Below are 53742 nucleotides of genomic sequence, written 5' to 3' on the forward strand. Positions count from 1 at the left end.
GGTGTCGGCCAGGCACTGGGTCTCCACGTGCCGGGGCCGGTCCAGGTAGCGTTCCACGAAGCACTCGCCGCGGCCGAAGGCGGCCACCGCCTCGCGGACGGCGGAGTCGTACAGCTCGGGGACCTCCTGAAGGGTGCGGGCGACCTTCAGGCCGCGGCCGCCGCCGCCGAAGGCGGCCTTGATGGCGATGGGCAGGCCGTGTTCGGTGGCGAAGGCGACGACCTCGTCCGCGCCGGCCACCGGGTCGGGGGTGCCGGCCACCAGCGGGGCGCCGGCGCGCTGGGCGATGTGGCGGGCGGCGACCTTGTCGCCCAGGTCGCGGATGGCCTGCGGCGGGGGGCCGATCCAGGTCAGTCCGGCGTCGAGGACGGCCTGGGCGAAGTCGGCGTTCTCCGACAGGAAGCCGTAGCCGGGGTGGACCGCGTCGGCGCCGGAGTCGGCGGCGGCCTTGAGGACCTTGGCCATGTCCAGGTAGCTGGTGGCGGGGGTGTCACCGCCGAGCGCGAAGGCCTCGTCCGCCGCCCGCACGTGGAGCGCGTCCCGGTCCGGGTCGGCGTAGACGGCCACGCTCGCGATCCCGGCGTCCCGGCAGGCCCGGGCGACCCGGACAGCGATTTCACCGCGATTGGCGATGAGCACCTTGCGCACGATGGCTTCCTCCTTGGCGCTGGGCCGCAACATATGAGCGATGTGAGTTTAGGTATCGGCGACACCGCAGGCCGAGTCGCCCAGGGGGGTGAGCTTGCCCACACGGAATGTGATCCCGGAAGTCCCCGGGAGCTCAAATCCCTTGTGGGTACACGGTACGCCGCGATCTCGCGTCCGGCTGGAGATCTTCGGTGTGGTCAAGGTTACTGTCCGGCTGAGAAACGAGCGTCCCTGACTCTTTGTGGGATTCCTACGAAGGGAGGGGTGATTCTTTGCCGGGGCGCGAGGTCTTTCCCGAGCCGTTACCCGTTAGTAGCATGCGCGCTGTCGAAAGGGCCGCGCACCGCGCGCCCACGGGACGAGGGGTGGGGACGGGATGGCGCTCAGAAGGCCGGTGGCCCTGACGGCGGCCGCCGTGCTCGCGGCCGAAGCGGCCGGCGCCGGGTGGCTGCACTGGGTGCTGGGCCTCATGGTCGACCGTCAGGAGATGTCCCTGGCCGGGCTCGACCCGCATCTGATGGCCCTCTCGACATGGACCGGCGGTGTGCTCGTCGGCGCCTACCTGCTGCTGTGCGCCGCGCTGCTGCTGCGTACGGGGCTGGCCGACCGGCCGCCCGGCCGCCTCGCCCGAGCCCTGCTGGTCGCCGCGGCCGTGGTGCACGGGGTGCTCGGCGCCCTCGGTGTCGGGCTGGTGGGCTGGGCCGCGTTCGCGGCCATGATGCTCGTGCTGGGACTGCTGGTGCTGACCCTGGTGGCGTACGGCCCCCGCGGCCGTACGAAGGAGGTGCGGGAGCCGGGCGCGCCCGAGGGCCCGGACACGCCGGAGGGCCCGGAGGGATTCGGGGAGGCTCCGGCGGGACCGGCCGGGCCGTCCCTCACGCCCACAGCTCCGTGACGGAGACGCACAGTTCGGCCAGGAGGCGGCGCAGCAGCGGCAGCGACAGCCCGATGACGTTGCCGTGGTCGCCCTCGATGCCGTCGACGAAGGGGGCCGAGCGGCCGTCGAGGGTGAAGGCGCCCGCGACGTGCAGCGGTTCGCCGCTGGCGACGTAGGCGGCGATCTCCTCGTCGCTCGGCTCGCCGAAGCGGACGGTGGTGGCGGCGGTCGCCGAGACGCGGCGGCCGGTGGCCGTGTCCACCACGCAGTGCCCGGTCACCAGGACGCCCGCCCGCCCGCGCATGTCCTTCCAGCGAGCCGCGGCCTCCTCGGCGTCCGTCGGCTTGCCCAGCGGCCGCCCGTCCAGCTCCAGCACCGAGTCGCAGCCCACGACGAGCGCGCCCGCGGCCTCGGGGCGCCCGGCCACGGCGCCGGCCTTCGCCTCGGCCAGCAGCAGGGCCAGCTCGCCCGGGGTAGGGGCGTCCAGGGCGTCCTCGTCCACACCGCTGACGATCACCTCGGGCGCCATCCCCGCCTGCCTGAGCAGTCCGAGCCGGGCGGGGGACTGGGAGGCGAGGACGAGACGGCGGCGGGGCGCGTTGGTGTGGGCCATACGGCCCATCCTAGGAAGCCTCCCGGCGGCCCGGGGCCGGGGCCGCTCGCTCACAGCAGCAGGAAGACCGCCACCATGGCGACGGCGAGCAGCCAGCCGGTGCGGCGGAGCATCGCCTGGGTGGTGCGCAGCTCCTCGGGGGGTTCGTCGGCCGGGTCGGACCAGAGCATGCCCCGATCCTGCGCCACGGCCGGGCCGGGCGCCTGAGTACGCGTACTCAGGCGCCCGGCCGTGTGCGGTGTCTCTCGCCGACGGGCAGGTCAGGCGGGCCAGTACGCCGTCCGCCAGGCCCGCGGGCCCGGGTGCGGCAGGCGGTGGCCGGGGACGGTGCGGGCCGGGTCCGACCACTCCGAGCCGCGCTCGGCGGACCCGCCGGCCCCTTCCGCGGCCGCCAGGGCCGCGGCCCGGGTGCGCACCACCGCCAGGGCGGCGGCCAGTTCCTCGGGGGTCGGGTTACCGCGTACGACCTTGATCACGTCACGGTCTCCTCGCTGTCGCGGGCGGTCACAGAACGGTCATAGGGCGGTCAGAGCGGGATGTTGCCGTGCTTCTTCGGCGGCAGCGACTCGCGCTTGTTGCGCAGCGAGCGCAGGCCCCGCACGATGTGGCGGCGCGTCTCGGAGGGCACCACCACCGCGTCCACGTACCCGCGTTCGGCGGCCACGTACGGGTTGAGCAGGGTGTCCTCGTACTCGGCGGTCAGCTTCGCCCGCAGCTCCTCGCGCTCCTCGTCCGTCCTCGCCGCCGCCAGCGTCCTGCGGTGCAGGATGTTGACCGCGCCCTGCGCGCCCATCACCGCGATCTGGGCGGTGGGCCAGGCGAGGTTGAGGTCGGCGCCCAGGTGCTTGGAGCCCATCACGTCGTACGCGCCGCCGAACGCCTTGCGGGTGATGACGGTGATCAGCGGCACCGTCGCCTCGGCGTAGGCGTAGATCAGCTTGGCGCCGCGCCGGATGATGCCGCCGTACTCCTGGTCGGTGCCGGGCAGGAAGCCGGGCACGTCCACGAAGGTCAGCACGGGGACGTTGAAGGCGTCGCAGGTGCGCACGAAGCGCGCGGCCTTCTCGGAGGCGTCGATGTCCAGGCAGCCGGCGAACTGCATCGGCTGGTTGGCGACGATCCCGACCGGGTGGCCCTCCACCCGGCCGAAGCCGGTGAGGATGTTCGGCGCGAACAGCGGCTGGGTCTCCAGGAACTCGCCGTCGTCCAGCACGTGCTCGATCACGCCGTGCATGTCGTACGGCTGGTTGGCCGAGTCCGGGATCAGCGTGTCCAGCTCGAGGTCGGTCTCCGAGGTCTGAAGGTCCGCCTCCTCGGGGAAGGCGGGCGGTTCGGAGAGGTTGTTGGACGGCAGGTACGACAGCAGCGCCTTGACGTACTCGACCGCGTCCTCCTCGCCGGAGGCCATGTAGTGCGCCACGCCGGAGGTGGAGTTGTGGGTGCGGGCGCCGCCCAGCTCCTCGAACCCGACGTCCTCGCCGGTGACCGTCTTGATGACGTCGGGGCCGGTGATGAACATGTGCGAGGTCTGGTCGACCATCACCGTGAAGTCGGTGATCGCCGGGGAGTAGACCGCGCCGCCCGCGCACGGACCCACCACCAGCGAGATCTGCGGGATCACACCGGAGGCGTGGGTGTTGCGGCGGAAGATCTCGCCGTAGGCGCCGAGCGAGGCCACACCCTCCTGGATGCGGGCGCCGCCGGAGTCGTTGATGCCGATGACCGGGCAGCCGGTCTTCAGCGCGAAGTCCATCACCTTGACGATCTTCTGGCCGTAGACCTCGCCCAGAGCGCCGCCGAAGACGGTGAAGTCCTGGGAGAAGACGGCCACCGGGCGGCCGTCGACCGTGCCGTAGCCGGTGACGACGCCGTCGCCGTAGGGGCGGTTGGCCTCCAGGCCGAAGTTGGTCGAGCGGTGGCGGGCGAACTCGTCCAGCTCGGTGAACGACCCCTCGTCCAGGAGGAGTTCGATCCGCTCGCGGGCGGTCAGCTTGCCCTTGGCGTGCTGCTTGTCCACCGCGCGCGCCGAACCCGCGTGCGTGGCCTCCTCGATGCGCCGCCGCAGATCCGCGATCCTGCCCGCGGTCGTGTGACGATCCTGGTCCTCGGGGGCTGGGCTCTGCTGCTCGGACACGGGCTGCGGCTCCTCGTCGTGGCGTGCGGTCGTCGTGCGTCGTGCGTCGTGGCGTCTGGCTACCGACTCGTAGCGTATCGGCGCGGGAGTGGTCCGGCGGTGCGGCGTTTGCCACACCTAATCTGTCTTGCATGACACCGAACGACCCGTCGGACAGTCCCTGGTCGGACCTGGAGCGCCCCCCGCTGAACGCCGCCTCGCTGCGCCGTGCGCTGGTGCGGCCCGAATCGCTGTGGACCTCGCTGGAGGTGGTGGACTCCACCGGCTCCACCAACACCGACCTCGCCGCGCGGGCCGCCCGCGGCGAGGCACGGGAGGGGGAGGTGCTGGTCGCCGAGCGGCAGACCGCGGGGCGCGGGCGGCTGGAGCGCACCTGGACGGCGCCCGCCCGCTCGGGACTGTTCCTCTCCGTACTGCTGGCCCCCGAGGTGCCCGCCGACCGGTGGAGCTGGCTGCCGCTGCTCGCCGGGGTCGCCACCGCCTCCGCCCTGTCCCGCGTCGCCGGGGCGGACGTGGTGCTGAAGTGGCCCAACGACGTCCTGGTGCGCTCCGGGGACGAGGAGCGCAAGATCGGCGGCATCCTCTCCGAGCGGGTCGAGCGCCCCGGCGGCCGGGCCGCCGTGGTGCTGGGCGTCGGCCTCAACGTCACACTGCGTGAGGAGGAGCTGCCGGTGCCCGGGGCCGGTTCCCTGGCCCTGGCGGGCGCGCGCGTCACCGACCGCGACACCCTGTTGCGCGCGGTGCTGCGCTCCGTGGAGGAGTGGTACGGCCGCTGGCGGGATGCCGGCGGCGACCCGGAGACGAGCGGAGCGCGCGAGGCGTACACCGCCGGCTGCGCCACCCTGGGCAGGCGGGTGCGCGCGGTGCTTCCCGGGGAGCGCGAGCTGCTGGGTGAGGCGGTCGCGGTGGACGGCGCGGGGCGCCTGGTCCTGGCCGGCGCCGAGGGCGTGCAGCAGCCGGTGGGCGCGGGTGACATCGTGCACCTCAGGCCCGGTTCACAGGAGGCGTAGGGGCAGTCGCCGGGAGAGTGAGCCAGGGCACACCTGCCGTATCGTTGAGTCGACCCAGCGCGGCGGGCGTGGCGGCAGTGAGTGGATCGGAAGGGCAGTGGACGACTCGGGCACCCCAGCCGAAGAGCCGGCGACGGACGGCGAAGCGGACGGTGAGGCGGCCGGTGAGGTGACCGATGAGGCGGCCGGTGAGGCGGATCGTGAACAGGCCCCTTTGGAGGAGGACCCCCTCGCGCTCCGCATCGAGCAGCTGATCCTCGGCGCCGGCCGGCAGTACACGCCCTTCCAGGCGGCCCGCGCCGCCGACGTCCCCATGGAGCTGGCCGCCCGCTTCTGGCGCGCGATGGGGTTCGCCGACATCGGCCAGGCCAAGGCGCTCACCGAGACGGACGTGATCGCGCTGCGGCGGCTGGCCGGCCTGGTGGAGGCGGGACTGCTGAGCGAGGCGATGGCGGTGCAGGTGGCGCGGTCCACCGGGCAGACCACCGCACGGCTGGCCGAGTGGCAGATCGACTCCTTCCTGGAGGGCCTGACCGAGCCGCCCGAGCCGGGCATGACCCGCACCGAGGTGGCCTACCCGCTGGTCGAGCTGCTGCTGCCGGAGCTCCAGGAGTTCCTGGTGTACGTCTGGCGGCGGCAGCTGGCCGCCGCCACCGGCCGGGTGGTGCAGGCGGCCGACGACGAGGAGATGGTGGACCGGCGCCTGGCGGTCGCCTTCGCCGATCTGGTCGGCTTCACCCGGCTGACGCGCCGGCTGGAGGAGGAGGAGCTGGGCGAGCTGGTCGAGGCGTTCGAGACCACCGCCGCCGATCTGGTCGCCGCGCACGGCGGCCGGCTGATCAAGACGCTCGGCGACGAGGTGCTCTACGTCGCCGACGACGCGGGCACCGCGGCCGAGATCGGGCTGCGGCTGATCGAGACCCTGGCCAACGACGCGACGATGCCGGAGCTGCGGGTGGGCATGGCCCTGGGCACGGTCACCACCCGGATGGGCGATGTCTTCGGCAACACGGTCAACCTGGCCAGCCGGCTGACCTCGATAGCGCCCAAGGACGCGGTGCTGGTGGACGGCGCGCTGCGCGCCGAACTGGTGGCCGCCGGGGAGGCGCCGGAGTCGGAGAAGGAGACGGACGCCGACGCGCCGTACCGCTTCGCGCTGCGGCCCCTCTACCAGCGCCCGGTGCGCGGTCTGGGCGTCATCGAGCCCTGGCTGCTGACCCGCCGCACCCCCGGTTCCTGACCGCCGTTCGGCGGTTTCGCACCACCCCGGCTCGCGGCGCTGTCGTCCGCGTACCGCCGCTCGCCCCTGACCCGGCCCCTGACCCGCCGGGCGGGGCGGATGGCATGATGCGCCCGTACACCAGTGAGCGATCGTTAACCGGAAGGGCTGCGTGGACGACGTGAGCGAGGGCGAGGGCGTGAGCGAGGGCGTGGGCGAGGAGCGGTTCGGCGAGTGGGTCGCGGTGCGGCGGGAGCCGGAGGGGCACGTCGCCGAGCTGGTGCTGGACCGGCCGAAGGCGATGAACGCCGTCTCCACCGAGATGGCCCGGAACATCGGGGACGCCTGCGCCGCGCTCGCGGCGGACCGGCGGGTGCGCGCCGTGGTGCTCTCCTCCACCCACGAGCGGGCGTTCTGCGTGGGCGCGGACCTGAAGGAGCGCAACTCCTTCAGCGACGCCGACCTGTCCCGGCAGCGGCCGTACGCCCGCGCCGCCTACACCGGGGTGCTGGAGCTGCCGATGCCGACGATCGCCGCTGTGCACGGGTTCGCGCTCGGCGGCGGCTTCGAGCTGGCCCTGTCCTGCGACCTGATCGTCGCCGACCCCACCGCGGTGGTCGGCCTGCCGGAGGTGTCGGTCGGGGTGATCCCCGGTGGCGGCGGCACCCAGCTCCTGCCGCGCCGGGTGGGCGCCGCCCGTGCCGCGGAGCTGGTCTTCACCGCGCGCCGGGTGGAGGCCGGCGAGGCCCGCGAGATGGGCCTGGTCGACCATCTGGCGGCCCGCGGCGAGGACCGCGCCGAGGCGCTGGAGCTGGCCCGGCGCATCGCCGCCAACTCCCCGGTCGGCCTGCGGGCGGCCAAGCGGGCGCTGCGCACCGGATGGGGGATGAACCTGCGCGCCGGTCTGGAGGTCGAGGACGCGGCCTGGCGCTCGGTGGCGTTCTCCGGCGACCGGGCCGAGGGGGTCGCCGCCTTCAACGAGAAGCGGGCCCCGCGCTGGCCGGGGGAGTGACCCGGCGACGAGCGGGCACGAGCCCGGTGAGCCGGACGGGCCGGTGTGAGCCGGTCGGCGACCCGGAGTGAAGGCCCATAACCTGGGTCGTGTGGATCGGGTACGGCATGGGTGACGACGCGCGGCTGAGGACCGTGGTGGGGCTGGCGCAGGAGATGGCCGCCGCCCACACCCTGCGCGAGGTCGCCCGCACCGCGGCCGAGGGCGCGCGGGCCGCGCTGGGCGGCTCCTTCGCGGCCCTGTCCGTCTGGGAGCGCGAGCGCGGCCTGCTGCGGGTGCTGGTCAACACCGGCGAGCGGCGCGGGGACGAGGAGGAGTTCCCCGAGGACGAGACGTACCCGGTCCACGACTTCCCCGAGATCACCGGCCTGCGCCACGGGAACGGCCCGGGGGCCGGGACGCACGCCTGGGTGGAGACGGCCGCCGACGGGGAGCGGGCCTCTCGGTACGGCCCCGGGGCGCCCCGGGGAGGCCGGCCCCCGGCGCTGCGCCGGCGGGGGCGCGGCTGCTGTGTGGTCGCCCCGGTCGTGGTGGGCGGGCGGGCGTGGGGCGAGCTGTACGTGGCGCGCGAGAGTGGCCGGCCGGTCTTCGACCGTGCCGACGCGGACTTCGCCGAGGCGCTGGCCTCGGTGATCGCGGCCGGGATCGCCCAGACCGAGCGGCTGGAGGAGGCGCGCCGGCTGGCCTTCACCGACCCCCTCACCGGCCTGGCGAACCGCCGGGCGGTGGATGTGCGGCTGGACGAGGCGCTGGAGCGGCACCGCGCGGACGGGACGGTGGTCAGCCTGCTGGTCTGCGACGTCAACGGGCTGAAGGGGGTCAACGACGTGTTGGGCCACGATGCGGGCGACCGGCTGCTGGAACGTTTCGCCTCGGTGCTGTCCCTGTGCGGCGCGATGCTCCCGGACACCCTGGCCGCCCGGCTGGGCGGGGACGAGTTCTGTCTGCTGGCGGTGGGGCCGCCGGCGGACGAGGTGGTCCGGGTGGCGGACGAGGTGTGCCGCCGGGCGGCGGAGCTGGAGACGGGGCAGGGGGTGGCCTGCGGGGTCGCCTCGACGGGCGATCCGATAGGCCCGGTCCGCTCGGCCCGCCGGCTGTTCCGCCTCGCCGACGCCGCCCAGTACCGGGCCAAGGCCGCCCGTACCGACAAGCCGGTGGTGGCCGGGCGCGAGGGCGGCGGGGAGGCCGGTGCGGCCGGACGGGCGGAGGGCCCCGAGTACACCGGGGACGCCGTGGTCCGCCTGGCCGACCAGGCCGAGGAGGGGCGGATCGGGGCCCGGGGCGACCGCCGCCGGCTGCGCGGCCTGGACGTGTGAGCGCTCCAGGCGCGGGCCCGGGGGAGTACGCGGGTCCGGCGCGGGTCCGGTGCGGGCGGGCCGGGCGCGGTCCCGGCGAGGTCGTGACAGAACTCGATTCACTCTTTAGTGTTCCTGAATATGGATATGCAGAACCGTGTGGTGATCGGCTCCTCCGGCACCACCGCCGAGGACGTCGTAGCCGTCGCCCGCGGCCTGGCCCGCGTCGAACTGTCCGACGAGGCGCTGGCCGCCCTGACCGCCGCCCGCCGGATCGTCGATGACCTGGCCGCGGCCCCCGACCCCGTCTACGGCGTCTCCACCGGCTTCGGCGCCCTGGCCGTCCGCCACATCCCCGCCGGGCTGCGCGTACAGCTCCAGCGCAACATCGTCCGCTCGCACGCCGCCGGCATGGGCCCGCGCGTGGAGCGCGAGGTGGTGCGGGCGCTGATGTTCCTGCGGCTGAAGACCCTGGCCTCGGGCCGCACCGGGGTGCGGCCCGAGGTGGCCCGCGCCATGGCGGACCTGCTCAACGCGCGCATCACACCCGTCGTCCACGAGTACGGCTCGCTCGGCTGCTCCGGCGATCTGGCGCCGCTGTCGCACTGCGCGCTGGCCCTGATGGGCGAGGGCGAGGCCGAGGGACCCGACGGGCGGGTGCGGCCGGTGGCCGAGCTGCTGGCCGAGCACGGACTGGCCCCCGTCGAGCTGCGGGAGAAGGAGGGGCTGGCCCTCCTCAACGGCACCGACGGCATGCTCGGCATGCTGGTGATGGCCTGCGACGACCTCGCCCGGCTGCTGACCTGCGCCGACATCACCGCCGCCCTCACCCTGGAGGCGCTGCTGGGCACCGAGCGGGTGCTCGCGCCCGAGCTGCACGCCGTCCGCCCGCATCCCGGACAGGCCGCCTCCGCCGCCAACATGCTCAAGATCCTGGCCGGCTCCGAACTCACCGGCCACCATCAGGACGACGCCCCGCGCGTACAGGACGCCTACTCGGTGCGCTGCGCCCCCCAGGTCGCGGGCGCCGGACGCGACACCCTGGCGCACGCCCGTACCGTCGCCGAGCGGGAACTGGCCGCGGCCGTGGACAATCCGGTGGTGCTCCCCGAGGCGGGGCGGGTGGAGTCCAACGGCAACTTCCACGGCGCTCCGGTCGCCTACGTACTGGACTTCCTGGCCATCGCCGCGGCCGATCTGGCCTCCATCGCCGAGCGCCGCACCGACCGGCTGCTGGACCGCAACCGCAGCCACGGGCTGCCGCCCTTCCTGGCGGGCGACGCGGGCGTGGACTCGGGGCTGATGATCGCCCAGTACACCCAGGCCGCTTTGGTGAGCGAGATGAAGCGGCTGGCGGTCCCGGCCTCGGTGGACTCGATCCCGTCCTCGGCGATGCAGGAGGACCACGTCTCGATGGGCTGGTCGGCCGCCCGCAAGCTGCGCACCGCCGTCGACGGGCTGACCCGCGTGGTGGCCGTGGAGCTGTGCGCGGCCGCCCGCGCGGTCGAGCTGCGCGCGGCGGAGGGGCTGACCCCCTCGCCCGCCGCCTCGGCGGTGGTGGCCGCGGCGCGCGGGGCCGGTGTGCGGGGCCCGGGGGAAGATCGTTATCTGGCGCCGGAGTTGGCGGCGGCGGAGGCGTTCGTCCGCACGGGAGGGCTGGTGGCGGCGGCCGAGGCCGTCACCGGGCCACTGGCGTGAGCCCCTCGCGGCCGGTCCGGACGCGGGCGTTGACCAGCAGGGCGGCGCCCGCGCCGAGGAACCCGAGGCCGCCGACGAGATAGGGCGTGGTGTCGAAGCTGCCGGTGTCGGCCAGCAGCACCTCACCACCGGAGCCGGCCCGGGGCCGGTCCTGCGCGCCGGCCTGCGCGTCGGTCTGTGTGCCGGTCTGTGTGCCGGTCTGTGTCTGCGAGGCGGCGGTTCCGGCCGGTTCGCCGTCACCGGTGGCGTTCGCGGACGGTACGAACCACAGCCCGCACAGGAGGCCGCCCGCGACGGCGGCGGTCACCAGCGGTCGACGGTGTGCTCGCACGGAAGAGCCCCCTCGGGACAGCGGATCGGTGGTGCCGTGACCGATGCTAACGACGGGAGGGGGGCCGCGTGAAGGGCGGCCGGTACCCGCGGTCTCCCACCCCCGGCCGTCTCATGCGAAATCGGTCACATTGCCATATAAGCGCCGTGACAGGAGGAAAGTGCTGTGATGTGATCGGGTGTCATGGGCGGACGGGCCGCCGGTAACGATCCGGACCCGAGGGGGGAATTCCCGCCCGCCAGTGCAACCCCTGGTGACCGGAGGGTGTCTTACCCCACAGTCTTACCCTGGGTGGAACGGGTCACAGTTCCCTCGCGTTCTCGTACGTACGGCCGTGGGGTGGATGTCCCGCTTCGCCTTCACCGGACGGCGTGGGACGCGGAACGGGGAGCCAGAGGTTCGTCAGCGGATGGAGAAGCGTGTGATGAGGGACGGCAAGCGCCGCAGGAGCGTCGTGGCGGCGGCCGCGCTGCTCAGTGGAGTGCTCACACTGTCGGCGTGCGGGGGTGAGAGCGGCAGCGGCGGCGAGCCCGGCGCAAGCTCCGCGAAGAAGCCGGAGAAGGAACAGGCCAAGGTGGACAAGGCGGCGGCGGAGAAGTCCTCCGACGCCCGAATAGTCATCACGCCCAAGGACGGCGCGGACAACGCCAGCATCCACGCGGCCAAGGTCGGGGTGAAGAGCGGCAAGCTCACCTCGGTGACCATGAAGGCCGCCGCGACCGGCCAGGAGGTCGAGGGCACCCTCGCGGCCGACGGCAGCGGCTGGAAGCCCAACGGTCAGCTGCAGCGCGCCACCCGGTACACGATCTCCGCCGAGGCCGAGGACTCCGAGGGCCGCAAGGTGCTGGAGAACTCGACCTTCACCACGGTCTCGCCCAACAACAGCTTCATCGGCTACTTCACGCCCGAGGACGGCTCGACCGTCGGCGTCGGCATGCCCGTCTCCCTCAACTTCGACAAGGGGATCACCGACAAGAAGGCCGTCCAGGCCGCGATCGAGGTCAACACCACCAGCGGCCAGGAGGTCGTGGGCCACTGGTTCAGCGACACCCGCCTGGACTTCCGGCCCAAGGACTACTGGAAGGCCGGCTCCAAGGTCACCGTCGACCTCAACCTCGACGGCGTCGAGGGCGCGAACGGCGTCACCGGCGTCCAGGACAAGAGCTTCAGCTTCACCGTCGGCCGCTCCCAGGTCAGCACGGTCGACGTGAAGACCAAGACCATGGAGGTCGTCCGGGACGGCAAGACCGTCAAGACCTTCAAGATCTCCGCGGGCGCGCCGGAGACCCCCACCTACAACGGCCAGATGGTGATCTCCGAGAAGTACAAGGAGACCCGGATGAACGGCGCGACCGTCGGCTTCACCGACGACGACGGCAAGGGCGAGTACGACATCCCCGACGTGCCGCACGCCATGCGCCTGTCGACCTCCGGCACCTTCATCCACGGCAACTACTGGGGCGCCGACTCGGTCTTCGGCAACGTCAACACCAGCCACGGCTGCGTCGGCCTGAACGACGTCCAGGGCGCGGACGACCCCGGCCAGGACGGCGCCTGGTTCTTCAAGAACTCGCTCCTGGGCGACGTGGTCGTGGTCAAGAACTCGCCCGACAAGCAGATCGCCCCGGACAACGGGCTCAACGGCTGGAACATGTCCTGGGAGGACTGGAAGGCCGGATCCGCCCTCTGAGCCGCCCTCCGACCCCCCAGGCCTTCCGCACGGGCCTTCCGCAAGAGCCCGTGACGGCTCGCTGACGGCATACACCGCTCCTTCGGAACACCTCCCGGAAGGCGGCGGGAACGGCGCACCGCGCCGTTCCCGCCGCCTTCCGCCGTTTCCCCGTTCCCGCCCGGCGGCCTCGCGGCCGGGCGCCGGAGAACCATGAAAGAGCAAAATCGCAGGGGATGTCGCGGAAGACCGGACCGAAAGTGAACCCGGAGGAGCCCCGGGAGCGTCCTCACCGTCGCGAGAGCCGGAAGCGGCCCGCTCCTGCCCCGGACCGAGGGGAACCGGCGCGGCGTCACACCCAGAACACCTGTCCCATACGAGGCCGTATGGTGCGGGCGTCACGGCCTCCCGCAGACTGATCGCGCCGGGGGGCCGCAGGGGTCCCCCACGCATGGTGATCACCTCACCAGGGGGAAAGTTGACACAACGGAAGAGAGCGGGCGCCGCCGCGATAGCCACCGCCGTGGCCGTCGCACTGACGATGGGGCTGACCACCGCATCGTCCGCCGCCCCGGGGACCGGCCCGGACGCCGCGCCGGACGCCGCATCGCAGACCGCATCGCAGACCGCACCGCAGACGGGGCCGGGAACGGGGGCGTTCCAGGCGGGCCCGCCGCGGGGAACCGACCGGACCGAGCGCGGCCGGCGCTCCGTCACCCTCGTCACCGGCGACCGGGTCGTGCTGGACCGGCACGGCAGGGTCACCTCGATGATCCGCGCCGAAGGACGCGAGGACGTACCCGTCCGGGTCGTCCGCACCAGGGACCGCACCTATGTGATCCCGCAGGACGTCACCCGGCTCATCGCCGAACGCAGGCTCGACCGGCGGCTGTTCGACGTCACCGAACTCGGCCGCGAGCAGTACCGCGACAGGACCGGCACCGACGTACCGGTCATCGTCACCTACCGCGGCGCGAAGCCCGCGGCCAGGGCCGAACTCCACGCCGAGGCCGATCCGACCGTGCGCGCCGCCTTCCGGTCGGTCAACGGCGAGGCACTGGCCGTCGCCGGGGACCGGGCCGCCAAGGCGTGGAAGGCCCTGACCCGCCCGGCCTCGGCCGGACAGCTCGCGGCGGCTCCCGGAGTCGCCACCGTCTCCCTCGACGGCGTCCGCAAGGCGGCGCTCGACAGGAGCACCGCGCGGATCGGCGCCCCGGCGGCATGGAAGGCCGGCTACGACGGCAAGGGCGTCACCATCGCCGTCCTCGACACCGGCATCGACGCCGCCCACCCCGACTTCGCCGGGCGGATAGCCGCGGAGAAGAACTTCACCGCGTCCGACGACACCGAGGACCGCTACGGGCACGGCACCCACGTCGCCTCCATCGCGGCCGGTTCCGGAGCGAAGTCCGGCGGCCGGTACAAGGGCGTGGCCCCCGGCGCGAAGCTGCTCAACGCCAAGGTCCTCGACGACGCCGGCTACGGCAGCGACTCCGAGATCATCGCCGGGATGGAGTGGGCCGTCGCACAGGGCGCCGAGGTGGTCAACCTCAGCCTCGGCGGCGGCGACACCCCCGAGATCGACCCGATGGAGGACGCCGTCAACCGGCTGTCGCGGGACAGCGGCGCCCTCTTCGTCATCGCGGCCGGCAACGAGGGCCCCTACGCCTCCAGCATCTCCAGCCCCGGCAGCGCGGACGCCGCGCTGACGGTCGGCGCCGTGGACAAGCAGGACGCCCTCGCCGACTTCTCCTCCATCGGCCCGCGCATCGGCGACGGCGCGGTCAAACCCGACCTGACCGCCCCCGGCGTGGACATCGGCGCCGCGGCGGCCGAGGGCAGCCTGGTCGAGCAGGAGGGCGACCCGGTCGCCGACGGCTACGTCTCCATCTCCGGCACCTCCATGGCCACCCCGCACGTCGCCGGCGCGGCCGCGCTGCTGGCCCAGCGGCACCCCGACTGGACCGGCGAGCGGATCAAGGGCGCGCTGACGGCCTCCACCGAGCCCGGCAAGGGCTACACCGCCTTCCAGCAGGGCTCCGGCCGGGCCGATGTGAACAAGGCGCTGAAGCAGACGATCGTCGCCGAACCGGTGTCGATCGGCTTCGGCACCGCCCAGTGGCCGCACGGCGACGACAAGCCGGTCACCAAGGACATCACCTACCGCAACCTGGGCACCGAGGACGTCACCCTCTCCCTGACCGCCACCGGCACCGACCCCCGGGGCAAGGCGGCGCCCAAGGGCATGTTCACCCTGGCCGCCGACGAGATCACCGTCCCCGCGGGCGGCACGGCGTCCGTCGCCGTCACCGCCGACACCCGGCTCGGCGGCAGCGTGAACGGCGGCTACAGCGTGGCGGTCACCGCGACCGGCGGCGGCCGGAGCGTCCGTACCGCGGGCGCAGTCGACCGCGAGGTGGAGTCCTACGACCTGACCGTGCGCGCCCTCGGCCGCGACGGCGGGCCCGCCCCCCTGTGGAGCAGCATGCTCGTCGGTTACCGGACCGATGTGTTCAAGAGCCTGACGGGAGAGGACGGCACCACCACCGTCCGCGTGCCCAAGGGCACCTACGCCCTGTCCACCGACATCGCCCTGCCCGGCAGCACCGAGGAGGAGTACAAGGGCGGCGACTGGCTCGTGGCCCCGGCGGTCCGGCTCACCGAGGACACCACCGTCACCTTCGACGCCCGCAGGGCCGAGGAGATGAGGATGACGGTGCCGGACCGCAAGGCGAAGCGGATCGACCTGTCCGTCGAGTACACCGGCACCCTCGGCGACGAAGGCTACGTCGGCTTCTACGGCGGCACGGAGGGCGGCGGGCGGACCCTGCGCACCGCCCAGGTCGGCGGCACGGGCGACGTCGAGGCCACCTCGACCGCCGCCGCCGTGTGGACCCGCAAGGGCACCGACTACAACACCTTCCACATCCGTAAGGGCGGCTTCTACACCGGCCTGAGGACACACACGAAGAAGTCGCAGATGGCCAGGCTGAACGTCCGGCAGGGCGCCTCGGCCCCCGGCCGGACCGGAGTCCTGGCCACCGTGCCCTCCGGCGTGGGCTCCTTCATCGGGACCGAGCGCAGGCTCCCGAGCACCAACACGGTCTACGTCAAGGCCGAGGGCGCCCGCTGGTCGCAGTACTTCACACAGCTCGGCCCCGAGGGCGACTTCGAGGCCGACTACTACGCCGACGAACGGAAGTTCACCGCCGGCAGGACCTACCACCGCACCTTCAACAACGCCGTCTTCGGTCCCCATCTGGGCGAGTACGGCGGCATCTTCCGCGACGGCGACGACCTCTACGGCATGCTCAACCCGCTCACGGACGGCGCCGGCCACCACGGCGACGTCGCCTACGACTCGGCGCGGACGACCCTGTACCGCAACGGCAAGAAGTACGCCGCGGAGAAGGAGATCCTCGACTACACCGGCTTCACCCTCCCCAAGGGCAGGGCGGAGTACAAACTGGTCACCACCCTCAGCCGGGCCAAGACCTCCCGGCTGAGCACCAGGGTGAGCGCCTCCTACACCTTCACCTCGGCCCGCACCTCCGGCGAGACCCGCCTGGCGGCGACGACCGTGCGCTTCGCGCCGAAGCTGGCCCTGGACGGCACGGCCAGGGCGAAGGCCACCATGCCGGTACCGGTCACCGTCCAGGGATCGGCCGCCGGCAAGCACCTGAAGTCGCTGGCCGTCCACGTCTCCTTCGACGGCGGCAGGAGCTGGAAGAAGACCACCGTCAGGAAGGGGAAGATCACCTTCAAGAACCCCGGCAGGAAGGGCACGGTCTCCTTCAGGGCGAAGGTGAAGGACGTCAAGGGCAACACCCTGTCCCAGACGATCGTCGACGCCTACCGCACCAGATGACACCCGCGGTCACACGGGCGACACAGTGCCCATGAGCCACATATGGCCACTGGTGACAGTGCGGCCCGCCGGAGCGACCACTCCGGCGGGCCGTTCCGCGTCGCCGGGGAGGCGGACGGGGCCGGCGGGACGGGAGATGCGGGCGGTGCCGCGACACGCGACCGTTCCGCCCGGAAAGACACGGAAAGCGGCATAGGACCGCTCCCGGTGGAAACCCGTATCCGAGTACGGGGGAGTACGCAGCATGTACCGAGGACCCGAGCTGCCGAAAGGACGTGGCAGAAGTGAAGGTCGCCTTTCTCGTCGCCCCCGAGGGTGTGGAGCAGGTAGAGCTGACCGAACCGTGGCAGGCCGTGATCGACGCCGGGGGCACCCCGAACCTGCTGTCCACCACCGGCGGGCGGATCCAGGCGTTCAACCACCTCGACAAGGCCGACACCTTCGAGGTGGACAAGCAGGTCGGCCGGGCCGCGGTCGAGGACTACGACGGGCTGGTGCTGCCCGGCGGCGTCGCCAACCCCGACTTCCTGCGGACGGACGAGGGCGCCGTCTCCTTCGTCCGGGAGTTCTTCCAGACCGGCAAGCCGGTGGCGGTCATCTGCCACGGCCCGTGGACGCTGATCGAGGCGGACGTGGTGCGCGGCAGGAAGATCACCTCCTGGCCGAGCCTGGAGACGGACCTGCGCAACGCCGGCGCCAACTGGGTCGACGAACAGGTCTCCGTCTGCACCGAAGGACCGAACACCCTGGTCAGCAGCCGCAAGCCGGACGACCTCAAGGCGTTCAACCAGGCGTTCCTGCGGGAGTTCCAGACCGTCTCGGCCTGACCCCGCCACGCGGCTTCCGGCCCCGCCCGACCCGCTGTGGGCCGCCCGCCACGCGCGGGCGGCCCACACGTGCGTCCGCCTGCCCCCGGCGGTCAGGCGCCGGTGGTGTAGGCGTCCCTGGCCAGCTCACCCAGGTACTCGCCCAGCGGCTGGTGGGTCGGGGGGAAGTGCGGCCCGCTGCCGTCCTTGGGCACGACCACCACGCGGACGAAGGGCGCCAGCGCCATGTTCCCGGTGTCGATGTGCTCCTGCGAGTCGAACCGCACCGCCCAAGCCACCGGATGCTCCTGCGTCAGCCCGTCCTGCACGACGATCGTGAACTCCCCTTCGGGGAACGCCTCGTCGAGGAACCGGCGGGCGGAGTCGATGGCCTCGTCCCGTGAGAGCACTGGAAGTCTCCTTGGTGTCGCTCAGAACCTTCGGGGAACCGGCGGCCCCCGGCGCTCGGACGGCGTGAACCCGCTTCCGGACGACCGCACCGCCATGACTGGGCGCAGCATAGGACGATACGACCAGCCCGCGCGCCCCAACCCGGTCCGTAGTACGTCAGCTTCCCGCCAGGCGCGGGCGAAGACCGCCCACGGGCCGGGGCCGCAGCGGACCGTGATCCCTCCCTAGGTCCCTTCCTAGATCCCTTCCTAGACTCCAAGTGGTGCGATACGAACGGCAACTTGGGGAATCCGTATGGCGATTGAAAGGGTGTCGATCATCGGCGCGGCACAGCCCGTCACAGCGAAGGAGGCCCGGTTGGCGGACCTGGGACTGAAGGAACGGGCCGATCTGCAGAAGTGGATCATCGCCGACCCCTCCCTCGTCGAGCCGGGCCTGCTCATCCTGACCGAGGAGTACGACAGGTGGGCCACGTCGGGCGGGGACAGGGTCCGCGACCGGCTGGACCTGCTGGCCCTCGACTCCGAGGGGCACCTCGTCGTCATGGAGCTCAAACGCGACGACGCCCCGGACGACGTACACCTGCAGGCCATCACCTACGCGGCCATGGTGTCCCGCTTCACCGAGGAGGACCTCGCCCGCATCCACGCGGACTTCCTGCGGCGCTCCGGCGAGGAGCACGACATCCCGAAAGCCCTGCAGGCCATCCGGGCGCACTGCGGCGACGAACTGGACGCCGCACTGCTCAAGCAGCCCCGGATCGTGCTGGTCGCCCGCTCCTTCCCGAAGCAGGTGACCTCGTCGGCCGTATGGCTGAACGAGATGGGGATCGACGTCAAGCTGGTCCAGTTCCGGCTCTGGGCGAACGAGGGGACACACGTGATGACGACCTCGGTGCTCTACCCGGTGCCGGGGCTGGAGGAGTTCACCGTGGTCCCCGCCCGAGCCGAGAAGGCCGAGACGGCCCAGCGCGCCGCGAACAGCACCCGTAACCGCAAGGCGGTGCTGCGCATCATCGACAACGGCTCGGTCCAGCCCGGCCAGACGCTCCGTTTCCGCGCCTTTCCGGAGTCCATGGCCTGGGACAACAACGAGATCGAGAGGTGGGTCGCGGAGGACCCCAGGCGCGGCCGCGCCACCTGGACCGGCGACCGCGGCCGCCCCCTGCGGTGGGAGTACGACGGGCAGTGCTACGCGCCGACGTCGCTGGTGAAGGAGATGGTCGAGCAGCTGACGGGGAACCGGCCCGGATACGCCTCCGGCCCCAGGTACTGGCTGGACTCCGAGGGGCGGGACCTGGCCGAACTGGCCGACCTCCCCGGCGAGCCCGCCCCCGACACCCCCTGAGCGCCGACACCCCATGAGCACAGGAACGCCACGTCTGCTCCGGCGTCCGCGCCCTACACGCTGGCCGGACCCTCCGCCATGGCGTGCGTCATCCGCCCGCGCGCCACCGTTTCTCCATCTGTTCGGCCCGGTCCCACACGCCAGTCGCGGCGCGCAGTTCGGTCTCGGTGAACGAGCCGTGCTCACCCTCGTACTGAACCGCCCCGGGTCGGATGGAGGCTCGATTTCATGAAAGGATCGAGTCATGGCACGACCCTCCCGTTACCCCCTTGAGTTCCGCCGCCGCGCGGTGCGCATGGTCGCCGAGGTCCGCGGTGAGATAGGCCACGTCCCACCCGTCGAGTACGAGACCCACTACTACACGGAACTCACAAAACCCCAGGTCACAATCATAATCCGAGATCTCTACCGAACCCGGGGCGGTTCACTGCTCTGGACGGGGTGGGCGCTCGCTAGGCTGCCGTCATGAGTGACGCCGGTGGTGCAGGTCCCCTGTCGGACGATGAGTGGAATCAGCTCCGCGGACTGTTGCACCGGTTCTGTACCCACGAGCTGGATCAGTGGGCACTTCTGCAGACGGCGACCCCATACGGCCCTGTCTACATCTCTGTGGATCGGAAGCCGCTGCCGGACACTGATCAGTTCACCTACCACTCGCTGTACCGCGAGGACGAGCGCCCACCCGACTGACATCACCAGCTGACACCAACACGGCTGGACGTCGACGGGCGAGCAGGGGCGGTGACGGTCTCGGCAGCGGGTGAGAAGGCACGTTCCGGCTGTTGGCGATGAGGGACAGCCGAACTTGTAAAGCGGCGGTCAGCACACGGTCTGGGGTACTACAGGCCGTCGATGCGTTCGGTTGCTCGCAGCAGGCGGGCTACCTCCTGGGCCACGAGGGCCGGTAGGCGCAAGTGGAGGACGCCCGAGCCGTCGGTGGCGGTGTCGGCACGGGTTGCCAGCTCGGTGGTGTCGATGCCGGCCGATGACAGGGCGTCGGTCAGGTCGCTGCCGCGTTCGTCGCGTCTCGCCAGCCCGCCACGTAGTCCGCGCCGCGGACCCAGAGCCAGCCGTCCGGGTCCAGTTCGCCGCTCTCGGAGGCAGGGCCTGTCGGGTCGTGCTGCACTGAACTTCCCTTCCTGGGAATGAGGTTGGGCACCGTGCCATTCGCGCCGACGATCAGGCATGACGGCGGCCCCGGTGCCATCGGGCACCGGGGTCCGCGAGGGCTCCCAGGGCCGGACCACCCGGATGCTGTCCAGACGAGGAGTGGTCCGGCTTCTTCACTTGTCTTGCCGGTCAGCGTGGGTAGGGGTCGCCGGCTATCGCCAGCGGGATGACCACCGCGGCCCAGAAGACGACCATCAGCACGCAGAACAGGCGCTGCCTCACAGGCACTCCCCCTCGGCAGGGGTCATGTGCCAGTTGCGGGTGACGACCTCCCGGTACGTACGGTGGGACGGGTGGCTTCCCGTGTGGGAGAAGGCCCGGGCGCGCGCCTCGTCGAAGTCCGCTTCCGTGCCGGAGGAGGCCAGACACGAGGAGCACTCCAGCTCGTGCAGCATCTCGGGGGTGTCCGCATTGATGTGCGGTGCCATCGTCCATGTGATGTAGCGGAAGACCGTGCGCATCACAGCGCGTCCTTGCCGTACGGATTTCTGCTGTAGGCGTTGACCTCGGCCAGCCGCGCGGTCAGCCGCTCCTTCGGGGTGACGGGCCGCACTTGGCCCGGGTCCGCGTCCCACTCCAGGCCGCCGCCGGGCGGTCTGAGCTGTACGTGCGAGCCGAGGTGGTCCATCACCCGGCCCACGCGGCCCGTTCGTTCGTCCAGCGCCAGCGTGCCCACGTCGAGGGCTCCCTTGTCGCTCATGCAGTGAGGATCACGCCGGTACCACGGACGTTGGTACCTCCCCCAAAACCCATTTGGGGACGTCCCGGAGTTGGTGGAACGCCCCTGGCTACGTCCCCTCGACCAGGGAGAGACTCGGTGCAGAACGAGCGACTACGAGCCGCCATGGCAGCCGGTGGGTGGACCTACGCCACCCTCGCGGCGAAGGCGGAGGTGGACCCCAAGTCCGTTGAGCGGTGGGTCAACCTCGGCCGCACCCCGCGTCGCACGACGGCGATGCTGGCTGCCGAAGCCTTAGGAGAAGACGTGCACGCACTCTGGCCGGCCCTGCGCCAGGCCCGCAGCGCACGAGCCATAAGCCCCGAATTGATGGCCCTGTACGACCAGCGCGCGGACGTTCCCGTATCGGCCTTCACGGACATGCTTACCCAGGCACGCGAGCACATCGACGTACTGGTCTACGCGGCCGTCTTCCTGCACGAGGCGTACCCCCGCCTCAACGACCTGCTGCGGGAGCGGGCGGCCGAGGGATGCACTGTGCGCATCGCCATCGGCGACGCCGACAGCGAGAACGTCCAGCAGCGCGGCCGGGAAGAGAAGTTCGGCCACGGCATCGAGTCCCGCTGCCGACTCGCGCTCATGCACTACCGGCCACTGGTCGGCGTGCCGGGCATCGAGATCCGCACACACGGAACCACGCTCTACAACTCCCTCTACCGGGCAGACGACCAGATGCTGGTCAACGCCCACGTGTGGGGTGTCAACGCCTACGGGGCGCCCGTGTGGCACCTGCGCCGCCATGACAACGGCAAGGTCTTCGGGACCTACGCGCAGAGCTTCGACGCCGTCTGGGCGACGGCGACACCGGTACAGGAAGAGTGAGGCATGGCACGGACCGAGTACTACGACGACCCCGACGCCCCCGAGCCCAACAGTCTGGTCGTCGCAGCCTCCGCCGTCGTCACCGACGAGGAGGGCCGCATCCTGCTCCAGCGCCGCCGCGACAACGACCTGTGGGCCCTGCCCGGCGGCGGCATGGAGATGACCGACTCCCTGCCGGGCACGGCCGTGCGCGAGGTGAAGGAGGAGACCGGGCTGGATGTGGAGATCACCGGCCTGGTCGGCACCTACACCGACCCCCGCCACGTCATCGCCTACAGCGACGGCGAGGTCAGGCGGCAGTTCAACGTCTGCTTCACCGCCCGCGTCACCGGGGGTGAACCGGCGATCTCGGACGAGTCCACCGAGCTGCGGTTCGTGCCGCCCGGAGAGATCGACTCCCTGCCGATGCACCACACCCAGCGGCTCAGGCTCCGGCACTTCCTGGAGCACCGCGACCGGCCCTACCTCGGCTGACCAGGCGGGAAGACAGCGACGCCCCCGCGCTGCGGGAGCAGGCGGGGGCGTCGCGACGAGGCGGCCGGGCAGAGGTCGGACGGGGCTCAGCCCTCGGCCCGGGCCACGCCGACCGGGCAGCTCACGCCCGTGCCGCCGATGCCGCAGTAGCCGCCGGGGTTCTTGTCCAGGTACTGCTGGTGGTAGCCCTCGGCCGGGTAGAAGGGCCCGGCGGGGAGGATCTCCGTGGTGATCTCGCCGTAGCCCGAGGAGGTCAGGACGGCCTGGTAGGAGTCGCGCGACGCCTTCGCCGCGGCCTCCTGTTCGGCGGAGTGGGTGTAGACCGCCGAGCGGTACTGGGTGCCCACGTCGTTGCCCTGGCGGAAGCCCTGGGTGGGGTCGTGGGACTCCCAGAAGACCCGCAGCAGTTCCTCGTAGGTGACCTTGGACGGGTCGAAGACGACGCGGACGGCCTCGGTGTGCCCGGTCAGGCCCGAGCAGACCTCCTCGTACGTCGGGTTCTCGGTGTGGCCGCCCTGGTAGCCCGCCAGGGTGGTCCACACCCCTTCGGTCTGCCAGAACTTCCGCTCCGCGCCCCAGAAGCAGCCCAGGCCGAAGTCGGCGGTCTCCAGCCCCTCCGGGTAGGGGCCCAGCAGCGGGTTGCCCAGGACGGTGTGGGTTCCGGGGACGGTGTAGGGACGCTCCGGGCGGCCCTTGAGGGCCTCCTCCGCCGTGGGGAGGGACTTCCTGAAGTGGCCGAACAGCATGCTCAACTCTCCTCGTGGCCTCGGCGGGCCCGGTGGGCCCGGTGCCGCCTGGGGCGGCGTACGCCGTGTGCGATACGCCGCTCCTACGTCTCAGTGCGCCGGCGGGGTGTGCGCCGCGTCGCCGCCCAGGCTCTCGTAGCCGGCGACCGCCAGGGCGCGGTACGCCGAGTACTCCGCCACCGGGTCGCCGCCGTCGACCCAGGGCAGCGCACCGACATAACCATCCACGGCCCGCACCTGTTCCAGGGCCTGCGCGTACCGCTCGGCGCGCACCAGGAAGCACAGCAGCAGATGGCGCACGTGCGGGGCGACGGGGTGGTCGGCCCGGGCGTGGTGCAGGGCGTACCGCGCGCCCTCGATGGCCTGTTCCACCACCGCGCTGCGGTAGAGGCCGCTGACCATGTTGGCCTCCGGCAGGTGGTCGTAGACCGCGAAGAGCGGCAGGGCCGGCAGCAGGCTGCCCTCGGGTGCCTCGCCCGCGGCGCGCTGCGCGAAGGCGTAGGCGTCCTCCTTGGAACCGTGGCCCCTGGCGGACCAGTACGGCAGCGCCACCAGGTGCGCGCCCATGTGGTGCGGCGCGCGCCTGCGCACCTCCTCCCACCGCTCCTCGAACTCGGGGCGGCGCACGCCCAGGGCGCGGGCGGCGAACAGGTCGGTGATGTACGCGGTGGGGTCGGCCGGGGCGAGCCGGATCGCCTCGCGGGCGATCTCGCGGGCCTCCTCCAGGATGATCCGCCGGTCGGCCGAGCCGGTGTCGCCCAGCGCCTGCCAGACCAGGAACTGCGCGTACACCTGCGCGCAGCCGGCGTCGCGCGGGGAGGTGGTGCGCCAGTTCCGCAGCCAGCGCGCGTCCGGGGCGGGTGCGGGGGCCGGCGGCCGCTCCTTGTCGAGGGAGAGGGCCTGGTCGGCCGAGGGGGCCGGCTCCGCCGGGGGCTCGGAGGCCTCGGGGGGCGCGGGGGCGGTGCGCGAGCGCGCCAGTTCCACGGCCGCGGCGCCCGCCAGCGACTGCACGCGCTGCCAGCGCAGTTCCCAGTCGTCGCCGGTCAGGGCGAGCAGCCGGGCGACGGGCCGCCAGTCCTGGGTCCGCTGGGTCTCCTCCAGCGCCTCGACCAGCTCCGGGTCGGGGCCCGGCAGCCGTACGTCGAGCCGCTCGGGCGGTACGAGACCGTAGCGGTCCGGATCGCCGGCGATCCGGATGCCGGGAGATCCCCCGGAACCGGTCAGCGCCCGGCGGCGGCGGACCGCGGGCACGATCAGCAGGCCGACGACGGCGGCGGTGGCGATGAGGAACAGCAGGGCTTCCATGCCTCCACGGTACGGCCCGCGGGGCTAGGCTCGTGGCCATGAATGACCAGCACGCAGCACGGGACGAGGCGCGGGACGCGGAGCAGAACGCGGCGCGTACCCCGGCGCAGCACTTCGAGACCCTCGCCATTCACGCCGGGCAGGAGCCCGACGCCGCCACCGGGGCGGTGGTGCCGCCGATCCACCAGGTCTCCACGTTCAAGCAGGACGGGGTGGGGGGCCTGCGCGGCGGCTACGAGTACAGCCGCAGCGCCAATCCGACCCGCACCGCGCTGGAGGAGAACCTCGCGGCGCTGGAGGGCGGGCGGCGCGGGCTGGCGTTCGCCTCCGGACTGGCCGCCGAGGACTGCCTGCTGAGGACCCTGCTCACCCCCGGCGACCACGTCGTCATCCCGAACGACGCCTACGGCGGCACCTTCCGGCTGTTCGCGAAGGTCGCCGAGCGGTGGGGCGTGGAGTGGGACGTGGCGGACTCTTCCGACCCGGCGGCCGTGCGCGCCGCGCTGCGCCCGCGCACGAAGGCGGTGTGGGTGGAGACCCCCTCCAACCCGCTGCTGGGCATCGCCGACATCGCGGCGCTGGCCGATGTGGCCCGTACGGCGGGCGCCCGCCTGGTGGTGGACAACACCTTCGCCAGCCCTTACCTCCAGCAGCCGCTGGCGCTCGGCGCGGACGTGGTGGTGCACTCCACGACCAAGTACATGGGCGGCCACTCCGACGTGGTCGGCGGCGCGCTGATCACCGCCGACGCCGCGCTGGGCGAGGAGCTGGCCTTCCACCAGAACGCGATGGGCGCCATCGCCGGGCCGTTCGACTCCTGGCTGGTGATGCGCGGCGCCAAGACGCTGGCGGTGCGCATGGACCGGCACTGCGCCAACGCCGCGCGGGTCGCCGAACTGCTCGTCTCCCACCCGAAGGTCGTCCAGGTGTACTACCCGGGGCTGGAGACGCACCCCGGGCACGAGGTGGCGGCCAAGCAGATGCGCGACTTCGGCGGCATGGTCTCCTTCCGGGTCGCCGGGGGCGAGGAGGCGGCGGTCGAGGTGTGCAACCGGGCGGAGCTGTTCACGCTCGGGGAGTCGCTGGGCGGGGTGGAGTCCCTGATCGAGCACCCGGGCCGGATGACGCACGCCTCGGCGGCGGGCTCGGCGCTGGAGGTGCCCTCGGACCTGGTGCGGCTGTCGGTGGGCATCGAGGCCGCCGACGACCTGGTGGCGGATCTGGCGCAGGCGCTGGGCTGAGCCAGGGGCGGGCTCGGGCCTGACCGGGCCCGTACGGGGTGTCGGCGGGGATCGCGGCGGGGTCGCGGTCCCCGCCGTCCTGTGCGGGGGCGGTGCGTGAGCGGCGGGGGAGCGGCGCCGCCCGGTGTCACCGCCGCGTCTCTTCGGCGCGCCGGCAGTGGGCGCAGTAGCGGACCTGCGGGACGATCTCCAGCATGCGCGCCGGGATGGGGCGGGAGCACAGCAGGCAGCGGCCGTAGCCGCCCTGTTCCATCCGCTCCAGGGCGGCCTCCACGTCGGCCAGGACCATCCGGGCGGACTTTGCGAGCCGGGCGTCGATCTCGGCGAGTTCGGCGGTCGCGGTGATCCCGGCCCGCACCGCCCCGGACTGCGCCGACTCGGGCCGCACCGACTCGGGCCGTGCCGTCCCGGACTGCGCCGTCCCGGGGCGGGGGTGGCCGAACTCCCGCAGCTGGTCGAGGCGGAAGCGGCGCTGCTCCTCCAGGTCCTCGCGCAGCGCGGCCAGTTCCCGGCGGGTGAGGGGGGCGTCGTGGACGCCGGTGGCCTGGTCGTTCATCGGGTCACGTCCTCGTGCGGGCGCGGGTGGTGCGTGAGTGGTGCGCGGGGGACGGGCATCACGGCGAGGGCGCGGGCGTGTGGTGTCCGCGCCCCCGCCGTGACGCCCGCCCCGTGCCGTCAGGTGGATATGCCGTCAGGCGGAGCGCTGCTGGCAGCCGACGCAGCGGCTCGCGTACGGCAGGATCTCCAGCCGCTCGGCCGGGATGGCGCTGCCGCAGCCCTCGCAGATCCCGTAGGTGCCGTTCTCCAGCCGGGCCAGCGCCAGGTCGATCTCCGCCAGCACCCGGCGGGCGGAGTCCGTCTGGACGGCCAGCAGGTCCGCGGACGCCTGGTCCGCGGCCTCCTCGACGGCGTCGAGCTGGGACAGGCGGGAGTCGCGTTCGTGCTCCAGGCGCAGGCGTACGTCGTGCGCCGGGGTGCGTTCGGGAGGGTCCGCGGAGCGGGCCGCGTCGATCGTCATCGCGGTCGTGTTCCTTCCGGGCTGAGGGAGGCCGATGGCATACGGGAGGGCGCGCGGCCCGTCCCGGGAGAGGGGCCACGCGCCCCTGCGCTCCCACCATGGACGGCGTGCCGGTTCCGGTCCATCGGTGGCGCCACCCATTCCGGGGTGGGGGCGGTGTGTACGCACCGGGCGGGGCAGGGGCACCGGGGCCGGGCGGGATGGCCCGCGTCACCGATCGACCGGGGCGGCCCCGCCGCGGCAGGCTGGCGGGGAAGGGCCGGTCGATGCCGGCCGGACCGCGCCGGTGGCGGATAGTGGTGGGGACGCAGGTGATGGAGGAGGACGTGCACGCCGTGTCCCTGTTCTGGCGGATCTTCGCCCTCAACGCCCTGGTACTCGGTGCGGCCACGGCGCTGCTGCTGTGGGCGCCGGTGACCGTCTCGGTGCCGGTGCTGCTCACCGAGGCCGTCGTCCTGGTCACCGGCCTGGCCGTGATGCTGGTGGCCAACGCCGCCCTGCTGCGCGTCGGACTGGCGCCGCTGGAGCGGCTGACCCGGCTGATGACCCGGGTCGACCTGCTCAGGCCCGGACACCGGCTGCCGGTGTCCGGACACGGCGGGGTGGCCGATCTGATCCGCACCTTCAACGACATGCTCGACCGGCTGGAGGCCGAGCGGGCCGCCAGCAGCGCCCGGGTGCTGTCCGCGCAGGAGGCCGAGCGCCGCCGTATCGCCCAGGAGCTCCACGACGAGGTCGGCCAGAGCATGACGGCCGTGCTGCTGGAGCTGAAGCGGGCGGCCGACCGCACCCCGGACGAGGAGCTGCGCGCCGAGCTCCGGCACGCCCAGGAGACCACCCGCGGCAGCCTGGACGAGGTGCGGCGGCTGGCGCGCAGGCTGCGCCCCGGCGTACTGGAGGACCTCGGCCTGGTCAGCGCCCTCACCGCACTGGCCACCGACTACTCCACCCACACCGGACTGAGGGTGCGCCGCCGCTTCGAGGGCGGGCTGCCGCCGCTGGACGGCGAGCGGGAGCTGGTGCTGTACCGCGTCGCCCAGGAGAGCCTGACCAACGTCGCCCGCCACGCCGGCGCCGGCAGCGTCGAGCTGCGGCTGCGGCGCACCGCCGACGGCGTGGTGCTGAGCGTGCGCGACGACGGCCGGGGCATCGGCTCCGCCCGGGAGGGCGCCGGCATCCGCGGCATGCGGGAGCGCGCGCTGCTCGTCGGCGCCGACCTGGACATCGGCCCGGCGCCGGAGGGCGGGACCCGGGTCCGGCTGGCGGTGCCCGTGGACGGCGTGCCCGCGCGACCGACGCCGCCGGCCGGCACGGCCACCACCACAGAGGAGGCGGCCGCGTGAACGCGCCCGAGCCCGCCGTCACCCGCATCCTGCTCGCCGACGACCACGCGCTGGTCCGCCGCGGGGTGCGGCTCATCCTCGACGGCGAACCGGACCTGAGCGTCGTCGCCGAGGCCGGGGACGGCGCCGAGGCCGTCGCCGCGGCCCGCGAGCACCCCGTGGACCTGGCCGTCCTCGACGTCGCCATGCCCCGGATGACCGGACTGCAGGCGGCCCGGGAGCTGTCCGCCCGCCATCCCGGCCTGCGCATCCTGATCCTGTCGATGTACGACAACGAGCAGTACCTCTTCGAGGCGCTCAAGGCCGGGGCCTCGGGATACGTGCTGAAGTCGGTGGCCGACCGGGATCTGGTGGAGGCGTGCCGGGCGGCGATGCGCGGCGAGCCGTTCCTCTACCCGGGTGCGGTCACCGCGCTGATCCGCAGCTACCTCGACCGCGTCCGGCAGGGCGGGGACATCCCCGAACGGGTGCTCACTGCACGGGAGGAGGAGGTGCTCAAGCTGGTCGCCGAGGGCCACTCCTCGAAGGAGATCGCCGAGACACTGGTCATCAGCGTCAAGACGGTGGAGAGGCACCGTGCGAACATGCTGCACAAGCTCGGGCTGCGCGACCGCCTGGAACTGACCCGCTACGCGATCCGCGCGGGGCTGATCGAGCCCTGAGCCCGGTTCCGCGCCGCCTGCGGATGCGGGAGGATGCGGACGGTCACCGCGGGCGCCACGACGGCGCCGGCGGTGACCGACGGCGCCGCTGGCGCCGCGAGAGGACAGCGGAGGAGGAGGCGGCATGGTCCAGCGGTCCGCCGCGCTCCGCGCCGCCCCGGTCCGCGTCCTGCTGACGGCCCTGGTCCTCCTGCTGGGCGCCGTGGCGCCCGCCGCCTCCGCACTCGCCGCGCCCGCCGCCTCCGCACTCGCCGCGCCCGGCTCCCCCGGGCACGCCGCGCCGAACGCCGCGGGCGCGCGGACCGCCGACGGGCCCTGCGCGGCCGAATGCGACCGCACCCCCCTGCTGCACCGGGACGCCGCGGCCGAGCCGCACGCCCCGCACCCCGCGGGGGCGGCCCTGCCGGTCCGGGCCCGCCGCGCCCGGACCACCGCGGGCATACGCCCGCCCGCGCCCCCGCCGCACACCGCCGCACGTCCCCCGTACACCGCACGCCACCAGGGCCGGGCGCCGCCGCCTTCGCCGGACAGCTGACGTCACCCGTCGTCCCACCCGTCCCACCGCCGCGGCCGGCACCCGGCCGCGGCGCCCTGCTGGAGGCACACCTTGAAACGCGCCACCCTGGTGCGGGCGCTCCTCGCCCTCACCGTGATCGCCCTGTCCGTCTACGCCGCGGTGACCTCCTCCCCGCGGCTCGGCCTCGATCTGCGCGGCGGCACCCAGATCGTGCTGGAGACCCGCGACTCGCCCACCACCGAGGCCGACCGCGAGGCCACCGACCGGACCCTGGAGGTGCTGCGCCGCCGTGTCGACGCGCTCGGCGTCGCCGAACCGAACATCACCCGGTCCGGGGACAACCGGATCATCGTCGAACTGCCCGGCCTGCAGGACCCGCGCGAGGCCGCCGACGTCCTCGGCCGCACCGCACAGCTCACCTTCCACCCCGTCCTCGGCGCCGCCGCCGAGGGAGAGGAGGCCGAGGAGGAGGGCGAGCGCGTCCTGCCCGACACCTCGGGTCAGCCGCTGCGCCTGGGGCCGGCCGAACTGACCGGCGAGGGGGTGGAGGACGCCGAGGCCGCCATCGACCAGCAGACCGGCGGCGGCTGGTACGTCACCGTCGACCTGCGCGGCGGGGGCGAGGAGGCCTGGGCCGAGCTGACCGGGCAGGCCGCCTGCTCACCGCCCGGCGACCCCAGGCGGCGCGTGGCGATCGTGCTGGACGAGGAGATCATCTCCGCGCCGCAGGTCGACCCCTCGGTCGCCTGCGAGCGGGGCATCACCGGCGGCTCCACCCAGATCACCGGCGGCTTCTCCCAGGAGGAGGCCAAGGAGCTGGCCCTGCTCATCGACGGCGGCGCCCTGCCGGTGCCGGTGGAGATCATCGAGCAGCGCACCGTCGGCCCGACCCTGGGCGAGGAGGCCATCGAGGCCAGCGCCCGGGCCGCGGTCATCGGCACCGCGCTGACCGCGCTGTTCATCATCGCCGTCTACCGCCTGCTGGGCGCCCTCGCCACCGTGGCCCTGGCCTGCTACGGCCTCATCTCCTACGCCGCGCTGACCGCGCTCGGCGCTACCCTCACCCTGCCGGGACTGGCCGGCTTCGTGCTGGCGATCGGCATGGCCGTGGACGCCAACGTGCTGGTCTTCGAACGCGCCCGGGAGGAGTACGCCGCCCGCGGCGGCAAGAACCTGTTCAGGGCGCTGACGGAGGGCTTCCGCAACGCCCTGAGCGCCATCGCCGACTCCAACGTCACCACGCTGCTGGCCGCCGGCCTGCTGTTCTTCTTCGCCTCCGGACCGGTGCGCGGCTTCGGCGTGACCCTGTCCATCGGTGTGCTCGCCTCCATGGTCAGCGCCCTGCTGATCACCCGGGTGCTCACCGAGTTCGCCGTCTCCCGCGACGCGGTGCGCAGGCGTCCTGGCCTGACCGGCATCGCGGGCGTGGGCCGGGTGCGGGAGTGGATCAACCGCCGTGAGCCGGACCTGATGGGCCGGCGGCGGCGCTGGCTGGCGGTCTCACTGGCCGCCGTCGTCCTGGCGGGCTCGGGCATCGCGGCGCGCGGGCTGGACTTCGGGGTGGAGTTCACCGGCGGGCGGCTGATCGAGTACTCCACCGCCTCCCCCGTCGACCCGGAGCGGGCGCGCTCGGCGCTGGCCGAGGCGGGCTTCCCCCGCGCCGTCGTCCAGAGCTCGGGGGACGGCGATCTCTCGGTGCGCACCGACGAACTGTCCAACGACGAGGCGGCCGAGGTGGCCGAGACGATCGGGGAACTGGGCGGGAGTGCGGAGAAGATCCGCGACGAGCTGATCGGCCCCAGCCTCGGGGACGAGCTGCGCAGAGGTGCCCTGATCGCCCTCGGCGTCGCGCTGGCCGCCCAGATGCTCTATCTGGCGATCCGCTTCCGCTGGACCTTCTCGGTGGGCGCGGTGCTGGCGATGGTCCACGACGTGCTCATCCTCGTCGGGATCTTCGCCTGGCTCGGCAAGCCGGTCGACGGGGTGTTCCTGGCCGCCCTGCTCACCGTGATCGGCTACTCGGTCAACGACTCGGTGGTGGTCTTCGACCGGGTCCGCGAGCTGTGGGCGGCCCGGCGCAGGGCGCCCTTCGCCGAGGTCGCCAACGCCGCCGTCCTCCAGACCGTGCCCCGCACCGTGAACACCGGCATGGGCGCGCTGTTCATCCTGGCCGCGCTCGCCCTGCTCGGCGGCGACACGCTGACCGACTTCGCCGTCGCGCTGCTGATCGGCATCGTCGTGGGCACCTGGTCCTCGGTGTTCACCGCGACGCCGCTGGCCGTCGAACTGGAGGCGCGCAGCAGCGCGCCGCCGCCGAGGCCGGCGCGGAGCAGATCCTCGGCGGCCGCGGGCCGCTTCGCCACGGGGGACGGACGCCGGCCGGGCGACAGCGGCGCCCAGGTCTGAGGTGCCGGGCGCCGGGCCCGCTCTCCCGGGGCACGCCGACGCGCCGCCGCACGCCCGAGGGGGGTGTGCGGCGGCGCGCGGCGCGCACGCGGGGCCGGGCCGGTGCACGGCCGGTGTGCGCAGGTGCCGGACGGGGTCAGGACCGCCCGGCGTCCGAGGCGGGCGACTCCTCGAAGTCGACCTTCCCTATGTGGCGGTTCAGCGACTTCATCAGCATCCAGACGGCCAGCCCCAGCACCGCGAAGACGAGGAAGCCGAGGACACCGGGCGTCACCTTGTTCTCGTCGAACTCCTTGGCGAGGTCGACGAGGCCGGGGGCCCGGGTGAGGGCGAGAGTGGTAGGGCTCATGGCGTCAATTGTCGCGGATGCCCGCGAAGAGGTCGTCCTCGGGGATGGACGTGTCCACCAGGGACTTCGCCAGCTCGTACTCCTCCGTCGGCCAGACCTCCCTCTGGAGCTCCATCGGGACCCTGAACCAGCCGCCGTCGGGGTCGATCTGGGTGGCGTGGGCGATCAGCGCCTTGTCCCGGACCTCGAAGAAGTCCGCGCAGGGCACGTAGGTGGTCAGCGTGCGCTCGGCACGCTGGAACTCATCCCACCGCTTGAGCCACTCGCCGTAGGGGGACTCCAGGCCGCGCTCCAGCATCGCCTCGTGCAGGGCGAGGGTGCGGGGACGGTTGAAGCCCTGGTTGTAGTAGAGCTTCAGGGGCTGCCAGGGCTCGCCCGCCTCCGGGTACCGGCCGGCCTCGCCCGCGGCGTCGAAGGCCGCCATCGTGATCCGGTGGGTCATGATGTGGTCCGGGTGCGGATAGCCGCCGTTCTCGTCGTAGGTGGTGACCACGTGCGGCCGGAAGGCGCGGATGCTGCGCACCAGCCGCTCGGCGGCCTCCTCCACGTCCTGGAGCGCGAAGCAGCCCTCCGGCAGCGGCGGCAGCGGGTCGCCCTCGGGCAGACCGGAGTCGACGAAGCCCAGCCACTCCTGCTTCACGCCCAGGATCTCGCGGGCCTCGGCCATCTCCCTGGCCCGCACCTCGTGGATGTGCTCCTCGATGTAGGCGTCGCCCTGGAGCTTGGGGTTGAGGATGGAGCCGCGCTCCCCGCCCGTGCAGGTCACGACCAGCACGTCCACCCCCTCGGACACGTACTTCGCCATGGTCGCCGCGCCCTTGCTCGACTCGTCGTCGGGGTGCGCGTGCACGGCCATCAGTCTGAGCTGTTCAGTCAAGGCTCGATCCTCGTTACCTGGTCATGGGAGACGGCTTCTATAGTGACCGAAGCGGCATCCGCTTGTATTCCCGATAGGACCGACAGGACCGGCAGGACATGGCGATGAGTTCGGCTGACCCGGCGCGCGCGAAGCTGCCCCGGGGGCGGTACGGGCGCTCGGCGGACGAGCGCTCGGACCGCCGCCTGAAGGCGGTCGGCGCGGTGCTGGGCGTGGCGTTCCTGGCGCTGATCGCCTGGTTCGGGGTGTCGTACGTCACCGGGACGAAGGTCAGCGGCGAGCTGATCAAGTTCGAGATCGTCTCGGACCGGGAGGTGGCCGTCCACCTGGAGGTCCGCAAGGGCGAGGACGTCACCGGCGTGTGCACCGTCAACACCCTCGCGGCGGACGGCGGGGACGTGGGCCGCGCGGACTTCACCTTCGACGGGCCGCGCGGCCGCATCGACGAGGTCGTCACCGTACGCACCACGAAGCGGGCCACCAGCGCCCAGCTGGTCGGCTGTACGGCGGCCGGCGGAAACTGACGGTCCTCCCCGGGCCCCGAAGGTCCGACCTTCTTCCCTTTTCCGGCGGAATTGTTAGGCTCGTGGTTTCGCCCACCCATGAAGGCGCACCCTTCGGGTAGGGCGTTGCTTTATATCCCGAGAGTACCTACGAGGAGCACCTGTGACCCAGACCAGCGACAACGTCACCTGGCTCACCCAGGAGGCGTACGACCAGCTCAAGGCCGAGCTGGAGTACCTGTCGGGTCCTGCCCGCGTCGAGATCGCCAAGAAGATCGAGGCGGCCCGCGAGGAAGGCGACCTCCGTGAGAACGGCGGCTACCACGCGGCCAAGGAGGAGCAGGGCAAGCAGGAGCTGCGGGTACGCCAGCTCACCCAGCTGCTGGAGAACGCCAAGGTCGGCGAGGCTCCGGCGGACGACGGCGTGGTCGAGCCCGGCATGGTGGTCACCGTCGCCTTCGACGGTGACGAGGACGACACGATCACCTTCCTCCTCGCCTCCCGCGAGTACGCCAGCTCGGACATCGAGACCTACTCCCCGCAGTCCCCGCTGGGCCGGGGTGTGAACGGCAAGAAGGTCGGCGACGACGCCGAGTACGAGCTGCCCAACGGCAAGATGGCCTCGGTGCGGGTCCTGAACGCCAAGCCGTACCAGGGCTGAGCCCCGCGAGGGGCGGACGACGCGGCCCCCGGCCGCCACGGATCCTTTCCGTGGCGGCCGGGGGCCGCTTCGCCGTGCTCACGGTCGTGCCCGCGACCGTGAGCACGGCCGTGGGCACGGCGCGCCGGTCAGGCCGCCGAGCGGTACTTGCGCACCGCCAGGGTGCGGAAGACCGCGATGATCAGCACCGACCACAGCAGCGAGGCCAGTACCGGGTTCTGCATGGGCCAGGCGTCGGGCGCCTGGTAGCCGGGCGGGAGATTGCCGAACAGCTCGCGGGCCGCCAGTACGGTCGCGCTGAACGGGTTCCACTCGGCGACGTGCTGCAGGAACGACGGCATGTTCTCCGAGGGCACGAAGGCGATCGAGATGAAGGTCAGCGGGAACAGCCAGATCAGCCCGCCGGAGGTCGCCGCCTCCGGAGTGCGCACCGACAGGCCGATCAGCGCGCCGATCCAGGTGAAGGCGTAGCCCAGCAGGAGCAGCAGACAGAAGCCCGCCAGCGCCTTGAGGACGCCCTCGTGGGCCCGCCACCCGACGATCGCCGCCACGACGGCCAGCACCACCAGTGTCAGCGCGGTCTGGACGAGGTCGGCCAGGGTGCGGCCGGTCAGGACCGCGCCGCGCGCCATCGGCAGGGAGCGGAAGCGGTCGACGAGGCCCTTGTGCATGTCCTCGGCGATGCCCGCGCCCGCGCCGGCCGTGGCGAAGGTGACGGTCTGGGCGAAGATGCCCGCCATGAGGAACTCGCGGTAGGCGGCTGCGTCCACACCGGCGCCGGGGATGCTGATCGAGCCGCCGAAGACGTAGCTGAACAGCACCACGAACATGACCGGCTGGATGAGGCCGAAGATCACCATCTCCGGGATGCGCATCATCCGCAGCAGGTTGCGCTTGGCGATGGTCAGCGAGTCCGTCAGGGACTGCCCGATGCCGCCGCCCGAGCGGGGCGCGCGGGTGGTGGACGTGGAACCGGTGGTGGTGCTCACTTGGCGTTCTCCTTCCGGCCCGCGGCCTTCGCGGCGGACCCGGTGCCCCTGCCGTCCCCGTCCGGGCCGGCCCCGGCCTCCTCGGCGTCCTGCGCCGCGTGGCCGGTCAGCGAGATGAACACGTCGTCGAGGGTCGGGCGGCGCAGGCCCACGTCGTCGAGCTCCACGCCGCGGGCGTCCAGCTCCCGGATGGCCTCGGCCAGGAGCTTGGCGCCGCCGACGACCGGGACGGTCAGCCTGCGGGTGTGCTCCTCCACCGCGACCGCGCCCCTGCCCAGGCCCCGCAGGACCTCTTCGGCGGTGCGGATGTCGCCGCGCTCGTGCACGACGACCTCGATGCGCTCGCCGCCGATGCGGGCCTTGAGCTCGTCGGAGGTGCCGCGGGCGATGACGCGGCCGTGGTCGACCACGGCGATGTCGTGGGCGAGCCGGTCGGCCTCCTCCAGGTACTGGGTGGTCAGCAGCAGCGTGGTGCCGCCGGCGACCAGTTCCTCGATGACCTCCCACAGCGCCTGGCGGTTGCGCGGGTCCAGGCCGGTGGTCGGCTCGTCCATGAACATCACGGGCGGGCTGACGACCAGCGCGGCGGCGAGGTCGAGCCGGCGGCGCATGCCGCCGGAGTACGTCTTGGCGGTCCGGTCGGCGGCGTCGGCGAGGTTGAACCGCTCCAGCAGCTCGGTGGCCCGCCGCTTGGCGTCGCGTGCGGACATCTGGTAGAGGCGAGCGACCATCTGGAGGTTCTCACGGCCGGTCAGATACTCGTCGACGGCGGCGAACTGCCCGGACAGACCGATGGAGCGGCGCACCTCCTGGGGCTGCTTGAGCACGTCGATGCCCGCCACGACCGCGCGGCCGCTGTCGGGCCGCAGCAGTGTGGTCAGCACTCGTACGGTGGTGGTCTTCCCCGCTCCGTTGGGCCCGAGCAGGCCCAGCACGGTGCCTTCGGGGACGTCGAGGTCGACACCGTCCAGAGCCCTGACGTCGCCGAAGGTCTTGACCAGCCCCTCGGCGTGGATGGCACCTGGCATGGAGGTCTCCCATGGGTGTGGGTGGTCGGAAAAGGATGGGAACGCTGGGAACCGCGGAGAGCAGCCGCTCCGCACCGAATGCGACGGCGCGTGCGGATGCGCGTGGACACACCGCGGGCGCGGTGCGGGTCAGCACTATGCAGCAACGCGATATATCGCGTCAAACGATTTACGGCGTGTCCCGCGGACGCGTTCCGGCAGTGCCCCCCATCGGCGCCCCACCGGCGCGGCGTGCCCGGGGCGACCCGCTCCGCGCCGCCCCGCGCGGCCGCCCCCGTACGCCTCAGCCCGTCACCGTGTAGCCGGCCCTGACCAGCGACGCCTTCACCTCGGCACAGTGCTGCGGACCCTTGGTCTCCAGATGCAGATCCACCTCCACCTCCGTCAGCCCGAGCCGGGGGTCGGTCCGCACATGGCTGACGTCCAGGACGTTGGCGTCCGCCACCGACAGCTCCGCCAGGAGCGCCGCCAGAGCCCCCGGACGGTCGGTCAGCCGCAGCCGCAGCGACAGATAGCGGCCCGCCGCCGCCATGCCGTGCCGCAGGGTGCGCTGCAGCACCAGGGGATCGACGTTGCCGCCGGAGAGCACGGCCACCACCGGCCCCTCGAAGGCCTCCGGAGCGGACAGCAGCGCCGCCACCGGGCTGGCGCCGGCCGGCTCGACGACGAGCTTGGCCCGCTCCAGGCAGAGCAGCAGAGCGCTGGAGATCGCGTCCTCGCTCACGGTGCGGACCTCGTCGACCATCCTGCCGATGATCTCGAACGGCACGTCCCCGGGCCGCCCGACCATGATCCCGTCGGCCATCGTCGAGACCGACTCCAAGGTCACCGGATGCCCGGCGGCCAGCGAGGGCGGGTAGGCGGCGGCCCCCTCGGCCTGCACCCCGACCACGCGCACGTCCGGCCGCAGCGACTTCACCGCCAGCGCCACCCCGGCCGCCAGCCCGCCGCCGCCGATGCCGACGACGACCGTGCGGACCTCCGGGCACTGCTCCAGGATCTCCAGCCCGACCGTGCCCTGGCCGGCGACGATGTCGGGGTGGTCGAAGGGGTGGATGAAGACCGCGCCGCTCTCGGCCGCGTACTCCTGCGCCGCCCGCAGCGTCTCGTCCACCACCTGCCCGTGCAACCGCACCCGGGCGCCGTAGTCACGGGTCGCCGCCACCTTCGGCAGCGCCGCGCCCACCGGCATGAAGACCGTTGAGCGCACCCCCAGCAGGGACGCCGCCAGGGCGACGCCCTGGGCGTGGTTGCCCGCGGAGGCCGCGACGACCCCGCGGGCGCGCTCCTCGGCGGACATCGCGGCTATCCGCACATAGGCGCCGCGGACCTTGAACGAACCGGTGCGCTGGAGGTTCTCGCACTTGAGGTGGACGGGGGAGCCGACCAGTTCGCCGAGGTGGCGGCTGCCCTCCAGCGCGGTCGTCCGGGCCACGCCGGAGAGGGTCTTCTGGGCGGCGCGTACATCGTCGAGGGTGAGTGCCGGCGCGTCGTCGCGGCCGGTGTGCTGGACAGTGCTGGCGACCATGCCGCCAGTCTGGCAGCCCGGCCCGCGGGAGGCTTGCGGGGACCCGGCCGGCTCCCGAGCCCCGCGGAGCCCGGGCGGGCGCCGCGCACCGCTTCCCGCTGCGGGAGCCTTTCATTCGTACGCTGCCGGTACGGGGCGGGCCCGGGACGCGTACTCTGTGGCACACCCTCAGCCCGTCGTACCCCGTATTCACGAAGAAGCGAGTACCCGGCCATGCCCACGCACCCGGACATGACGACCGCACACCCCCACGACGAAACGAGCGAAGAGAGCGTGCAGGCCAGCATGCCCCCCACAGCAGGCCGCCCGGACCCCGACCAGGACCGGACCGGCTCCGCACCCCTTCTCGACCTCGACGCCCTGCAGCACCAGGTGGCCCTCTTCGCGCGCCGCGCGGAGCAGACCCGGCTCGGCGGCGTCGGACAGGCCCGCAACTCCATGGACCGCGCCGCCTACCTGCTGCTCAACCGGCTGGACCGGGACGGACCCACGGGCGTCAAGGCGCTCGCCGCGGGCATGGGGATCGACTCCTCGACCGTGACCCGCCAGGTGGCCCCGCTGGTGGAGTCCGGTCTGGTCAAACGCACCTCCCACCCCGACGACGGCCGCGCCGTGGTCCTCCAGCTCTCCCCGCGCGGCGTCGCGCGGCTGGAGCAGGTGCGCGCCTCGCGGCGCGAGCTGATGGAACTGCTGACACGGGACTGGGACGAGGAGGAGCGGACGGTCTTCTGCGAACTGCTCACCCGCTTCAACCAGGCCCTCTCCGACTTCCAGGCGGAGGGTTCCTGACCCTCTGCGCGGCCCCTTCGCGAAGGCCCGCGGAAGCCCGCGGAGGCCCGCGGAGGCCCGCCCCCGATCAAGGCGCAAGGCGTCCGGGAGGCGGGCCCCGCGGCGCGGCTGTGAGGCGGCGTTTGCCCCTCCGGGGCGCACAGGGGGCAGGATGGGGACATGGCCAACCGACTCGCCGCCGAGACGTCCCCCTACCTCCTCCAGCACGCGGACAACCCCGTCGACTGGTGGCCCTGGTCGCCGGAGGCGTTCGAGGAGGCGCGGCGACGGGACGTCCCGGTGCTGCTCAGCGTCGGTTACAGCTCGTGCCACTGGTGCCACGTGATGGCCGAGGAGTCCTTCGAGGACGAGGCCGCCGCCGAGTACCTCAACGCCCACTACGTGTCCGTCAAGGTGGACCGCGAGGAGCGCCCGGACGTCGACGCCGTCTACATGGAGGCGGTCCAGGCCGCCACCGGGCAGGGCGGCTGGCCCATGACCGTCTTCCTGACGCCGGAGGGCGAACCGTTCTACTTCGGCACCTACTTCCCGCCCGAGCCCCGGCACGGGATGCCCTCCTTCCGCCAGGTGCTGGAAGGGGTGCGCGCCGCCTGGACCGACCGGCGCGAGGAGGTCGCCGAGGTGGCCGGGCGGATCGTGGCGGACCTGGCGGGGCGGAGCATCGGCTACGGCGGCGGGGACGCCCCGCACCCGCCCCGGCCGGAGGAGGTGGGCTCGGCACTGCTCGCACTGACCCGCGAGTTCGACGCGCGGCACGGCGGCTTCGGCGGCGCCCCGAAGTTCCCGCCGTCGATGGTGCTGGAGTTCCTGCTGCGCCACCACGCCCGCACCGGCTCCGAGGGCGCGCTGCAGATGGTGGAGGCGACCTGCGAGGCGATGGCGCGCGGCGGCCTCTACGACCAGCTCGGCGGCGGCTTCGCCCGCTACTCGGTGGACGCCGCCTGGACGGTGCCCCACTTCGAGAAGATGCTGTACGACAACGCGCTGCTGTGCCGGGTGTACGCGCACCTGTGGCGCGCCACCGGCAGCGAGCGGGCGCGGCGGGTCGCGCTGGGGACGGCCGACTTCATGGTCCGCGAACTGCGCACCCCCCAGGGTGCCTTCGCCTCCGCGCTGGACGCCGACAGCGACGACGGCACCGGGCGGCACCGGGAGGGCGCGTACTACGTCTGGACGCCCGCCGAGCTGCGCGAGGTCCTCGGAGAGGAGGACGCGGAGCTGGCCGCCGCCCACTTCGGGGTGACCGAGGAGGGCACCTTCGAGGAGGGGGCCTCCGTCCTCCGGCTCCCGGACACCGACGGTCCCGCGGACGCCGGGCGGATCGAGTCGGTGCGCCGCAGGCTGCTGGACGCCCGCTCCGCGCGGCCGCGCCCCGGCCGGGACGACAAGGCCGTCGCCGCCTGGAACGGGCTGGCGATCGCCGCGCTCGCGGAGACCGGCGCCTACTTCGACCGCCCCGATCTGGTGGAGGCGGCCACCGCCGCCGCCGATCTGCTGGTCGCCGTCCACCTCGATGCGGGCGGGCGGCTGGCGCGCACCTCCCGCGACGGCGCCGCGGGCTCCGGCGCCGGGGTGCTGGAGGACTACGGCGACGTGGCCGAGGGTTTCCTCGCCCTGTACTCGGTGACCGGCGAGAGCTGCTGGCTGGAGCTGGCCGGCACCCTGCTGGAGACCGTGCTGAGGCGCTTCACCGCCGACGACGGCACTCTGTACGACACCGCCGACGACGCCGAGCGGCTCATCCGCCGCCCCCAGGACCCCACCGACAACGCCGCGCCCTCCGGCTGGACGGCCGCCGCCGCGGCCCTGCTGTCGTACGCCGCCCACACCGGCTCCTCCCGCCACCGGGAGGCCGCCGAGCGGGCGCTGGGCGTGGTGACGGCGCTGGCCCCGCGTGTGCCGCGCTTCATCGGCTGGGGGCTGGCCGCCGCCGAGGCGGCGCTGGACGGGCCGCGCGAGATCGCGGTGGTCGGCCCGGCGGGCGATCCGGCCACCGCCGTGCTGCACCGCACGGCCCTGCTGGCCACCGCGCCCGGCGCGGTGGTGGCCCTCGGCGAGCCGTCGGCGGACGGCGGCCGGGGCGCGGGAGGCGGCGCGGACGGCGGGGCGGGCGGTGGCGCGGACGGCGGGGCGGGCGGTGGCGCGGACGAGGAGACGCCCGCGCTGCTGCGCGACCGGCCGCTGCTGGACGGCCGCCCGGCCGCGTACGTCTGCCGGCACTTCGCGTGCGACGCCCCCACGGCCGATCCGGAGCGGCTGGCGCGGACGGTGGGCGCGTCCGCCGGAGCGTGAGGCGGTGCGGGCGGCGGCCCCCTTCCCGCCGTCCGCACACCGCCCGCACACCACCCGTACAGCCCCCGCGCGCCGCCCGTGCGTCACCCACGTGGGGAAAAACACGGAGCGCCCGGCACGGGGTGTCCGTACAGTGGCGGTCATGCAGGTGATCCAGTCGACGAAACTCGCCAATGTCTGCTACGAGATCCGGGGCCCGGTTCTCGAGGAGGCCATGCGGCTGGAGGCGGCGGGTCACCGCATCCTCAAGCTCAACACCGGCAATCCCGCGCCCTTCGGCTTCGAGTGCCCGCCGGAAATCCTCGAGGACATGCTGCGCAACGTCGGGTCGGCGCACGGCTACGGCGACGCCAAGGGGCTGCTGGCGGCCCGGCGCGCGGTGATGCAGTACTACCAGACCAAGGGCATCGAGCTGGACGTCGAGGACGTCTACATCGGCAACGGCGCCTCCGAGCTGATCCAGATGTCGATGCAGGCGCTGCTGGACGACGGCGACGAGGTGCTCGTGCCGGCGCCGGACTACCCGCTGTGGACGGCCTCGGTCTCGCTGTCGGGCGGCACCGCCGTGCACTACCGCTGCGACGAGCAGTCCGACTGGATGCCGGACCTCGCCGACATCGAGAGCAAGGTGACCGACCGCACCAAGGCGATCGTCGTCATCAACCCCAACAACCCCACCGGCGCCGTCTACGGCGAAGAGGTGCTGCGCGGCCTGACGGACATCGCCCGCCGCCACGGCCTGATCGTCTACTCCGACGAGATCTACGACAAGATCCTCTACGACGGCGCCACCCACACCCCCACCGCCGCCATCGCCCCCGACCTGCTGACCGTCACCTTCAACGGTCTGTCCAAGTCCTACCGGGTGGCCGGGTACCGCTGCGGGTGGATGGCGGTCTGCGGGCCGAAGACGCACGCCGCCAGCTACATCGAGGGTCTGACGATCCTGGCGAACATGCGGCTGTGCGCCAACATGCCGTCCCAGTACGCGGTGGCCACCGCACTGGGCGGACGGCAGTCGATCAACGATCTGGTGCTGCCGGGCGGGCGGCTGCTGGAACAGCGCGACACCGCGTACGAGCTGCTGACGTCCATCCCGGGCGTGACATGTGTGAAACCCAAGGGGGCGCTGTACCTCTTCCCCCGGCTGGATCCCCAGGTCTACAAGATCAAGGACGACCGGCAGATGGTCCTCGACCTGCTGCGGGCGGAGAAGATCATGGTCGTCCACGGTACGGGTTTCAACTGGCCCGAGCCGGACCACTTCCGCATCGTCACGCTGCCTCCGTCGCAGGATCTGGCGGACGCGGTGCAGCGGATCGGTAAGTTCCTGGACGGCTACGGCCAGTACTGAGGCAGCGCTGAGGGGCTGCCCGCGCCCGGTGGACGGTGCGGGGCGACCGGAGTCCGGACGGGTGAGAAAGGCCTGGCGGGAGCGGGTGAGGACGCCGGGGAGTTTTCTGCACCCGTGACAACTTTAGACAGAGTCCAAGTTAGGATGGACTCCTGCATCAGCCAGGAGGCCATCCCATGTACGAACCGATTCGCACGCCGTCGGTCCACACCATGGCCGATCCGGCCAGGACCGAGGGACTCCTCCCGCGCCGCTCCCGCGAGGAGGAGCTGGACAACAGGCTCGCCGGCCATCTGACCGCGCTGCTGACCGTGACCGACGAGCTCCGCGTCCACACCCCGGACGCGGAGCTGGACGACGCCGCACAGCGGCTCGACGCCCAGGTCACCCGATTGTGCGCGGGGCGCGCCCCGCTGCGGGCCGAGCCGTCCGCCGCCGGGGCCGACGCCTCCCGTGTCGCGGCCCTCCACCAGCGGGCCCACACGCTCGCCGGGCAGGCCCTGGTCGTGGCCACTTCCCGTTCGGACGCGGCGGCCGCCTCCCTGGCCGCCGAGCGGATGGAGGACCACGCCCGGGCACTCGGTCTGGCCGAGGTCGGCTGACCGGCGCCGACCGGAGGACGGGAAGCCCGCCGAGCCCGCGGGCCCCGTCCCGGCATCCTGTGCCGGGACGGGGCCCGCGGGCTCTCGCACGGCGGCTCGGCCGGGCGGCTCGACCGCCCGCCCGGCCGTTCGCCCGCTCAGCCCAGGCGCTCGACCAGGGCGTGGTACTCGTCCCACATCTCCTTCGGGGTGTGGTCGCCGAAGGTGTTCAGGTGCTCGGGAATGAGGGCGGCCTCCTCGCGCCAGACCTTCTCGTCCACCTTCAGCAGGAACTCCAGGTCCGCCTCGGGCAGCGCCAGGCCGTCGGTGTCCAGGGCGCCCTTGGCCGGGACGATGCCGATGGGCGTCTCGGTGCCCTCCGCCTCGCCGTTCAGACGGCCGACGATCCACTTGAGCACCCGGCTGTTCTCGCCGAAGCCCGGCCACACGAACCGGCCGCCGTCATCCTTGCGGAACCAGTTCACGTAGTAGATCCTCGGCAGCTTCGCCGGGTCCGCCTTGGCGCCGACCTCCAGCCAGTGGCCCATGTAGTCGCCCATGTTGTAGCCGCAGAACGGCAGCATGGCGAACGGGTCGCGGCGCAGCTCGCCGACCTTGCCCTCGGCCGCGGCGGTCTTCTCCGAGGCCACGTTGGCGCCCAGGAAGACGCCGTGCTGCCAGTCGAAGGACTCCGTCACCAGCGGCACCGCGCTGGCGCGGCGCCCGCCGAAGAGGATCGCCGAGATCGGCACGCCCCTGGGGTCCTCCCACTCCGGCGCGATGATCGGGCACTGGGAGGCGGGCACGGTGAAGCGGGCGTTGGGGTGCGCGGCCGGGGTGCCGGAGGAGGGCGTCCAGTCGTCGCCCCGCCAGTCGGTCAGACGGGCCGGGGGCTCCTCGGTCATGCCCTCCCACCACACGTCGCCGTCGTCGGTGAGCGCGACGTTGGTGAAGATCGCGTTGCCCCACAGGGTCTTCATCGCGTTGGCGTTGGTGTGCTCGCCGGTGCCGGGCGCCACGCCGAAGAAGCCGGCCTCGGGGTTGATCGCGTAGAGGCGGCCGTCCTCGCCGAAGCGCATCCAGGCGATGTCGTCGCCGATCGTCTCGACCGTCCAGCCCGGGATCGTCGGCTCCAGCATCGCCAGGTTGGTCTTGCCGCAGGCGCTGGGGAAGGCGGCGGCGACGTACTTCGACTCGCCAGCCCGTCGCCCACCACCACCCTTGGACGAGGACCTTCGGTCCGCCCCCTCGTCGGGCGGGGTGAGCTTGAGGATCAGCATGTGCTCGGCGAGCCAGCCCTCGTCGCGCGCCATCACCGAGGCGATGCGCAGCGCGTAGCACTTCTTGCCCAGCAGCGCGTTGCCGCCGTAGCCCGAGCCGTAGGACCAGATCTCACGGGTCTCGGGGAAGTGGGAGATGTACTTGGTGGAGTTGCACGGCCAGGGGACGTCCTCCTGGCCCGGCTCGAGCGGGGCTCCGACGGTGTGGACCGCCCTGACGAACGTCCCGTCCTCGCCCAGTTCCTCCAGGACGGCGCTGCCCATGCGGGTCATCGTCCGCATGGAGACGGCCACGTACGCGGAGTCGGTGATCTCCACTCCCAGCGCGGAGAGCGGGGAGCCCAGCGGGCCCATGCAGAAGGGGACGACGTACATCGTCCGGCCGCGCATCGAGCCGCGGAAGACGCCGCCCTCGCCACCGGACCCGGTGAAGACCTCGCGCATCCTCGCGGGGTCCATCCAGTGGTTGGTGGGGCCCGCGTCCTCCTCCTTCTCGGAGCAGATGAAGGTGCGGTCCTCCACGCGCGCCACGTCGGAGGGGTCGGAGGCGGCGTAGTACGAGTTGGGGCGCTTGACCGGGTCGAGTTCGGTGAAGGTGCCCTTGGCGACCAGCTCCTCGCAGAGCCTGTCGTACTCCGCCTCCGAGCCGTCGCACCAGACGACGCGGTCGGGCCGGGTGAGGGCCGCGATCTCGTCGACCCAGGCGGCCAGTTCCTGGTGACGAGTGGGGATGGTGTTGCCGGGAGCCGCAGTACTGCGCGCCACAATCGCTCCAGATGTCGAGGGTTTCGTGCCGGATACCGCACGTGTATCCGTTTTGTTCATCCGTACTTCAGACTCGGCCCCGTGGGGGCTGCGACCCGGATGCTGCGGCGTTGCTCATCCGGTGCCGACCACGCTCATTTGATACTCCGCCTTCGGAGCGATTCTGTCCAGACGGCCGTGTGGTGAGCATGGCCACGCGGCGGTGATACCTACGGTCACGTAGGTACGATGAGACGTATGACCGCCGCAGTGCCCGAATCCCCCAGGACTCTGCCCGCCGACGACCGCGAGGACCGTGACGGCCGTGGGGACCGCGAGGACCATGGGGCCGACAGGTCCGCCCACCCCGTCAAGCCCCGCCTGCGGGGCTGGCTGCACGCCGGGATGTTCCCGGCCGTGCTGGTCTCGGGAATCTTCCTGACCGCCCTGGCGCAGACCCCGCGCGGTCGCCTGGCCTGCGCGGTCTACACACTGACCGCCTGTCTGCTGTTCGGCGTCAGCGCCCTGTACCACCGAGGGAACTGGGGGCCGCGCGCCAACGCGGTGCTCCGCCGCCTCGACCACGCGAACATCTTCCTGATCATCGCGGGCACCTACACGCCCCTGACGATCCTGCTCGTCCCCGGAGGCCGCGGCCAGTTGCTGCTGTGGGGCATCTGGGCCGCCGCCGTCGCCGGCATCGCCTTCCGCGTCTTCTGGGTCGGCGCGCCGCGCTGGCTCTACACCCCCTGCTACATCGCGATGGGCTGGGCCGCGGTGTTCTTCCTGCCCGACTTCCTGCGCGCGGGCGGCGTCGCCGTCCTGGTGTGCGTGGTCGTCGGCGGCCTCCTCTACAGCGTGGGCGGCCTCGTCTACGGCATCAAGCGGCCGAACCCCTCACCGCGCTGGTTCGGCTTCCACGAGGTCTTCCACTCCCTCACCCTGGCCGCCTTCGCCGTCCACTACGTGGGGATCTCCCTGGTGGCCTACAACGCCACCTGACGCGCGGCCCCGTACCCGGCCCCTGACCTCCGGCCCCGGCCGGAGGTCAGGGGCCGCGCCGCACCGAGCGGCCGGCGAGCACACCGGTGCGGCGGCCGTCCTCGACGGCGAACCGGCCGCCGACCAGCACATGCGGAATACCCGGCGGCGGGGTGCGCGGCGCCTCGAACGTCGCCCCCGCCGCCACCGTCTCCGGGTCGAACAGCACCAGATCGGCGTGGTACCCCTCGCGCACCAGCCCCCGGTCCGGCAGCCGCAGCCGGGCGGCCGGCCGCCCGGTCAGATGCGCCACGCACTCCTCCAGCGACAGCACGCCCAGCTCGCGCACATAGCGGCCCAGGTAGTGCGGGAAGGTGCCCCACGCCCGCGGATGGGGCCGGCCGCCGACGAGGATGCCGTCGCTACCGCCGGTGTGGGCCCGGTGCCGCATGATCGCCCGGACGTTCTCCTCGTGCCCGACGTGCTGGAGGACGGTGGTGCCCAGCCGGTCCTGAAGCAGCAGCCGCCGCGCCACCGCGAACGGTTCCTCGCCGCGCCCGGCCGCCGACCGCGCGACCGTGCGGCCCACGTATCCGGCCAGGGCGGCATCCGTCACCCCGGAGACCTCCACGGTGTCCCAGTCCACCGGCACCCCGTGGCAGCCGTCCGAGCCCTCGGTCTCCATGGCGTACCGGATCCGGGCGCAGACGGCCGGGTCCCGCAGCCGGGCCAGGGTCGCCCCGGGACCGCCCTCGGCCGCCCAGCTCGGCAGCAGCGCGGCCAGGGTGGTGCAGCCGGGCAGGTAGGGATAGCTGTCCAGCGTCAGGTCCACGCCCTCGTCCAGGGCCGCGTCCAGCAGGGCCAGCAGCTCGGGGGCGCGGCCGGCGTTGACGGAGAAGTTCACGGTGGCGTGCGCCAGGTGCAGGGCGCATCCCGAGGCGCGGGCGACCTCGATCATCTGCGCGTACGCCGCCAGCGCGCCGGCGCCGTAGGAGCGGTGGTGGGGGCAGTGGTAGCCGCCGTAGGACGCCACCACCCGGCACAGCTCGGTCAGCTCGGAGTCCGGAGCGTACATCCCCGGGGTGTAGGTCAGGCCGGACGACATCCCCACCGCGCCCTGTTCCAGGCCCTCGGCCACCAGGCGCCGCATCCTGCCCAGCTCCCCGTCCGTGGCGGGCCGGTCCTCCCAGCCGACCACCATCGCCCGCACCGTGCCGTGGGGGACGAGATAGGCGGCGTTGACGGCGGTGCCGCGGTCGAGCCGGTCCAGGTACTCCCCGACGGTCCGCCAGTCGAACTCCACGTCCGAGCCGTCCCCGTTCCAGCCGGTGATCGCCTGCCGCACCCGCGCCAGTGTGCGGTCGTCCACCGGCGCGTACGACAGGCCGTCCTGCCCGAGCACCTCCAGCGTCACGCCCTGGGCCACCTTGGCGACATGGGCGGGATCGCGCAGCAGTGCCAGATCGCTGTGGGCGTGCATGTCGATGAAACCGGGCGCGAGGACGAGGCCGTCCGCCTCCAGCACACGCCGTGCGCCGGGGCGCGGCCCGGGGTCCCCCTCGCGGTGGATCACGGCGATCCGGCCGCCGTCGACGCCGACGTCGGCCCGGCGGGCGGGGGTTGGGGTGCCGTCGGCGACGCGCGCGCCGCGCAGGACGAGTTCCACGGCGGACTCCGGTTCTCGGGCTCGGGGGCGGGGACGGGGACGGTGCGGGGGAGTGGGGTGGGAGGGGGATCAGAAGAACGTGCGGACGAAGTCGGTGACGGTGCCGTCGGCCTCGGCGACCGGGATGAGCTGCCACCGGTCGAAGACCGTGCACGGATGCGACAGGCCCAGCGCCACCCAGTCGCCCACCTCCAGCTCCGCGCCCGGCGCGAGGCGTACGAACGCGTGCTGGTCGGCCAGCTTCACCACCTCCATCCCGTCCGCGGCCCGCTCCGCGCCGCCGGCGGCGCGGACGGCCACCGGCTGGGGCAGGCCCAGGTCGTAGGAGGCGTCGCGCTTGCCCGCGTTGAGGAACGCCAGATGCGGCTCGGGCCGGGAGATCACCTGCGCCCACAGCCGGAACGCCGGCAGCAGCGAGCCCTGCCCGGGAACGCGGTTGAACGGGGTCACGCGGTGGTAGTGACCGTCGTCGTGCGAGACGTACGCGCCCGAGCGCAGCAGCTTCAGCACCGGGCGCGACAGCTTCGGCAGCCGCCCGAGGACCTCGGCCACCACGTCGAACCAGGCGCTGCCGCCCGCGCTCACCACGATCTCCTCCTTCGGCCCCAGGGCGGCGAAGCGGCCCGCCGCGTCCAGGGCGGCGGCCAGCGCGACCAGCTCCTCCAGCCAGGCCCTCACCCGCGCGGCGTCGGCGTCCGGCACCTCGCCCTCGTAACCGGCGACACCGACCAGCCGCAGCGAGGCCGCGTCCGTCACCGCCCGCGCCACCCGGGCCGCCTCGTCGGCGGTGCGCACACCGGTACGGCCGCCGGGCACGCCGAGCTCGACGACGACGTCCAGGGGACGCGGGACGGGGGAGGCGTCGCGGGCCGGGGCCGGGGCGGCGGCCAGGGCGGCGTCCATCAGCTCCACGCCGCGCACCGAGTCCACGTAGCAGACGATCACCGCCTCCGGGTCCGCCGCCAGCTCCGCGGCGATCCAGCGCAGCGCGGCGGCGTCCACCACCTCGTTGGCCAGGAAGACCCGCCGCACCCCGAAGGCCCGGCACACGCGCACCTGGGAGGGCACCGCCGCCGTGATGCCCCAGGCGCCGTGGTCGAGCTGGCGCCGGAACAGCCGCGGGGACATCGAGGTCTTGCCGTGCGGGGCGAAGGCGAGGCCGTGCCGGGTGGCGAAGGCGCCCAGCTGCCGCAGATTGTGCTCCAGCGCCCCGGCGGCCAGCGTCAGCACCGGGGTGGTGAAGCCGCCGGTGAACAGCGGGCGCCGCTGGGCCGCCAGCTCGCCCACGGTCAGTCCGGCCGCGTCCGGGGGCAGTCCCTTGAAGCGGTGGTCGACGACCTCGTCGGCGAGACGGGCGACCGGGTCGGCGGGCCCGGGTCCGCCGGTGTGCCGGGGGCGTGCGGCGTGATCGGGGCGTTCGGCGTGCTCGGGGTGCTCGTCGGTCATGGTGAACTCCGGACTCCGGGACGGGCCCCGGGAGAGTAATTGCGATATGTGCAACGCTTATTGCGCATAGTGCTCGTTGCTGTCTAGCATCCCCGCGAACGCCCGGTCAACGGATGGCCGGGACGGAGGCGGAGGAGGGGAGGGACGACCGTGACAGTGCCTCCCGTGCCCCCTGCGACTCCTGCGACTCCTGCGGCTCCTGCCTCCCCCGCGCCCTCCGCACCCGCCGCGGACCGCGGCCCCCGCGCCGGGGCCCCCTTCGACGTGGTCTGCCTGGGGGAGACCATGGCGGCCTTCCGGCCCGCCGGCCCCGGCCGGCTCGCCGACTCCCCGCTCTTCGTCCGCGGCGTCGGCGGCGCCGAGTCCAACACCGCCTGCCTGCTCGCCCGCACCGGGCACCGGGTCCGCTGGATCGGGCGCGTGGGCACGGACGGCTTCGGCGACCACGTACTGGCCGAGATCGCCGCCCACGGCGTGGACGTCTCCGCGGTGCGCCGCGACCCCGACCGCCCCACCGGCGTCTACTTCCGCACCGGTGGCGAGCGCTCCACCACCGGCGAGCGGCCCGCCGACCCGGCCCTGGCCGAGGTGCTCTACCACCGCGCCGGATCGGCCGCCTCGGCGATGTCCCCGGCCACCGTCGACCGCGCCGCCGCCGAATCCGGCCGGGTCCTCCACCTCAGCGGCATCACGGCGGCCCTGTCCGACGGCTGCCGGGCGCTGCTGTACGAGCTGACCGCGCCCCGGCCCGGACGGCCGCTGCTGTCCTTCGACGTCAACTACCGGGTGGGGCTGTGGAAGGGCCGGGATCCGGCCGTCCTGCTCGATCTCGCGCGCCGCTGCGACCTGGTCTTCACCGGCGCGGACGAGGCGCGGGCGGTCTGGGGAGCGGCGGACCCGGCCGCCCTGCGCGAGCTGCTGCCGGAGCCGTCCGTGCTCGTCGTCAAGGACGGCGGCCGGGGCGCGACGGCCCACACCGCGGCGGGCACCTGGCAGGCGCCCGCCCTGTCCGTGGAGACGGCCGACCCCGTCGGCGCCGGAGACGCCTTCGCCGCCGGATTCCTCTCCGCCACCCTGCGCGGACTGCCCCCGCGGGCGCGGCTGCGGCACGGCCATCTGGCCGCCGCCGCCGCGCTCACCTGCCCGGGCGACCTCGCCGAGCCGCCCGGCCGGGCCCTGGCCGACCGGCTGGCCGCGCTCGACGACGAAGCCTGGGGCAGACTGCGGCTCACCCCCGGCTGGACCACACGGAAGGCGTGAGACAGATGAGCCAGACCGTCGACCGGGCGCTGAGCATCCTCCCCCTGCTCGCGCGCGGACCGGCAGGCCTCGAACAGGTCGCCCGGCACCTGGACGTCCACAAGTCCACCGCCCTGCGGCTGCTGCGCACCCTGCACGAGCACGGCATGGTCCACCGCCAGGCCGACCAGCGCTACCGCCTGGGGGCGCGGCTGATCGCGCTGGCCCAGGAGGCCGTGGAGAACATCGACGTGCGCGCCGTCGCCCACCCGTACCTGGCCGAGCTGAACGAGGCGTGCGGCCACACCGTCCACCTGGCGGTGCGGCAGGAGGACGAGGTCCTCTACATCGACAAGGTCGAGAGCCGCTACCCGGTGCGGATGTACTCGCGCATCGGCAGACCGGTGGCGGTCACCGTCGCCGCGGTCGCCAAGGTCATCCTCGCCGACCTGCCCGAGGCCGAACGGCGCGCGCTCGCCGAACGCCTGGACTACCCCCGCCACACCCCCCGCTCCACACCCGGACCGGACGCCTTCCTGAAGGAACTGGCCCGGGTGCGCGAGCAGGGCTGGGCCACCGACCTCGGCGGCCACGAGGAGACGGTCAACTGCGTCGCCGCCCCCGTGCGCGGCGCGGACGGCCGGGTCGCGGCCGCGCTGTCGGTCTCCGCGCCCGCCGCCGTCGCGGGCTCGGACGAGCTCATGCGGCTGCTGCCCCTGGTGCGGCGTACGGCGGACGCCGTCAGCGCCGAGTACTCGGGCAGGCCGCCCGCCTCCTGAGCCCCGCGGAACCCCGCGGAACCCCGTGAAGCCAGCCCCATCCGGAAGGAAGACCGTGAGCGACACCCCCGCGAAGACCCCCGCCGAGACCCCCGCCAAGACCGCGTTCACCCCGCCGTCCCACACCGCCCCGCCCGCCCGCTTCTCGCACGGCGTACGCAAGGGCAACATCCTCCAAGTGGCCGGACAGGTCGGCTTCCTGCCCGCCGTCCCCGGGCAGCCGCCCACCCCGGCGGGGCCGGGCCTGCGCGAGCAGACCCTCCGGACCCTCGCCAACGTGGAGGCGGTCCTGAAAGAGGGCGGCGCGAGTTGGGAGGATGTGGTGATGGTCCGCGTCTACCTCACCGACACCGGCCACTTCGCCGAGTTCAACGAGATCTACGACGAGTACCTCGCCGGCACGGCGGGCCTCACCGGCCCCCCGGCGGCGCGGACGACCGTCTACGTCGGCCTGCCCGCCGGGCTGCTGGTCGAGATCGACGCCATGGCCGTCCTGGACTGACGCCCGGGTGACGCCGGGGGCTCGTCCGTGCGCCCGTGCGCCCGCGCGTGCCGGTACGCCCTCTTGTGCGGTCCGGCGGTGCGCTGTTGTATGCGCCACGCCGGTTGCGGGGACGAGAGCGGAGGGCGCACATGGCCAGTACGGGCGAGAAGGGCGCGGCGGACGGGGCGGAACGGCCCGGGAGCGGGACGAAGGCCGCCGCGGAGAGCGCCGCGGCCCCTCCCGAACGGAAGGCGAGCTGGCGGCTGGTCGGCCCCGGCATCGTGGTGGCGGCCACCGGCGTCGGCGCCGGAGACCTGGTGGCCACCCTCGCGGCCGGCAGCAGGTTCGGCTACACCCTGCTGTGGGCGGCCGTCGTCGGCTGCCTGGTGAAGATCGCACTGGCGGAGGCGACCGGCCGCTGGCACCTGGCCACCGGCCGGACGATCTTCGACGGCTGGCGCAGCCTGGGCGCGTGGACCACCGTCTACTTCGCGGTCTACGTCACGGTGTGGGGCTTCGTCTACGGCGCCGCCGCCATGTCCTCCAGCGCGCTGCCGCTGGTCGCGCTCTTCCCCGGCCTCCTGGAACTGAAGACATGGGCGATCCTGTGCGGGCTGGCGGGCCTGGCGTTCGTCTGGTTCAACCGCTACGCGATCGTCGAGAAGATCATGATGGTCTTCGTCGGTGTGATGTTCGTGGTCGTCGTCTATGTGGCGGTCCGTGTCACCCCGCACCTCGGCGACGCCGCGGCCGGGCTGCTGCCCGTGCTGCCGGACGGCTCGCTGCTCTACACCCTCGGCCTGGTCGGCGGCGTCGGCGGGACGATCACCATGGCCGCGTACGGCTACTGGGTCAACGCCAAGGGCTGGACCGACAGCGGCTGGATGCGGATGATGCGCCTGGACAACCGGGTCGCGTACCTGACCACCGGCGTCTTCGTGGTGGCGATGCTGATCGTCGGCGCCGAGCTGCTGCACGCCGCCGGCACCGCCGTAGGCTCCGGCGACCAGGGGCTGCTGGACCTGGGCCGGATCCTGGAGGAACGCTTCGGGGCCGTCACCGCCAAGCTCTTCCTGATCGGCTTCCTCGCCGCCTCCTTCTCCTCCCTCGTGGGCGTCTGGCACGGTGTCAGCCTGCTGTTCGCCGACTTCGTGGAGCGTACGCGCGCGGCGCGGGCGCAGGGCACCGGCGGCGAGCCCCCCGCCTTGGAGGTCGCGCGCGGGCGGCGCGAGCGCTCCCGGCCGTTCCGCGGCTACCTGCTGTGGCTGACGTTCCCGCCGATGGGGCTGCTGTGGCTGGACAAGCCCTTCGGACTGGTCATCGCCTACGGCGTGCTGGGCGCCTTCTTCATGCCCTTCCTCGCCGGGACGCTGCTGTGGCTGCTCAACTCCGGCCGCACTCCGCGCCAGTGGCGCAACGGGCCGCTGAGCAACGCGATGCTGGCGGCTGCCGGCCTGCTCTTCGTCGTGCTGTGCGTCCAGCAGGTGCGCGAACTGCCCTGGTGACCCGGTGACCCGGTGACCCGGTGACCCGGGCGTTCGTGCGGGAACGGCAAGGGGCCCGGTCCGCGGTGTGCGGTGGACGCGGACCGGGCCCCTTACCTCTCACCTATTACCTCTCGTCGTACCGGTGTTCCGCCGCCGGTGTTACGGCAGCGCGTGGACGTGCGGGCCGACGGTGTTCGACCACCGGTCGCCGTTGAGCGCGTCCCAGTTGGTGGACCAGGTCATCGCGCCGCGGATGCCCGGATAGGTCCGCGCGGGCTTGAACGAGCCGCAGTTCGTCCCCCTGGCCAGGCAGTCCAGGGCGGCGTTCACCACGGAGGGGTCCACGTAGCCGGAGCCCGCGCCGCGTGTGGAGGCGGGGGTGCCCAGCCCGACCTGGGAGGGGTCGAGGCCGCCCTCGAGCTGGATGCAGGCGAGCGCGGTGAGGAAGTCCACCGAGCCCTGCGAGTACACCTTGTTGTCGCAGCCCAGCATCGAACCGCTGTTGTAGTACTGCATGTTGACGACCGTGAGGATGTCCTTCACGTTCAGCGCCAGCTTGAAGTACTCGGTGGAGGTGGACTGCATGTCGATGGTCTGCGGGGCCATCGTGAGCACCATGGAGGGTCCGGCCTTCGCCGACAGCGAGCGCAGGGCCTGCGTCAGCCAGGTGGAGTTGATGCCGTGCTCCAGGTCGATGTCCACGCCGTCGAAGCCGTACTCCCGCATCAGCCGGTGGGCGCTGTCGGCGAAGCGCGCGGCGGAGGCGGAGTCGTTGACGATGACGTTGCCCTTCTCGCCGCCCACCGAGACGATCACCTTCTTGCCACCCGCCTGCTTGGCGGCGATGTCGTCCTTGAACTCCTGGACGGAGGAGTAGCCGAGCGCCGGGTCGAGGTTGAAGGTGATCTCACCGGTGTTGGCCGTGGAGTCGGCGAAGGAGACGGCGATGATGTCGTACTGGTCCTGCACCTCGCGCAGCTTCTGCACCCGCGCGCCGTTGTCGAAGTTCTGCCAGTAGCCGGTCAGGGCGTGCTTGGGGACGCCGGTGTCCGGGCCGCCGCCGTCGCCGGTCCGGTCGGTGGTGGCGGTGACGGGGGCGGACTTGGCCGACTCGCCCGCGCCGTTGACGGCGCTGACGCGGAACTCGTAGGAGGTGGCGGCCGCCAGTCCGGTGACGGTCGCCGAGGTGCCCTGCACCGACAGCGCCTTGGTCCCGTCCTGGTAGACGGTGTAGCCGGTGGCGCCGTCGACGGCGTTCCAGTTCAGGGTGACCGAGGAGGAGGTGGTCGCGCCGACGGCCGGTG

At 73.0% G+C, this 53742-nt stretch carries 53 protein-coding genes; 30 read left to right on the forward strand and 23 right to left on the reverse strand.

Features of this window, described 5'->3' with window-relative positions; translation table 11 throughout:
* Positions 1-648 (reverse strand): biotin carboxylase N-terminal domain-containing protein (locus BM237_RS26805; RefSeq protein WP_281253955.1); only part of this gene is annotated, 648 nt, incomplete at its 3' end.
* 376 nt (positions 649-1024) lie between these two features.
* Here BM237_RS26805 and BM237_RS26810 point away from each other — a divergent pair.
* Positions 1025-1543 carry a hypothetical protein gene (locus BM237_RS26810; RefSeq protein WP_093852329.1) on the forward strand — a complete coding sequence of 173 codons (519 nt, stop codon included), beginning with the start codon at positions 1025-1027 and terminating at the stop codon, positions 1541-1543.
* On the opposite strand, the gene BM237_RS26815 is transcribed toward BM237_RS26810, so the two are convergent.
* The 4 genes from BM237_RS26815 to BM237_RS26825 all read right to left on the reverse strand — a co-directional run bounded on the left by BM237_RS26815 (position 1524) and on the right by BM237_RS26825 (position 4272).
* Positions 1524-2138, reverse strand: a complete 615-nt coding sequence (locus BM237_RS26815; RefSeq protein ID WP_093852330.1) for a nucleoside triphosphate pyrophosphatase — start codon at positions 2136-2138, stop codon at positions 1524-1526. The two genes, BM237_RS26810 and BM237_RS26815, sit on opposite strands and share 20 nt — an antisense overlap.
* Before the next feature lie 50 nt (positions 2139-2188).
* Positions 2189-2308, reverse strand: a complete 120-nt coding sequence (mmpB, locus tag BM237_RS30585; RefSeq protein WP_369126572.1) for a morphogenic membrane protein MmpB — start codon at positions 2306-2308, stop codon at positions 2189-2191.
* 90 nt (positions 2309-2398) lie between these two features.
* On the reverse strand, positions 2399-2614 hold the full coding sequence (locus BM237_RS26820; RefSeq protein WP_093852331.1) for an acyl-CoA carboxylase subunit epsilon: 216 nt from the start codon (positions 2612-2614) through the stop codon (positions 2399-2401).
* 50 nt (positions 2615-2664) lie between these two features.
* Entirely contained in the window at positions 2665-4272 is a 1608-nt protein-coding gene (locus BM237_RS26825; RefSeq protein WP_093852332.1) for an acyl-CoA carboxylase subunit beta, read from the reverse strand.
* Positions 4273-4403: 131 nt separating this feature from the next.
* Here BM237_RS26825 and BM237_RS26830 point away from each other — a divergent pair, with 131 nt between their 5' ends.
* The 5 genes from BM237_RS26830 to hutH all read left to right on the forward strand — a co-directional run bounded on the left by BM237_RS26830 (position 4404) and on the right by hutH (position 10506).
* Positions 4404-5282: a biotin--[acetyl-CoA-carboxylase] ligase gene (locus BM237_RS26830; protein ID WP_093852333.1), complete on the forward strand. Its 879-nt coding sequence runs from the start codon at positions 4404-4406 to the stop codon at positions 5280-5282.
* Between the two features lie 169 nt (positions 5283-5451).
* On the forward strand, positions 5452-6522 hold the full coding sequence (locus tag BM237_RS26835) for an adenylate/guanylate cyclase domain-containing protein (RefSeq protein ID WP_093852372.1): 1071 nt from the start codon (positions 5452-5454) through the stop codon (positions 6520-6522).
* A gap of 190 nt (positions 6523-6712) precedes the next feature.
* Complete coding sequence (locus BM237_RS26840) at positions 6713-7513, forward strand: enoyl-CoA hydratase/isomerase family protein (protein WP_093852373.1); 801 nt, start codon at positions 6713-6715, stop codon at positions 7511-7513.
* Positions 7514-7620: 107 nt separating this feature from the next.
* Positions 7621-8829: a GGDEF domain-containing protein gene (locus tag BM237_RS26845; RefSeq protein WP_093852374.1), complete on the forward strand. Its 1209-nt coding sequence runs from the start codon at positions 7621-7623 to the stop codon at positions 8827-8829.
* A 120-nt stretch (positions 8830-8949) separates the two neighbouring features.
* A complete protein-coding gene (gene hutH, locus BM237_RS26850; protein ID WP_175541147.1) occupies positions 8950-10506 on the forward strand; it encodes a histidine ammonia-lyase in 1557 nt (518 codons plus the stop codon).
* Here the strand turns inward: hutH and BM237_RS29460 are convergent.
* Complete coding sequence (locus tag BM237_RS29460; RefSeq protein WP_093852335.1) at positions 10487-10837, reverse strand: hypothetical protein; 351 nt, start codon at positions 10835-10837, stop codon at positions 10487-10489. The genes hutH and BM237_RS29460 overlap by 20 nt on opposite strands.
* Before the next feature lie 409 nt (positions 10838-11246).
* On the opposite strand from BM237_RS29460, the gene BM237_RS26860 reads away from it, so the two are divergent.
* From BM237_RS26860 to BM237_RS26870, 3 genes are all read left to right on the forward strand, one after another.
* On the forward strand, positions 11247-12527 hold the full coding sequence (locus BM237_RS26860; protein WP_093852336.1) for a L,D-transpeptidase: 1281 nt from the start codon (positions 11247-11249) through the stop codon (positions 12525-12527).
* Positions 12528-12984: 457 nt separating this feature from the next.
* Positions 12985-16374 (forward strand): S8 family peptidase, encoded by a 3390-nt coding sequence (locus BM237_RS26865; RefSeq protein WP_342746263.1) that lies wholly within the window; start codon positions 12985-12987, stop codon positions 16372-16374.
* 284 nt (positions 16375-16658) lie between these two features.
* Complete coding sequence (locus BM237_RS26870; protein WP_093852338.1) at positions 16659-17201, forward strand: type 1 glutamine amidotransferase domain-containing protein; 543 nt, start codon at positions 16659-16661, stop codon at positions 17199-17201.
* Between the two features lie 92 nt (positions 17202-17293).
* Here BM237_RS26870 and BM237_RS26875 read toward each other — a convergent pair whose 3' ends face one another.
* Entirely contained in the window at positions 17294-17590 is a 297-nt protein-coding gene (locus BM237_RS26875; protein WP_093852339.1) for a YrhB domain-containing protein, read from the reverse strand.
* Between the two features lie 295 nt (positions 17591-17885).
* Here BM237_RS26875 and BM237_RS26880 point away from each other — a divergent pair, with 295 nt between their 5' ends.
* The 3 genes from BM237_RS26880 to BM237_RS26885 all read left to right on the forward strand — a co-directional run bounded on the left by BM237_RS26880 (position 17886) and on the right by BM237_RS26885 (position 19628).
* On the forward strand, positions 17886-18938 hold the full coding sequence (locus tag BM237_RS26880; RefSeq protein ID WP_139238189.1) for a PDDEXK family nuclease: 1053 nt from the start codon (positions 17886-17888) through the stop codon (positions 18936-18938).
* Positions 18939-19182: 244 nt separating this feature from the next.
* Positions 19183-19407 (forward strand): hypothetical protein, encoded by a 225-nt coding sequence (locus BM237_RS29070; RefSeq protein WP_139238190.1) that lies wholly within the window; start codon positions 19183-19185, stop codon positions 19405-19407.
* Positions 19404-19628, forward strand: coding sequence for a hypothetical protein (locus BM237_RS26885; protein ID WP_093852341.1), 225 nt, complete (start codon positions 19404-19406; stop codon positions 19626-19628). Before BM237_RS29070 ends, BM237_RS26885 begins: the two co-directional genes overlap by 4 nt.
* Before the next feature lie 310 nt (positions 19629-19938).
* On the opposite strand, the gene BM237_RS30385 is transcribed toward BM237_RS26885, so the two are convergent.
* From BM237_RS30385 to BM237_RS26895, 3 genes are all read right to left on the reverse strand, one after another.
* Complete coding sequence (locus tag BM237_RS30385) at positions 19939-20064, reverse strand: hypothetical protein (protein ID WP_281253980.1); 126 nt, start codon at positions 20062-20064, stop codon at positions 19939-19941.
* A 262-nt stretch (positions 20065-20326) separates the two neighbouring features.
* The gene (locus tag BM237_RS26890; protein ID WP_245794068.1) at positions 20327-20569 is read right to left on the reverse strand and encodes a DUF7848 domain-containing protein; all 243 of its coding nucleotides are present in this window, start codon (positions 20567-20569) and stop codon (positions 20327-20329) included.
* Positions 20569-20808: a hypothetical protein gene (locus BM237_RS26895; RefSeq protein ID WP_093852343.1), complete on the reverse strand. Its 240-nt coding sequence runs from the start codon at positions 20806-20808 to the stop codon at positions 20569-20571. The genes BM237_RS26890 and BM237_RS26895 overlap by 1 nt, the downstream gene beginning before the upstream one ends.
* Positions 20809-20952: 144 nt before the next feature.
* Between BM237_RS26895 and BM237_RS26900 the strand changes: the two genes are divergently transcribed.
* Positions 20953-21669 (forward strand): helix-turn-helix domain-containing protein, encoded by a 717-nt coding sequence (locus BM237_RS26900; protein WP_175541150.1) that lies wholly within the window; start codon positions 20953-20955, stop codon positions 21667-21669.
* Between the two features lie 3 nt (positions 21670-21672).
* Complete coding sequence (locus tag BM237_RS26905) at positions 21673-22143, forward strand: NUDIX domain-containing protein (protein ID WP_093852345.1); 471 nt, start codon at positions 21673-21675, stop codon at positions 22141-22143.
* 86 nt (positions 22144-22229) lie between these two features.
* Here the strand turns inward: BM237_RS26905 and msrA are convergent, their stop codons facing one another.
* Complete coding sequence (msrA, locus tag BM237_RS26910) at positions 22230-22889, reverse strand: peptide-methionine (S)-S-oxide reductase MsrA (RefSeq protein WP_093852346.1); 660 nt, start codon at positions 22887-22889, stop codon at positions 22230-22232.
* A gap of 90 nt (positions 22890-22979) precedes the next feature.
* Complete coding sequence (locus BM237_RS26915) at positions 22980-24194, reverse strand: hypothetical protein (RefSeq protein WP_093852347.1); 1215 nt, start codon at positions 24192-24194, stop codon at positions 22980-22982.
* 38 nt (positions 24195-24232) lie between these two features.
* On the opposite strand from BM237_RS26915, the gene BM237_RS26920 reads away from it, so the two are divergent.
* Positions 24233-25435, forward strand: coding sequence for a cystathionine gamma-synthase (locus tag BM237_RS26920; protein ID WP_093852348.1), 1203 nt, complete (start codon positions 24233-24235; stop codon positions 25433-25435).
* A 127-nt stretch (positions 25436-25562) separates the two neighbouring features.
* On the opposite strand, the gene BM237_RS26925 is transcribed toward BM237_RS26920, so the two are convergent.
* Both BM237_RS26925 and BM237_RS26930 read right to left on the reverse strand, forming a co-directional pair.
* Positions 25563-25991, reverse strand: a complete 429-nt coding sequence (locus BM237_RS26925; RefSeq protein ID WP_093852349.1) for a TraR/DksA family transcriptional regulator — start codon at positions 25989-25991, stop codon at positions 25563-25565.
* Between the two features lie 135 nt (positions 25992-26126).
* On the reverse strand, positions 26127-26453 hold the full coding sequence (locus tag BM237_RS26930; RefSeq protein ID WP_093852350.1) for a TraR/DksA C4-type zinc finger protein: 327 nt from the start codon (positions 26451-26453) through the stop codon (positions 26127-26129).
* A 335-nt stretch (positions 26454-26788) separates the two neighbouring features.
* On the opposite strand from BM237_RS26930, the gene BM237_RS26935 reads away from it, so the two are divergent.
* The 4 genes from BM237_RS26935 (at position 26789) to secD (ending at position 31381) form a co-directional block, all read left to right on the forward strand.
* Complete coding sequence (locus tag BM237_RS26935; protein WP_093852375.1) at positions 26789-27796, forward strand: HAMP domain-containing sensor histidine kinase; 1008 nt, start codon at positions 26789-26791, stop codon at positions 27794-27796.
* Positions 27793-28458 carry a response regulator gene (locus tag BM237_RS26940; protein WP_093852351.1) on the forward strand — a complete coding sequence of 222 codons (666 nt, stop codon included), beginning with the start codon at positions 27793-27795 and terminating at the stop codon, positions 28456-28458. Before BM237_RS26935 ends, BM237_RS26940 begins: the two co-directional genes overlap by 4 nt.
* Before the next feature lie 124 nt (positions 28459-28582).
* Positions 28583-28993, forward strand: coding sequence for a hypothetical protein (locus tag BM237_RS26945; RefSeq protein ID WP_093852352.1), 411 nt, complete (start codon positions 28583-28585; stop codon positions 28991-28993).
* Between the two features lie 72 nt (positions 28994-29065).
* On the forward strand, positions 29066-31381 hold the full coding sequence (gene secD / locus BM237_RS26950; protein ID WP_093852353.1) for a protein translocase subunit SecD: 2316 nt from the start codon (positions 29066-29068) through the stop codon (positions 31379-31381).
* A gap of 136 nt (positions 31382-31517) precedes the next feature.
* On the opposite strand, the gene BM237_RS26955 is transcribed toward secD, so the two are convergent.
* A complete protein-coding gene (locus tag BM237_RS26955; RefSeq protein ID WP_093852354.1) occupies positions 31518-31730 on the reverse strand; it encodes a hypothetical protein in 213 nt (70 codons plus the stop codon).
* 4 nt (positions 31731-31734) lie between these two features.
* Complete coding sequence (mca, locus tag BM237_RS26960; protein ID WP_093852355.1) at positions 31735-32607, reverse strand: mycothiol conjugate amidase Mca; 873 nt, start codon at positions 32605-32607, stop codon at positions 31735-31737.
* A gap of 104 nt (positions 32608-32711) precedes the next feature.
* Between mca and BM237_RS26965 the strand changes: the two genes are divergently transcribed.
* Together BM237_RS26965 and greA are read left to right on the forward strand one after the other, a co-directional pair.
* On the forward strand, positions 32712-33131 hold the full coding sequence (locus tag BM237_RS26965; RefSeq protein WP_093852356.1) for a DUF4307 domain-containing protein: 420 nt from the start codon (positions 32712-32714) through the stop codon (positions 33129-33131).
* Positions 33132-33273: 142 nt separating this feature from the next.
* Positions 33274-33771 (forward strand): transcription elongation factor GreA, encoded by a 498-nt coding sequence (gene greA, locus BM237_RS26970; RefSeq protein WP_093852357.1) that lies wholly within the window; start codon positions 33274-33276, stop codon positions 33769-33771.
* Between the two features lie 128 nt (positions 33772-33899).
* Here greA and BM237_RS26975 read toward each other — a convergent pair whose 3' ends face one another.
* From BM237_RS26975 to ilvA, 3 genes are all read right to left on the reverse strand, one after another.
* Entirely contained in the window at positions 33900-34760 is an 861-nt protein-coding gene (locus tag BM237_RS26975) for an ABC transporter permease (protein WP_093852358.1), read from the reverse strand.
* The gene (locus BM237_RS26980; protein ID WP_093852359.1) at positions 34757-35788 is read right to left on the reverse strand and encodes an ATP-binding cassette domain-containing protein; all 1032 of its coding nucleotides are present in this window, start codon (positions 35786-35788) and stop codon (positions 34757-34759) included. Before BM237_RS26980 ends, BM237_RS26975 begins: the two co-directional genes overlap by 4 nt.
* Positions 35789-36071: 283 nt before the next feature.
* Positions 36072-37316: a threonine ammonia-lyase gene (gene ilvA, locus BM237_RS26985; RefSeq protein WP_093852360.1), complete on the reverse strand. Its 1245-nt coding sequence runs from the start codon at positions 37314-37316 to the stop codon at positions 36072-36074.
* Positions 37317-37601: 285 nt separating this feature from the next.
* Between ilvA and BM237_RS26990 the strand changes: the two genes are divergently transcribed.
* From BM237_RS26990 to BM237_RS27005, 4 genes are all read left to right on the forward strand, one after another.
* Positions 37602-38105 (forward strand): MarR family winged helix-turn-helix transcriptional regulator, encoded by a 504-nt coding sequence (locus BM237_RS26990; RefSeq protein WP_093852376.1) that lies wholly within the window; start codon positions 37602-37604, stop codon positions 38103-38105.
* Between the two features lie 159 nt (positions 38106-38264).
* Positions 38265-40397: a thioredoxin domain-containing protein gene (locus tag BM237_RS26995; RefSeq protein ID WP_093852361.1), complete on the forward strand. Its 2133-nt coding sequence runs from the start codon at positions 38265-38267 to the stop codon at positions 40395-40397.
* Between the two features lie 142 nt (positions 40398-40539).
* Positions 40540-41751, forward strand: coding sequence for a pyridoxal phosphate-dependent aminotransferase (locus BM237_RS27000; RefSeq protein WP_093852377.1), 1212 nt, complete (start codon positions 40540-40542; stop codon positions 41749-41751).
* A gap of 176 nt (positions 41752-41927) precedes the next feature.
* Complete coding sequence (locus tag BM237_RS27005; protein WP_093852362.1) at positions 41928-42353, forward strand: SCO4983 family protein; 426 nt, start codon at positions 41928-41930, stop codon at positions 42351-42353.
* Positions 42354-42490: 137 nt separating this feature from the next.
* Here the strand turns inward: BM237_RS27005 and BM237_RS27010 are convergent, their stop codons facing one another.
* A complete protein-coding gene (locus BM237_RS27010) occupies positions 42491-44377 on the reverse strand; it encodes a phosphoenolpyruvate carboxykinase (GTP) (protein WP_093852363.1) in 1887 nt (628 codons plus the stop codon).
* A 237-nt stretch (positions 44378-44614) separates the two neighbouring features.
* On the opposite strand from BM237_RS27010, the gene trhA reads away from it, so the two are divergent.
* Positions 44615-45358, forward strand: coding sequence for a PAQR family membrane homeostasis protein TrhA (gene trhA / locus BM237_RS27015; RefSeq protein ID WP_093852364.1), 744 nt, complete (start codon positions 44615-44617; stop codon positions 45356-45358).
* Positions 45359-45404: 46 nt separating this feature from the next.
* On the opposite strand, the gene BM237_RS27020 is transcribed toward trhA, so the two are convergent.
* Together BM237_RS27020 and BM237_RS27025 are read right to left on the reverse strand one after the other, a co-directional pair.
* A complete protein-coding gene (locus BM237_RS27020) occupies positions 45405-47003 on the reverse strand; it encodes an N-acyl-D-amino-acid deacylase family protein (protein WP_093852365.1) in 1599 nt (532 codons plus the stop codon).
* Positions 47004-47072: 69 nt separating this feature from the next.
* A complete protein-coding gene (locus BM237_RS27025) occupies positions 47073-48449 on the reverse strand; it encodes an alanine racemase (RefSeq protein WP_093852366.1) in 1377 nt (458 codons plus the stop codon).
* Between the two features lie 285 nt (positions 48450-48734).
* On the opposite strand from BM237_RS27025, the gene BM237_RS27030 reads away from it, so the two are divergent.
* From BM237_RS27030 to BM237_RS27045, 4 genes are all read left to right on the forward strand, one after another.
* Positions 48735-49709, forward strand: a complete 975-nt coding sequence (locus BM237_RS27030) for a sugar kinase (RefSeq protein ID WP_093852367.1) — start codon at positions 48735-48737, stop codon at positions 49707-49709.
* Positions 49710-49714: 5 nt separating this feature from the next.
* Entirely contained in the window at positions 49715-50467 is a 753-nt protein-coding gene (locus tag BM237_RS27035; protein ID WP_093852368.1) for an IclR family transcriptional regulator, read from the forward strand.
* Between the two features lie 55 nt (positions 50468-50522).
* Positions 50523-50969: a RidA family protein gene (locus tag BM237_RS27040; protein ID WP_093852369.1), complete on the forward strand. Its 447-nt coding sequence runs from the start codon at positions 50523-50525 to the stop codon at positions 50967-50969.
* A gap of 131 nt (positions 50970-51100) precedes the next feature.
* Positions 51101-52456, forward strand: a complete 1356-nt coding sequence (locus BM237_RS27045) for an Nramp family divalent metal transporter (protein WP_093852370.1) — start codon at positions 51101-51103, stop codon at positions 52454-52456.
* A gap of 141 nt (positions 52457-52597) precedes the next feature.
* Here the strand turns inward: BM237_RS27045 and BM237_RS27050 are convergent.
* On the reverse strand, positions 52598-53742 hold a 1145-nt coding region (locus tag BM237_RS27050), incomplete at its 5' end, for a chitinase (RefSeq protein WP_093852371.1).

Source organism: Streptomyces mangrovi, from assembly GCF_900114215.1.
GTDB classification, from domain to species: domain Bacteria; phylum Actinomycetota; class Actinomycetes; order Streptomycetales; family Streptomycetaceae; genus Streptomyces; species Streptomyces barkulensis.

Coding starts and splice junctions, on each gene's coding strand:
- BM237_RS26810 (WP_093852329.1), top strand. CDS start 1,025: ATGGCGCTCAGAAGGCCGGTGGCCCTGACGGCGGCCGCCGTGCTCGCG.
- BM237_RS26815 (WP_093852330.1), bottom strand. CDS start 2,138: ATGGCCCACACCAACGCGCCCCGCCGCCGTCTCGTCCTCGCCTCCCAG.
- mmpB (WP_369126572.1), bottom strand. CDS start 2,308: ATGCTCTGGTCCGACCCGGCCGACGAACCCCCCGAGGAGCTGCGCACC.
- BM237_RS26830 (WP_093852333.1), top strand. CDS start 4,404: ATGACACCGAACGACCCGTCGGACAGTCCCTGGTCGGACCTGGAGCGC.
- BM237_RS26845 (WP_093852374.1), top strand. CDS start 7,621: ATGGGTGACGACGCGCGGCTGAGGACCGTGGTGGGGCTGGCGCAGGAG.
- hutH (WP_175541147.1), top strand. CDS start 8,950: ATGGATATGCAGAACCGTGTGGTGATCGGCTCCTCCGGCACCACCGCC.
- BM237_RS26860 (WP_093852336.1), top strand. CDS start 11,247: ATGGAGAAGCGTGTGATGAGGGACGGCAAGCGCCGCAGGAGCGTCGTG.
- BM237_RS26880 (WP_139238189.1), top strand. CDS start 17,886: ATGGCGATTGAAAGGGTGTCGATCATCGGCGCGGCACAGCCCGTCACA.
- BM237_RS29070 (WP_139238190.1), top strand. CDS start 19,183: ATGGCACGACCCTCCCGTTACCCCCTTGAGTTCCGCCGCCGCGCGGTG.
- BM237_RS26885 (WP_093852341.1), top strand. CDS start 19,404: ATGAGTGACGCCGGTGGTGCAGGTCCCCTGTCGGACGATGAGTGGAAT.
- BM237_RS26890 (WP_245794068.1), bottom strand. CDS start 20,569: ATGCGCACGGTCTTCCGCTACATCACATGGACGATGGCACCGCACATC.
- BM237_RS26895 (WP_093852343.1), bottom strand. CDS start 20,808: ATGAGCGACAAGGGAGCCCTCGACGTGGGCACGCTGGCGCTGGACGAA.
- BM237_RS26900 (WP_175541150.1), top strand. CDS start 20,953: ATGGCAGCCGGTGGGTGGACCTACGCCACCCTCGCGGCGAAGGCGGAG.
- BM237_RS26905 (WP_093852345.1), top strand. CDS start 21,673: ATGGCACGGACCGAGTACTACGACGACCCCGACGCCCCCGAGCCCAAC.
- msrA (WP_093852346.1), bottom strand. CDS start 22,889: ATGCTGTTCGGCCACTTCAGGAAGTCCCTCCCCACGGCGGAGGAGGCC.
- BM237_RS26915 (WP_093852347.1), bottom strand. CDS start 24,194: ATGGAAGCCCTGCTGTTCCTCATCGCCACCGCCGCCGTCGTCGGCCTG.
- BM237_RS26920 (WP_093852348.1), top strand. CDS start 24,233: ATGAATGACCAGCACGCAGCACGGGACGAGGCGCGGGACGCGGAGCAG.
- BM237_RS26925 (WP_093852349.1), bottom strand. CDS start 25,991: ATGAACGACCAGGCCACCGGCGTCCACGACGCCCCCCTCACCCGCCGG.
- BM237_RS26930 (WP_093852350.1), bottom strand. CDS start 26,453: ATGACGATCGACGCGGCCCGCTCCGCGGACCCTCCCGAACGCACCCCG.
- BM237_RS26945 (WP_093852352.1), top strand. CDS start 28,583: ATGGTCCAGCGGTCCGCCGCGCTCCGCGCCGCCCCGGTCCGCGTCCTG.
- BM237_RS26955 (WP_093852354.1), bottom strand. CDS start 31,730: ATGAGCCCTACCACTCTCGCCCTCACCCGGGCCCCCGGCCTCGTCGAC.
- BM237_RS26965 (WP_093852356.1), top strand. CDS start 32,712: ATGAGTTCGGCTGACCCGGCGCGCGCGAAGCTGCCCCGGGGGCGGTAC.
- BM237_RS26980 (WP_093852359.1), bottom strand. CDS start 35,788: ATGCCAGGTGCCATCCACGCCGAGGGGCTGGTCAAGACCTTCGGCGAC.
- ilvA (WP_093852360.1), bottom strand. CDS start 37,316: ATGGTCGCCAGCACTGTCCAGCACACCGGCCGCGACGACGCGCCGGCA.
- BM237_RS26990 (WP_093852376.1), top strand. CDS start 37,602: ATGCCCCCCACAGCAGGCCGCCCGGACCCCGACCAGGACCGGACCGGC.
- BM237_RS26995 (WP_093852361.1), top strand. CDS start 38,265: ATGGCCAACCGACTCGCCGCCGAGACGTCCCCCTACCTCCTCCAGCAC.
- BM237_RS27000 (WP_093852377.1), top strand. CDS start 40,540: ATGCAGGTGATCCAGTCGACGAAACTCGCCAATGTCTGCTACGAGATC.
- BM237_RS27005 (WP_093852362.1), top strand. CDS start 41,928: ATGTACGAACCGATTCGCACGCCGTCGGTCCACACCATGGCCGATCCG.
- trhA (WP_093852364.1), top strand. CDS start 44,615: ATGACCGCCGCAGTGCCCGAATCCCCCAGGACTCTGCCCGCCGACGAC.
- BM237_RS27025 (WP_093852366.1), bottom strand. CDS start 48,449: ATGACCGACGAGCACCCCGAGCACGCCGAACGCCCCGATCACGCCGCA.
- BM237_RS27030 (WP_093852367.1), top strand. CDS start 48,735: ATGGCGGCCTTCCGGCCCGCCGGCCCCGGCCGGCTCGCCGACTCCCCG.
- BM237_RS27035 (WP_093852368.1), top strand. CDS start 49,715: ATGAGCCAGACCGTCGACCGGGCGCTGAGCATCCTCCCCCTGCTCGCG.
- BM237_RS27045 (WP_093852370.1), top strand. CDS start 51,101: ATGGCCAGTACGGGCGAGAAGGGCGCGGCGGACGGGGCGGAACGGCCC.